This is a genomic window from Kangiella marina (assembly GCF_039541235.1).
GTDB lineage: Bacteria > Pseudomonadota > Gammaproteobacteria > Enterobacterales > Kangiellaceae > Kangiella > Kangiella marina.
On record NZ_BAABFV010000001.1, the window covers coordinates 288,213 to 345,883 of the forward strand.

General features: G+C 44.4%; 51 protein-coding genes and 2 tRNA genes (2 of these 53 cut by a window edge). 16 read left to right on the forward strand and 37 right to left on the reverse strand.

Annotated features, from left to right (window positions below):
* The 11 genes from purF to ABD943_RS01285 form a co-directional block, all read right to left on the reverse strand.
* On the reverse strand, positions 1-1,377 hold the 5' portion of the coding sequence (gene purF / locus ABD943_RS01235; protein WP_345291380.1) for an amidophosphoribosyltransferase. 144 nt of this gene lie to the left of the window's left edge; 1,377 of the gene's 1,521 nt are visible here — the first part of the coding sequence; its start codon is at positions 1,375-1,377; its stop codon lies beyond the left edge, outside the window.
* Position 1,378: 1 nt separating this feature from the next.
* Complete coding sequence (locus ABD943_RS01240; RefSeq protein WP_345291381.1) at positions 1,379-2,044, reverse strand: CvpA family protein; 666 nt, start codon at positions 2,042-2,044, stop codon at positions 1,379-1,381.
* Positions 2,045-2,132: 88 nt separating this feature from the next.
* Positions 2,133-2,933, reverse strand: coding sequence for an SPOR domain-containing protein (locus ABD943_RS01245; protein ID WP_345291382.1), 801 nt, complete (start codon positions 2,931-2,933; stop codon positions 2,133-2,135).
* The gene (folC, locus tag ABD943_RS01250) at positions 2,924-4,240 is read right to left on the reverse strand and encodes a bifunctional tetrahydrofolate synthase/dihydrofolate synthase (protein ID WP_345291383.1); all 1,317 of its coding nucleotides are present in this window, start codon (positions 4,238-4,240) and stop codon (positions 2,924-2,926) included. The genes ABD943_RS01245 and folC overlap by 10 nt, the downstream gene beginning before the upstream one ends.
* A gap of 11 nt (positions 4,241-4,251) precedes the next feature.
* Positions 4,252-5,121 (reverse strand): acetyl-CoA carboxylase, carboxyltransferase subunit beta, encoded by an 870-nt coding sequence (gene accD, locus ABD943_RS01255; protein ID WP_345291384.1) that lies wholly within the window; start codon positions 5,119-5,121, stop codon positions 4,252-4,254.
* A 99-nt stretch (positions 5,122-5,220) separates the two neighbouring features.
* Entirely contained in the window at positions 5,221-6,009 is a 789-nt protein-coding gene (gene truA, locus ABD943_RS01260) for a tRNA pseudouridine(38-40) synthase TruA (RefSeq protein WP_345291385.1), read from the reverse strand.
* A gap of 81 nt (positions 6,010-6,090) precedes the next feature.
* Entirely contained in the window at positions 6,091-8,442 is a 2,352-nt protein-coding gene (locus tag ABD943_RS01265) for a FimV/HubP family polar landmark protein (RefSeq protein ID WP_345291386.1), read from the reverse strand.
* Positions 8,443-8,696: 254 nt separating this feature from the next.
* The gene (locus tag ABD943_RS01270) at positions 8,697-9,716 is read right to left on the reverse strand and encodes an aspartate-semialdehyde dehydrogenase (RefSeq protein WP_345291387.1); all 1,020 of its coding nucleotides are present in this window, start codon (positions 9,714-9,716) and stop codon (positions 8,697-8,699) included.
* Between the two features lie 66 nt (positions 9,717-9,782).
* Positions 9,783-10,106 (reverse strand): hypothetical protein, encoded by a 324-nt coding sequence (locus ABD943_RS01275; RefSeq protein WP_345291388.1) that lies wholly within the window; start codon positions 10,104-10,106, stop codon positions 9,783-9,785.
* A 74-nt stretch (positions 10,107-10,180) separates the two neighbouring features.
* Positions 10,181-12,874, reverse strand: coding sequence for an aminopeptidase N (gene pepN, locus ABD943_RS01280; protein ID WP_345291389.1), 2,694 nt, complete (start codon positions 12,872-12,874; stop codon positions 10,181-10,183).
* Positions 12,875-13,490: 616 nt separating this feature from the next.
* Positions 13,491-13,721, reverse strand: coding sequence for a hypothetical protein (locus tag ABD943_RS01285; protein WP_345291390.1), 231 nt, complete (start codon positions 13,719-13,721; stop codon positions 13,491-13,493).
* A gap of 296 nt (positions 13,722-14,017) precedes the next feature.
* Here ABD943_RS01285 and ABD943_RS01290 point away from each other — a divergent pair, with 296 nt between their 5' ends.
* Positions 14,018-14,410, forward strand: coding sequence for a hypothetical protein (locus ABD943_RS01290; protein ID WP_345291391.1), 393 nt, complete (start codon positions 14,018-14,020; stop codon positions 14,408-14,410).
* A 312-nt stretch (positions 14,411-14,722) separates the two neighbouring features.
* Here the strand turns inward: ABD943_RS01290 and ABD943_RS01295 are convergent, their stop codons facing one another.
* Positions 14,723-15,397, reverse strand: a complete 675-nt coding sequence (locus ABD943_RS01295) for a putative metal-binding motif-containing protein (protein ID WP_345291392.1) — start codon at positions 15,395-15,397, stop codon at positions 14,723-14,725.
* 11 nt (positions 15,398-15,408) lie between these two features.
* On the reverse strand, positions 15,409-16,026 hold the full coding sequence (locus ABD943_RS01300) for a putative metal-binding motif-containing protein (protein ID WP_345291393.1): 618 nt from the start codon (positions 16,024-16,026) through the stop codon (positions 15,409-15,411).
* Positions 16,027-16,387: 361 nt separating this feature from the next.
* Here ABD943_RS01300 and pdhA point away from each other — a divergent pair, with 361 nt between their 5' ends.
* The 3 genes from pdhA to ABD943_RS01315 are packed head-to-tail and all read left to right on the forward strand — an operon-like array spanning position 16,388 to position 20,189.
* Entirely contained in the window at positions 16,388-17,464 is a 1,077-nt protein-coding gene (pdhA, locus tag ABD943_RS01305) for a pyruvate dehydrogenase (acetyl-transferring) E1 component subunit alpha (protein WP_345291394.1), read from the forward strand.
* The gene (locus ABD943_RS01310; RefSeq protein WP_345291395.1) at positions 17,464-18,444 is read left to right on the forward strand and encodes an alpha-ketoacid dehydrogenase subunit beta; all 981 of its coding nucleotides are present in this window, start codon (positions 17,464-17,466) and stop codon (positions 18,442-18,444) included. The genes pdhA and ABD943_RS01310 overlap by 1 nt, the downstream gene beginning before the upstream one ends.
* Positions 18,441-20,189 carry a 2-oxo acid dehydrogenase subunit E2 gene (locus ABD943_RS01315; protein WP_345291396.1) on the forward strand — a complete coding sequence of 583 codons (1,749 nt, stop codon included), beginning with the start codon at positions 18,441-18,443 and terminating at the stop codon, positions 20,187-20,189. Before ABD943_RS01310 ends, ABD943_RS01315 begins: the two co-directional genes overlap by 4 nt.
* Positions 20,190-20,223: 34 nt before the next feature.
* On the opposite strand, the gene ABD943_RS01320 is transcribed toward ABD943_RS01315, so the two are convergent.
* Entirely contained in the window at positions 20,224-20,592 is a 369-nt protein-coding gene (locus tag ABD943_RS01320; RefSeq protein ID WP_345291397.1) for a hypothetical protein, read from the reverse strand.
* A 191-nt stretch (positions 20,593-20,783) separates the two neighbouring features.
* Here ABD943_RS01320 and ABD943_RS01325 point away from each other — a divergent pair, with 191 nt between their 5' ends.
* The 4 genes from ABD943_RS01325 to ABD943_RS01340 all read left to right on the forward strand — a co-directional run bounded on the left by ABD943_RS01325 (position 20,784) and on the right by ABD943_RS01340 (position 26,551).
* Positions 20,784-22,898 (forward strand): prolyl oligopeptidase family serine peptidase, encoded by a 2,115-nt coding sequence (locus ABD943_RS01325; RefSeq protein ID WP_345291398.1) that lies wholly within the window; start codon positions 20,784-20,786, stop codon positions 22,896-22,898.
* A 334-nt stretch (positions 22,899-23,232) separates the two neighbouring features.
* The gene (gene proB / locus ABD943_RS01330) at positions 23,233-24,060 is read left to right on the forward strand and encodes a glutamate 5-kinase (RefSeq protein WP_345291399.1); all 828 of its coding nucleotides are present in this window, start codon (positions 23,233-23,235) and stop codon (positions 24,058-24,060) included.
* 386 nt (positions 24,061-24,446) lie between these two features.
* Positions 24,447-25,256, forward strand: coding sequence for a glutamate 5-kinase (gene proB / locus ABD943_RS01335; protein WP_345291400.1), 810 nt, complete (start codon positions 24,447-24,449; stop codon positions 25,254-25,256).
* A gap of 8 nt (positions 25,257-25,264) precedes the next feature.
* Entirely contained in the window at positions 25,265-26,551 is a 1,287-nt protein-coding gene (locus tag ABD943_RS01340) for a glutamate-5-semialdehyde dehydrogenase (protein ID WP_345291401.1), read from the forward strand.
* Between the two features lie 105 nt (positions 26,552-26,656).
* On the opposite strand, the gene ABD943_RS01345 is transcribed toward ABD943_RS01340, so the two are convergent.
* The gene (locus tag ABD943_RS01345; RefSeq protein ID WP_345291402.1) at positions 26,657-26,899 is read right to left on the reverse strand and encodes a hypothetical protein; all 243 of its coding nucleotides are present in this window, start codon (positions 26,897-26,899) and stop codon (positions 26,657-26,659) included.
* A 1,217-nt stretch (positions 26,900-28,116) separates the two neighbouring features.
* Between ABD943_RS01345 and ABD943_RS01350 the strand changes: the two genes are divergently transcribed.
* Positions 28,117-28,845 (forward strand): helix-turn-helix domain-containing protein, encoded by a 729-nt coding sequence (locus ABD943_RS01350; protein WP_345291403.1) that lies wholly within the window; start codon positions 28,117-28,119, stop codon positions 28,843-28,845.
* A 73-nt stretch (positions 28,846-28,918) separates the two neighbouring features.
* Here ABD943_RS01350 and ABD943_RS01355 read toward each other — a convergent pair.
* The 12 genes from ABD943_RS01355 to ABD943_RS01410 form a co-directional block, all read right to left on the reverse strand.
* Positions 28,919-28,994, reverse strand: a tRNA-Lys gene (locus tag ABD943_RS01355).
* A gap of 182 nt (positions 28,995-29,176) precedes the next feature.
* Positions 29,177-29,252, reverse strand: a tRNA-Lys gene (locus ABD943_RS01360).
* Positions 29,253-29,374: 122 nt separating this feature from the next.
* The gene (iscX, locus tag ABD943_RS01365; protein WP_345291404.1) at positions 29,375-29,575 is read right to left on the reverse strand and encodes a Fe-S cluster assembly protein IscX; all 201 of its coding nucleotides are present in this window, start codon (positions 29,573-29,575) and stop codon (positions 29,375-29,377) included.
* A 22-nt stretch (positions 29,576-29,597) separates the two neighbouring features.
* On the reverse strand, positions 29,598-29,936 hold the full coding sequence (gene fdx, locus ABD943_RS01370) for an ISC system 2Fe-2S type ferredoxin (RefSeq protein ID WP_345291405.1): 339 nt from the start codon (positions 29,934-29,936) through the stop codon (positions 29,598-29,600).
* Positions 29,937-29,945: 9 nt separating this feature from the next.
* Positions 29,946-31,802 carry a Fe-S protein assembly chaperone HscA gene (gene hscA, locus ABD943_RS01375; protein ID WP_345291406.1) on the reverse strand — a complete coding sequence of 619 codons (1,857 nt, stop codon included), beginning with the start codon at positions 31,800-31,802 and terminating at the stop codon, positions 29,946-29,948.
* A gap of 10 nt (positions 31,803-31,812) precedes the next feature.
* Positions 31,813-32,346, reverse strand: coding sequence for a Fe-S protein assembly co-chaperone HscB (gene hscB / locus ABD943_RS01380; RefSeq protein WP_345291407.1), 534 nt, complete (start codon positions 32,344-32,346; stop codon positions 31,813-31,815).
* A gap of 149 nt (positions 32,347-32,495) precedes the next feature.
* Positions 32,496-32,819 carry an iron-sulfur cluster assembly protein IscA gene (gene iscA, locus ABD943_RS01385; RefSeq protein ID WP_345291408.1) on the reverse strand — a complete coding sequence of 108 codons (324 nt, stop codon included), beginning with the start codon at positions 32,817-32,819 and terminating at the stop codon, positions 32,496-32,498.
* Between the two features lie 42 nt (positions 32,820-32,861).
* Positions 32,862-33,245: a Fe-S cluster assembly scaffold IscU gene (iscU, locus tag ABD943_RS01390; RefSeq protein ID WP_345291409.1), complete on the reverse strand. Its 384-nt coding sequence runs from the start codon at positions 33,243-33,245 to the stop codon at positions 32,862-32,864.
* 105 nt (positions 33,246-33,350) lie between these two features.
* The gene (locus ABD943_RS01395; protein ID WP_345291410.1) at positions 33,351-34,565 is read right to left on the reverse strand and encodes an IscS subfamily cysteine desulfurase; all 1,215 of its coding nucleotides are present in this window, start codon (positions 34,563-34,565) and stop codon (positions 33,351-33,353) included.
* Positions 34,566-34,602: 37 nt separating this feature from the next.
* Complete coding sequence (locus ABD943_RS01400) at positions 34,603-35,070, reverse strand: Rrf2 family transcriptional regulator (protein WP_223579510.1); 468 nt, start codon at positions 35,068-35,070, stop codon at positions 34,603-34,605.
* A gap of 237 nt (positions 35,071-35,307) precedes the next feature.
* Entirely contained in the window at positions 35,308-36,105 is a 798-nt protein-coding gene (cysE, locus tag ABD943_RS01405) for a serine O-acetyltransferase (protein ID WP_345291411.1), read from the reverse strand.
* 2 nt (positions 36,106-36,107) lie between these two features.
* The gene (locus ABD943_RS01410; RefSeq protein WP_345291412.1) at positions 36,108-36,929 is read right to left on the reverse strand and encodes an RNA methyltransferase; all 822 of its coding nucleotides are present in this window, start codon (positions 36,927-36,929) and stop codon (positions 36,108-36,110) included.
* Positions 36,930-37,176: 247 nt separating this feature from the next.
* Between ABD943_RS01410 and ABD943_RS01415 the strand changes: the two genes are divergently transcribed.
* Together ABD943_RS01415 and ABD943_RS01420 are read left to right on the forward strand one after the other, a co-directional pair.
* Complete coding sequence (locus ABD943_RS01415; RefSeq protein WP_345292668.1) at positions 37,177-37,953, forward strand: inositol monophosphatase family protein; 777 nt, start codon at positions 37,177-37,179, stop codon at positions 37,951-37,953.
* Positions 37,954-38,071: 118 nt separating this feature from the next.
* The gene (locus ABD943_RS01420; protein ID WP_345291413.1) at positions 38,072-38,881 is read left to right on the forward strand and encodes a DUF1338 domain-containing protein; all 810 of its coding nucleotides are present in this window, start codon (positions 38,072-38,074) and stop codon (positions 38,879-38,881) included.
* A 395-nt stretch (positions 38,882-39,276) separates the two neighbouring features.
* Here ABD943_RS01420 and ABD943_RS01425 read toward each other — a convergent pair whose 3' ends face one another.
* Both ABD943_RS01425 and ABD943_RS01430 read right to left on the reverse strand, forming a co-directional pair.
* Entirely contained in the window at positions 39,277-40,206 is a 930-nt protein-coding gene (locus ABD943_RS01425; RefSeq protein WP_345291414.1) for an electron transfer flavoprotein subunit alpha/FixB family protein, read from the reverse strand.
* Positions 40,207-40,956: an electron transfer flavoprotein subunit beta/FixA family protein gene (locus ABD943_RS01430; protein WP_345291415.1), complete on the reverse strand. Its 750-nt coding sequence runs from the start codon at positions 40,954-40,956 to the stop codon at positions 40,207-40,209.
* Positions 40,957-41,123: 167 nt separating this feature from the next.
* Here ABD943_RS01430 and ABD943_RS01435 point away from each other — a divergent pair, with 167 nt between their 5' ends.
* Positions 41,124-42,779 (forward strand): electron transfer flavoprotein-ubiquinone oxidoreductase, encoded by a 1,656-nt coding sequence (locus tag ABD943_RS01435; RefSeq protein WP_345291416.1) that lies wholly within the window; start codon positions 41,124-41,126, stop codon positions 42,777-42,779.
* A gap of 70 nt (positions 42,780-42,849) precedes the next feature.
* Here the strand turns inward: ABD943_RS01435 and ABD943_RS01440 are convergent, their stop codons facing one another.
* The 6 genes from ABD943_RS01440 to phhA all read right to left on the reverse strand — a co-directional run bounded on the left by ABD943_RS01440 (position 42,850) and on the right by phhA (position 49,350).
* Positions 42,850-44,109 (reverse strand): DUF3466 family protein, encoded by a 1,260-nt coding sequence (locus tag ABD943_RS01440; RefSeq protein ID WP_345291417.1) that lies wholly within the window; start codon positions 44,107-44,109, stop codon positions 42,850-42,852.
* A 36-nt stretch (positions 44,110-44,145) separates the two neighbouring features.
* Positions 44,146-44,799 (reverse strand): maleylacetoacetate isomerase, encoded by a 654-nt coding sequence (gene maiA / locus ABD943_RS01445; RefSeq protein ID WP_345291418.1) that lies wholly within the window; start codon positions 44,797-44,799, stop codon positions 44,146-44,148.
* 17 nt (positions 44,800-44,816) lie between these two features.
* On the reverse strand, positions 44,817-45,800 hold the full coding sequence (locus ABD943_RS01450) for a fumarylacetoacetate hydrolase family protein (RefSeq protein ID WP_345291419.1): 984 nt from the start codon (positions 45,798-45,800) through the stop codon (positions 44,817-44,819).
* A gap of 227 nt (positions 45,801-46,027) precedes the next feature.
* Positions 46,028-47,158: a homogentisate 1,2-dioxygenase gene (locus tag ABD943_RS01455; protein WP_345291420.1), complete on the reverse strand. Its 1,131-nt coding sequence runs from the start codon at positions 47,156-47,158 to the stop codon at positions 46,028-46,030.
* A 1-nt stretch (position 47,159) separates the two neighbouring features.
* Positions 47,160-48,218 (reverse strand): 4-hydroxyphenylpyruvate dioxygenase, encoded by a 1,059-nt coding sequence (hppD, locus tag ABD943_RS01460; RefSeq protein ID WP_345291421.1) that lies wholly within the window; start codon positions 48,216-48,218, stop codon positions 47,160-47,162.
* Positions 48,219-48,546: 328 nt separating this feature from the next.
* Entirely contained in the window at positions 48,547-49,350 is an 804-nt protein-coding gene (phhA, locus tag ABD943_RS01465; protein ID WP_345291422.1) for a phenylalanine 4-monooxygenase, read from the reverse strand.
* Between the two features lie 398 nt (positions 49,351-49,748).
* On the opposite strand from phhA, the gene ABD943_RS01470 reads away from it, so the two are divergent.
* On the forward strand, positions 49,749-51,695 hold the full coding sequence (locus tag ABD943_RS01470) for a transglycosylase SLT domain-containing protein (protein ID WP_345291423.1): 1,947 nt from the start codon (positions 49,749-49,751) through the stop codon (positions 51,693-51,695).
* Between the two features lie 54 nt (positions 51,696-51,749).
* Here ABD943_RS01470 and ABD943_RS01475 read toward each other — a convergent pair whose 3' ends face one another.
* Positions 51,750-52,958: a hypothetical protein gene (locus ABD943_RS01475; RefSeq protein ID WP_345291424.1), complete on the reverse strand. Its 1,209-nt coding sequence runs from the start codon at positions 52,956-52,958 to the stop codon at positions 51,750-51,752.
* Positions 52,959-53,167: 209 nt separating this feature from the next.
* On the opposite strand from ABD943_RS01475, the gene ABD943_RS01480 reads away from it, so the two are divergent.
* Both ABD943_RS01480 and ABD943_RS01485 read left to right on the forward strand, forming a co-directional pair.
* Positions 53,168-53,458 carry a DUF6763 family protein gene (locus tag ABD943_RS01480; protein WP_345291425.1) on the forward strand — a complete coding sequence of 97 codons (291 nt, stop codon included), beginning with the start codon at positions 53,168-53,170 and terminating at the stop codon, positions 53,456-53,458.
* A 175-nt stretch (positions 53,459-53,633) separates the two neighbouring features.
* Positions 53,634-55,379 (forward strand): response regulator, encoded by a 1,746-nt coding sequence (locus ABD943_RS01485; RefSeq protein ID WP_345291426.1) that lies wholly within the window; start codon positions 53,634-53,636, stop codon positions 55,377-55,379.
* Here the strand turns inward: ABD943_RS01485 and ABD943_RS01490 are convergent.
* Positions 55,368-56,792 carry a formimidoylglutamate deiminase gene (locus ABD943_RS01490; protein WP_345291427.1) on the reverse strand — a complete coding sequence of 475 codons (1,425 nt, stop codon included), beginning with the start codon at positions 56,790-56,792 and terminating at the stop codon, positions 55,368-55,370. The two genes, ABD943_RS01485 and ABD943_RS01490, sit on opposite strands and share 12 nt — an antisense overlap.
* Before the next feature lie 41 nt (positions 56,793-56,833).
* Between ABD943_RS01490 and hutI the strand changes: the two genes are divergently transcribed.
* Positions 56,834-57,671, forward strand: the 5' portion of a protein-coding gene (hutI, locus tag ABD943_RS01495) for an imidazolonepropionase (RefSeq protein ID WP_345291428.1). Its footprint extends 413 nt past the window's final position; 838 of the gene's 1,251 nt are visible here — the first part of the coding sequence; the start codon lies at positions 56,834-56,836; its stop codon lies off the right edge, out of view.

Sequence of the window (57,671 nt, forward strand, 5' to 3'; positions counted from 1 at the left end):
TACTGACAAATCAAACTGTTTAATATCAGGGTTACCTTCCTGTACAGCCTCAACCATCGCCTCGACGTCTTGATAAATAATCTTATCGGCGCCAATGATCTGGCCGATCTCTTCTTCTGTACGATTATGCGCAATTAGCTCATCCGCAGCAGGCATATCAATACCGTAAACGTTCGGATAACGTACAGGAGGCGCAGCCGAAGCAAAGTAAACTTTTTTAGCGCCCGCTTCGCGAGCCATCTCTATAATTTGCTCTGAAGTCGTTCCACGAACAATTGAATCGTCCACCAAGAGCACGTTTTTCCCACCGAACTCTAAATCAATGGCATTCAGTTTCTGACGAACGCTCTTTTTGCGCATCTGCTGGCCTGGCATGATGAAGGTACGTCCAATATAGCGGTTCTTAATAAACCCATGACGCATTTTCAGGTTTAGCTCATTAGCTAACTGCATTGCAGATGTTGTAGAGGTATCGGGAATTGGAATGACAACATCAATATCATGATCTGGCCACTCTCTTAAAATCTTCTCAGCAAGCTTTTCGCCCATACGGAGGCGCGCTTTATAAACAGAAACATTGTCGATTAATGAGTCTGGTCTTGCTAAATAAACATGCTCAAAAATGCACGGAGCGAAAGTATCTTCATCGATGCACTTCGCTGTGTGTAGCTGACCATCTTCGGAGATAAAAACTGCATGACCCGGACCGATATCATCAATCAAGTCATAACCTAACGCGTCCAAAGCGACCGACTCAGAAGCGACCATGTACTCAGTGCCACTTTCAGTTTCACGCTTACCGTAAACTGCTGGACGAATACCGTAAGGATCGCGGAAGCACAGTAAACCGTGCCCACTAATCAAAGCTACCGCAGCGTAAGCGCCCTTGCAGCGTTTAAAAACTTCTTTAACCGCTTTGAAGATATCATCAGGAGACAGTTGGTTTTTTTCTAGAATTTGTAGTTCATGAGCCAACACGTTAAGCAAAACTTCGGAGTCAGAGTTGGTATTGAGATGACGGCGATCCGTCTGATACAAGTCTCTTTTCAGACTATCTGAGTTCGTCAGGTTACCATTGTGGGCCAAAGTGATACCGTATGGCGAGTTAACATATAGCGGCTGAGCTTCAGCTGAGGTCGAGCTACCAGCAGTTGGATATCTTACATGCCCAATGCCTGAGTTACCCGTTAAACGTCTCATGTGACGTGTATGAAAAACATCGCGAACCAGACCGTTATCTTTACGCAAATACAACTTACCTTGGTCGCTGGTAACAATCCCTGCCGCATCTTGGCCTCGGTGTTGCAATACGGTTAGTGCATCAAAAAGGCTTTGGTTAACAGGCGTTTTACCAACGATTCCAACAATACCACACATACTAATTTTGCTCGTCTTTTGGGGTTGAAGAATTAGATTCAGATGACTCTTTATCTAAAGAAGTATTTTCATCCATTCCATCGGTATTTATTTCAGAAGTATCGAGTCCTTTCATTTGCATCAAAGCACCAATCGCATCAGTATTACTCATCGACTGATTATCATCGGTATTTTGCTTTTCATCACTTAATTCCGGCACGACATTACCTAGCTGCTCATAAAACCATACCGCCACAAATTCCATATGCGGAATCATGCTCGACTCGCCCCACCACTTATCTTTAGGCACGGGCGTGAACTGCATTAGGCCAAGCACTAATAGGGCTACAATTAGGACACCCCGTAAAGCTCCAAAGAACATACCGAGGAAACGGTCTGTTCCGCTCATTCCCGCCGCATCCACCATTCGGCCAACGAGATAGTTAATCACTCCTGCAACAACCAACGTCGCTACGAAGATCGAGACCCAAGAAACACCAAGGCGGATGCTATTGGTATCGATATGGTCAACCAGAAGTTCAGATAACGGTTCGTAGAATATTTTGGCGAGGAAGAATGCTGCGATCCAACCGGCGAGAGATAGTGCTTCACGTACAAAGCCACGTAATAAACTGATTAGCGCTGAAACGCCAATGATCGCTAAAATGACCCAATCAACCCAAATCATTTAAGAGGTGCCTCGTAGAATTCAGTGGGCATTTTACCAGAGGCTGGCGCTGAGCGGAATAAGCAAAGGGCCCTTTCTCTGGCATTAATTAGTGGCCTTGCGGGTCAAAAGCAATGACTTTTACTGGAGCACCAACAATCGCTTCCAGCCCCTGAGTTCTTTGCTTTGCAGTGGCTTCATCCGGATATGGCCCGACAAAAACCCGGGTGTACTCCTCTGCATCGCGCTTATACGCTCTAAAACCTTTATTTCTGAGGGTTTCAACTAAACCCGTAGCATTCTCTTTATTGGAAAAAGAGCCGATTTGGATGACCCACGCATTTTCTTTAAACTCCGGTTTATTGACACCAGACGTAGCCTTGGCCTCAACATTATCGCCAGAACCCGCAGCGCCTGTATTGGTCGCAACTGGCGTATCTTTGTGTACCGGCTTTTCAGCTGGCTCAGTCTTTGCCGTTGCTTTTACAGGTTGCTTCTCAGTAACGACCTGTTGCTTAGCGCTATTATCGCTTTTGAGGGGCTCGTCTGTTTTATCGGATGACTCACTACTGGAGTCAGGCTCAGCATTACTTTCTGTAGCGACTTTTGTTTGCTTGGGGTTTGTCTGCTTAGATTCTGGCTGCTCAGTTTCAACCGCTGTATCGCTAGCGGTCGAGCTCTTAGGGCTGGAAATAGCTTTTTCAGGTTCATCTTCTTCCAAGTTAATGGTCAGTGAACCTTCGCTCTCCGACGACTCAGTTGATTTGATATCAAGAACAGGATCGTTGGGAATTTGACTTTTGATTTCTTGGTTGTACTTCTCACTGTCTAAAATCATAGGCAGAAAAAATACCGCAAGCGCTAAAATAACACACGCCCCGACTAACCGATGTTTAAGCTTTATATCCACGCGAAACCTTCTTTTTGCCAATACTCAACAAATAAGCCTACTGTAACAAAAGAGCCAAAAACAACCAGTGCATCGTTAGAGTCCAAACAGGACTTTTCCGTGCAGGACCGATCAAAATGACCTAAAGACTCATAACATTTAGCTGTATTTTGCGACATTTGAGGCAAGTCTTGCAATAACTCACGGCTTTTTTTGCCTCGCGGCCCTTCTAAATCAATTAAGTGCCACTGGTCAACATGTTTCATTTGAGCCAAAGTTTGAAGACTGTCCTTATCTTTTAACATACCACATAGCGCGACAATCCTATTGGTGCCGCTGGCTTTGAGTTCTGCCAGCTTTGAGTTTAATAACTTTGCTGAATCAGGGTTATGCGCGACATCAACGATGATATGAGGACTTTCAGAAAGCACCTGAAAGCGGCCTGCCACGGATAAACGTTCAAACGCTTTATAAATACCGGCATAAGACACGGATTTACCCATTAACGTTTCATAGCAGAAAGCGAACGCGGTCAAGGCAGCCGCTAAATTCGGTAAATACAGGTTGTTCAACGGCAACTCATGAAACTCAAGCGATACACAACTCGATTGATAGCGCCAATAAAGTCGATCCATCTCAATGCTAAAGTCTTTCTCAGCTACCCAAGGAATACAGCCAATTCGTTCACAGTGAGGCAAAAGCAGGTGTTCGCTTGCACTATCAGTGATGACCATGGGCTTCCCCGCTCTACCGACACCGGCTTTTTCACCTGCGATAGACTTCAAGTCAGTCCCCAGCCAATCCGTATGGTCCAAACCAATCGACGTCACAACACAGATATCAGCGTCAATAATATTCACCGCATCGAGACGTCCGCCTAAACCGACTTCTAGTACTATAAGCTCAACAGCCTGCTGCTTAAAAAGCCATAGTGCGATTAAGGTTGTGAATTCAAAGAAAGTAAGCTGAATCTCTTTTTTTGCTTCATAAACAGCTTTAAACGCTTCCACAATCAAGTCGTCAGACGCATCCTCACCATTAATCTTAATGCGCTCGTTGAAACGAATAAGGTGTGGCGACGTATAGCTTCCGACCGATAATTTATGACTCATGGCAAGGGACTCGGCCGCCGCCACTGTAGAACCTTTGCCATTGGTTCCAGCGACAGTGATAACCTTTGCTGATGGGGTCAGCAAATCAAGTCTAAGGGCAACTTCACGAGCCCTTTCAAGGCCTAGTTCAATTTTATGGATGGAGTGGGCCTGCTCTAACAAAGCAAGCCACTCATCGAGGCGTGTAAACTGTTGAGGATTGTCAGGAATTGACAATGATGTCGTCTCTATGCTGCTGGTTGATTGGATTTTAGCTTTAACAGCTTAGCAGCTAGAGAAGCCACTTTATCGCGCATATCGCGGCGATCTACGATCATATCAACAGCGCCGTGCTCTAACCAAAACTCACTCAAGCGGAAACCTTCTGGAAGTTTTTCACGAATGGTTTGCTCAATGACACGCTGTCCGGCGAAACCGATCAATGCTTTTGGTTCAGCAATATGGATGTCGCCTAGCATAGCAAGACTTGCGGTAACACCACCCATCGTAGGGTCCGTCAGGATTGTGATGTAAGGCAGGTTATTGTCTGAGAGTTTGGCTAATACAGCGCTGGTTTTTGCCATTTGCATCAATGACACTAAAGCTTCCTGCATACGAGCACCACCACTCGCTGTAAAGCATACAAAAACAGCACGCTTTTCTATAGCACGGTTGACTGCACGCACAAACTTTTCACCGACCACTGAGCCCATAGAGCCGCCCATGAAGTCGAAGTTGAATGAGGCAGCAACGACTGGAACCCCTTTCACAGAACCTTCAAACGCTATTAAAGCATCATTTTCCTGAGTGCTCTTTTGGGCAGCAGAAATACGGTCTTTGTATTTTTTGGAGTCACGGAACTTAAGCATGTCGACCGGCTTCATGTCCGGTGCGATTTCTTTGCGTCCATCTTTATCCAAGAACAAATCAAGGCGCTTACGAGCACTTAAACGCATGTGACTGTTACATTTTGGACAAACCCACTGATTGCGCTCTACTTCAGCATAGTAAAGTACAGACTCACAGCTTTTACATTTACTCCACACCCCTTCAGGAATGGATTTCTTGCGCTCACCCTCAGGGTTGCGCTTCGGTAATAATCTTTCTAACCAGCTCATAAAATATTAATTCGTTATCGCCAATTTAAGTCGTTGCATTGTAACAGGTTTCACCCTAAACGGAACAGAGTTCTGGTAGTACCACTATCATTTGTGACTCTATTCCGCAGGTAAGAAAATCGGCCCAATGGGCAGCTTTGGAAGTTCATAGCTTTGCGGATAGTCTACATCAACTAAGTATAACCCTTTTGGACTTGCTGTAGCTGGCGCCTGAGTCCGATCTTTGGCCAAAATTAAATCTTTAACCCATTCAACCGGTTTTCGCCCTCGACCAACTTCCATTAGAGTGCCTGCGATATTTCTAACCATATGATGCAAAAAAGCATTGGCCTTAATGTCAATGACCACATAATCACCATAACGTTCGACGCTAAGGTGTTCTATATAGCGAAAAGAAGTCTTGGATTGGCAGCTGGCTGCCTGAAATGAGGCGAAATTTTGCTCACCGGGAAAGTACTGACAGGCCTGATTCATCGCTTCCACATCCAAAGGCTTGCGGCACCATGTTAAGCCACTGGCCAAAATTCCAGGTCGAGCATGAGTATTTGCAATAATGTAACGGTAGCGCCTTGCGGTCGCGCTAAATCTGGCATGAAAGTCGCTATCAACCTGCTGCGCCCAGCGTACACATACAGAGTTAGGAAGCTGTGTGTTAGCCCCCATGGTCCAAGCTTTAAGTGGCCTTTCACCATCTATCTCAAAGCTTACGACCTGTCCCGTCGCATGCACGCCAGTATCGGTCCTTCCCGCACAGTTTACCTGTATATTTTGATCAGCAATCTTGCTCAGTACGGCCTCTAAAGTCTGCTGAACTGACGCAGCATGAGACTGTCGCTGCCAACCAAAAAAATGACTGCCGTCGTATTCGATACCTAATGCGAACTTCATGAAGTGCTTAACCTAATCTATAGCGTTATCCAGATACAAAAACACCGGGCCAAAACCCGGTGTTTTGCGATAGTTTATATTCTACATTTCTGACAAGAGCTTGTCTGCTTCTTGACGCTGCTCGCTATTACCCTCGGATTTAATTTCTTCCAAGATGTCTTTTGCTGCATCATCATCGCCAAGTTCCATATAGGCTTTAGCCAGGTCGAACTTCGTTGTTGCATCATCAGCACTTAGACCTGGACCACCTGTATCGGTTTGAGCAGAGTCCTCACTGTCATTTGTACTTAGCTCATCTTCACGAGTGACTAACTCTTCATCGTCCGTAAAATCAATGGAGTTATCAGAAGCTCCACTTTCTTCAGCCTTCGCCGAATCCTCCACTTGCTTATCAAAGTCACCAAGATCAAAATCCAAAGCATCGTCGTCGGAAGAAGTGACAGTGTCGACAGAGTTATCCTTAGCAGTTTCAATCTCTTCACTTAAATCTAAGTCAGTGTCACCGTCGTCACCACCATCACCGAAAACATCGTCTTCACTAGGTAAACTAAAGTCATTGGAGTTTTCACTGACATCGAGCTCAGATTCGTTAGGCTCAATTAAGCTGGATAAACTCGCGACTTTCAAACCTAATGATGAGTCGTGGTCAAAGTCTTCTGGTAACTCAGCTTTTAGCTGATTGAACTTTTCAATATTTTGTTGGCTTGCAACAACTTCCATCAACTTCACACGAATTTCTTGATTGCCAGGATCAGCCGCTAACGCATCTTCTAATACATTCTCAGCTTTGGCTAACTTACCGCGAGCGATGAGAATATCCGCCGCACTGACGGGATCAGTTTTTTCCTTAGGGCCCTTCATACCCTCATCACCAATAAATGACTCACGCTTCTTCTTTGGCTTCGCTTCATTAGCCGCAGTCATCATTCCAAGTAAACCACCGTCATCTTCAACTTCTTTCATATTGCGGCGATAAACTAAGCCACCACCAAGCAATAATAAGATAGCTAGGCCACCACCGGCATAAAGCCAAAAGTTATCAGCCTCGTAGAACGCTTTACTGGAGTTTTCCATTGAGCTATCTGACTTAGTAACTGGCGGCGTTTCTTGTTCATTGCTTGCCTGCTCATCAGTCTCAGAAACGCTTGTTTCAGAGCTATCAGCATCATCACTTTCTGTCGCATCCAAAGTATTTGCTGCAATTTCTGCCGCAGGTTCATCCGCTGATACCTGATCCGTTTCATCAGCAGCACTAGCAGCTCCCGATAACACTGATAAGGTTTCATCTTCTACCTTAAAGCCATCGTCAGCAGCATTTTCATTCTCGGCAAGATCACTGCCAAACTCAGAACTCGAGTCACCCTCTTCAAGACTCGTTGCAACTTCGCTGTCATTATCAGCAACATCGGTATTCATTTCATCGTCAAGCGTACTACCGCCTGAGTCCTGTGATGAGCCCTCATCAACACTACCAATGCTTAATCGACCACCTGAAGACGCTGTGTCTTCAACATCCTCTTCTTCAACGCTTTTTCGCACATCAAGTGGCGCATCGCTCGTCACCGCCGCATTGCGAATCGTGCTAACCGCGGCTGATTGTGAAATATCACTAATTTCACCGCTTTCAGGAACGGTTAGTACCGCACCAGCTTTCATGCGGTTCATGTCATTATTGATAAACGCATCAGGATTGTTATGGAATATCGCCAACAGCGTCTGTTGAACAGAAACACCTTCTGGGCGTACCGATTTAGCAACACTCCATAGTGTTTGCCCACGTTCAACCTGCCAGCTGTCTCCGCTGAAGGTTGGGGTTGATGCTAACTGTCGAGTTTGTTCTGTAATTTCTGGCTGAGAAGGCTTCGGCTTTGCCTCTGCTTTAGGCTCCGTTTGCTGTGATTCCGCCTGAGCTTGTGTCTCTACAGGCTCAGAAACGGGTTGCTGACGCTCTATCGGTGTTGGTGTTGGCGTCTGAGTAACGGTTCTCGGTTGGGAAACGGGTGCCTGAGTAGCCGGAGGGGTTGGCGTTGTTTTGGCAAAAACTGGAGGGTCTAACAAAAGCGTATATTCACGCATCAAGCGCCCTTGCGCCCAGTTTAGCTCTAATAAAAAGTTTACGAATGGTTCTTTGATAGGGTCGCGACTTTCAACGACAATGGCCTTAGTCCCATCGTTTTTGGTGATAATCTTAAAGCTCAAAGAGTTATGGTAGGCCTCTCTTTGTACACCAAATTTACTATACGACTCGTAAGAGGCAAGCTTGGCACGAAGGTCTTCCTCACTCACATTGCGTGAAGATAACAGCGCTATTTCTGCTTTAAGCGGTTGATTTAATCCAGAATCCGCATCAATCTCTCCTAGGCCAAGCGACCAAGAAGATGGACTGATTAGTGCAGCTGATACAGCAACTGTTGCAGCCAATTTACGAAACATAACCTTCCCCTCATTGATAAAAGTCATCGGATGCTTCCGATTGATTTCCCAATTTATATCTTAATTTAAACCAGCGAACTTACCACAGTGCATCCATATTTCAGTATGATAGGAAGTCATATCTGCTTCGTTTTGATAAATACTTCACAAAACTTTCGCTGGAAGCCTAAAGTCATCTTATAAAGTGGTGCCAGTATGACACCACATTTAAGAAGATACTTTAAGTTTTCACTCGTTAGGTACTAATTTTGCTACTATAAATGATTTTTTACAAGTATCTCTGCAATTTGGACCGTATTTAATGCCGCCCCTTTGCGAACATTATCTGAAACAATCCACATTGCTAGGCCATTTTCGATACCCACATCTTGGCGAATTCGACTAACAAAAACATCATCCTTACCGCTAGCATGTGTAACTGGAGTGGCGTAATCCAACTGGGACATATCGTCCACAACAGTTACGCCTTCGGCCTTTTCCAGTAACTCTTTCGCCTGAATAGCGGCTAAAGGACCACGCATTTTGAGGTGTACGGCTTCAGAGTGTCCAAAAAAGACGGGAACTCTTACTGCTGTAGGGCTGACAGAAATATTATCGTCTTCAAAGATTTTCTGGGTTTCCCAGACCATCTTCATTTCTTCTTTGGTGTAACCGTTTTCCTGTATCGCATCAATATTCGGCAACACATTAAAAGCAATCTGCTTATCGTAGACTGTTGCCGTAGCATCACGAGCATTAAGTAGTTCAGCGGTTTGCTTTGCCAGCTCTTCAACCGCTTTTTGGCCAGAGCCAGACACTGCCTGATAAGTACACACATTAATATGCTCAATACCCACAGCATCTTGGATCGGCTTCAAAGCCACCATCAACTGCATGGTTGAGCAGTTGGGGTTAGCGATAATACCGCGGTTTTTATAATCAGCGATTCGTTCAGGGTTGACCTCTGTCACGACCAAAGGAATATCCTCGTCATAGCGAAACTCAGAGGTGTTATCAACAACGATACAGCCCGCCTCGACGGCTTTAGGTGCGTACTCGCGTGAAATAGAGCCACCCGCTGAAAATAAAGCGACATCGGCTTGTGAAAAGTCAAAGTCAGCGAGGTTTTGAACCATGACCGCTTTGCCGTTAAACATCAGACGCTCGCCCGCTGAACGCTCGCTGGCTAACAAGTAAATCTTATCTACAGGGAACTTTCGTTCCTCTAAAATCTCACGAATCGTAACGCCAACCGCACCGGTGGCGCCGACGATAGCAATATTTGCCTTTTCCAATGAACAGCTCCTTTAAAGACAAGCTAAATAAAAGGTAAATTAATTTAAAACCGCTGGGAATTTAAGCTACTTACGCTTATTGAACATGATCCAAACACGCATGATGATATAGCCAAAAAAGCCCGCAGCCATTAGGTATAATGCAACTTGCTCCCATACATCACTATTTTGTGCCGGTGGGAAAAACTTCAATAAGAAGCCTGCTGCGAAAGCAATAACGGCTAAAAAAGATAAAGATTGTAAGCGACGGTTTTTCTTTAACTTTTGAAGGTGTGACGCGCGTTGTAACTGCTCTTCCGTAGTGCCTTTTAAGCGCGCACCACAGTGACTGCATGTTTCCGCTTTACTCGAAATTCTCTTGTTACAAACGATACACTGAATAATAGCCATAATATTGTCTCTGCTGAATTCTCTCTTAATCTTTTAAAAAAATCTAAGAACCTAAGGTTATATCCTTGCTAAAACTACTTTAAAGCCTTGCTGGCAATTTCATACACATCTTTTGACAGCTCAGGCATTTTCAAAATATCTTCTAATTGCTCACGCATCAAAACCTGTCTAGCGCTATCAAACTTGCGCCAGCGGTTGAAAGCTCCGGTTAAAAGAGCCGAAACTTGTGGGTTCACCGCATACAGCGCTTTTATTTGACGCGCTAAATAACGATAGCCTCGGCCATCTCCTCGGTGAAACTGCGCAGGGTTAGCCCCTGTAAAGGCGCCAATCAGTGAGCGAACCTTATTCGGATTCTTTAACTCAAACGAAGGATGATCCAGTAATGACTCAATCCTGTCAATGGTTTCGTCCGACGGGTCTGTCGCCATGATAGCTAGCCACTTATTGACCACCAGCTCTTCATTTTGCCACTTTTGATAAAACTCTTCAGCGACCTTGAGCTTGTCGTCATAATGAGAGTGAACGATGAGCTGAAGCGCAGTGCTCGCGTCCGTCATGTTGTTGGCATTATCGAGTTGCTTTAGAGCTAACTGATAAACATCCTCTTTTTCTAAAGTCATTAAGTAGCTCAGGCAAGTGCCTGCCAATGCCCTTTTCGCCACTGACTCCTTATCTTGCTCGAAATCACCTACATGGTGATTCGTTTGGTAATGCAGCAACAAATCCAACTCAAGGGCTTCCGCCAACTGTCGCTTAACGAAGTTTCGCGCCTCAATTAAATGATCAATATTGATGCTGCTAACCTGCTCAATCAAGGTGCTGACTCCAGGAATCGTCAGCGCTAGCGACTTAAACTGTCCATCCAGCTCGTTGTCATCCAGCAAATTTTTGGTTGCATTGACCAGCGACTCATCAAAAACAAGTGCTTCGCCTGCTTCCAGTTGAGCGCAAAGACCAAAGATAATACGACTAAACAGTTCTTGTCCTGCTTGCCAACGATTAAAAGCGTCTGAGTCATGGGCAAATAAAAATATCAGCTCTTTCAATGAATAATCATATTTCAACTTAACCGGAGCCGAAAACTCACGAAGTATAGACGGTGTAATGGTTTCTGGAACATCATCAAACGTCACGCTCTGCTCAGCTTGCGTCAAGTGCACGATATCACCCTCAACACGAGCATCAGTCTCGCCGAGCGCCAATGGTTTAAGCGTTATATCATTACCCAAATCATCCAGCAGACCGATTTTAATCGGAATATGAAACGGTGCCTTGTCTTCTTGCCCCGGCGTTGGTGGACACGATTGCTTCATGGTAAAAGTGATTTGACGTTTATCACCATCATACTGACTCTTTATTTCGACTTCAGGGGTACCCGCCTGTGAATACCAGCGTCTAAACTGCTTTAAATCATAACTATTGCCGTCTTCCATCGCGCGCACAAAGTCTTCACAAGTCACCGCCTCGCCATCATGACGCTCAAAATACACATCCAAGCCACGCTTAAAGCCATCGCGCCCTAGTAAGGTCTGGTACATCCGAATGATTTCCGCACCTTTATTATAGACTGTTACCGTGTAGAAGTTATTCATCTCAATGTAAGAGTCTGGGCGGATCGGATGCGCCATCGGGCCAGCATCCTCAGCGAACTGATGCGAACGGATGACTTTAACGTCTTCGATCCGCTTTACCCCATGATCCGTTTGATCAGCGGTAAATTCTTGATCACGGAAAACCGTTAACCCTTCTTTCAGGCTTAACTGGAACCAATCGCGACACGTGACGCGGTTCCCCGTCCAGTTGTGAAAATACTCATGCCCAATAACTGCTTCCACATCAATAAAGTCGGTATCGGTCGCCGTATCCTGGCTTGCTAACACATACTTGGTGTTAAAGATGTTGAGGCCCTTGTTCTCCATAGCGCCCATATTGAAATCGCCCACCGCCACGATCATGTAAATATCAAGATCGTACTCAAGCCCAAACACCTCTTCATCCCACTTCATCGCTTTTTTCAGCGACTCCATAGCATGGTGACACTGATCCAGCTTGCCTTTATCGACGTAGATTTCAAGACGCACTTCGCGCCCCGTCATAGTCGAAAAACTACTGGTTAACAAATCATAATCGCCAGCGCACAACGCAAATAAATAACTGGGCTTCTTAAAGGGATCTTCCCATACGGCAAAATGTTTACCGCCTTCAAGGTCACCATGCTCGATTCGATTCCCGTTCGACAATAAGTGTGGGAATTCTTTTGCATCGGCTTCAATTCGCACCGTAAAAGTACTCATCACATCCGGACGATCAGGATAAAAGGTGATCTTGCGGAAGCCCTCAGCTTCACACTGGGTGCAGTACTTCCCGCTTGATAAATACAAGCCTTCGAGACTGGTATTGGTATCCGGTGATATTTTAACTTTGGTTGAGAGCTCAAACGACTGTGGCGGGTTTAGAACCTCAAGTCCATCCTCAATCAAACGATACTCGCTCTCATCTAAAACCCTGCCGTCAATTGCAATCGACATGAGCTCTAAATCCACACCATCCAAACGTAATGGCTCTTCATCATCCGCATCAGTCTTACGCTGAATCGTTAGCGTCGTATCCACAACCGTGGCATTTGGCGCTAAATCAAACGCCAAGTGAACTCTCTCGATATCGTATGGATACGGCCTGTAATCGCTACGGTAATGGATTTGAACTTCTTGCTGTGGCGCCTGCTCTTGAGAAGCGCTGTCTTGATGACTGCTACTATCGCTCATGGTGTCGTTGCTTTAACCCTTTGATTTTGAAATATTGGTTCGAACAAAACGAAAAGCCCGATTGTAGCAATCTTAGGTCAGATCCGATATAACATAGCGCAAGAAAGCAAAAACATCAGAACGGAATAACAATTATGAGTACGCTTAGGTGCCTATTCTGCACACTACTTCTAACCCCAGTAACTGCACTGGCTTCAGATATGGGTGGCATATACTACCTAGCGACCATCCCGGCGAGTATTGTCCTCTTCATAATCGCTTTAAACATTGCTTTCAGACAAAATAAACCCTCTGCGTTGGTTATTATCATCGGTTTGGCCTTAGCAACAACTCTTATGACTCTCTTCATGTCTGGGCACTCATATAACCGAACAGATGCCTTTGGTATCCAAGTGACACTGTGCATTGTTTTTATAGTACCTATCATGATTTGGATAGCTCGAGATAAGCACGAAGAAGAAACCGACCAAGACACCACAAAACAACCTCAAAGAGGTCAAAGCTAGATATGTGCCGATGCGCCGAATTACCTAACGTTTTTGTGGGCAATGACGAAAACAATCCTTTTAATGAGACCCTCGAAGAACTCGAATGGGCGCCACAGCGATGGGCCACCCTAAACCGCTGTCCCGAATGCCAACAACTGTGGCACATCGACATCGCCAAACAAAACGACATCGGCGTCTGCGCCAAAATAGACACCGAGCAAGCCTGGCAACAACTCGACATCACCAACCTCAAAATCCAACTCATGGTCCACAACCACGGCGGAATCACCAACGCCACCTGCCAATGGAAACAATGCGACCAACTCTGTGTCAAAGGCCTCGCCTTCTGCCCCAGTCACGCCTATTTTGAGATGGATATAAAGCAGTGATCGTGGGTTTCGCCACTCGGCGAGTCACTTTCTCTTGCGTAGACAAGAGAAAGTAACCAAAGAGAAGTCCACCCTATCGCTAGGTGCTCCGCACTCACCTCGTTCAACAAAGTTAATAAACGCGCCGTCAAACTCGACATCCTGTCTCGTTTTGACTAAATTAGGCTATCCTTGCCCAATTTACGCTATAACTTTGTTTTACTCAGCTAGCTCAAAGGGACAAAGTAAACCTGAAGATTAAACAATAAATTAAGGATAATAGAGAAATGAAAATACTTGCTTTGCTCCTTATCGCTATTAACTTAACGTCTTGTAGCTCTGAAACTACTTACCCAGACTATAAAAACAAAATCATTGGTAAATGGAGTATTAATTATCCAGGGGTTCCATACTATTACGGTCAAGCCGAATATAAAGAAAATGGAGAGGTGGTAGGCTGGGGTAAAGCTGTTTTCCCTGATGGAACAGTTAAGGAAACACTATTTCATGACTCTTGGGAAATTGAAGGCAATAAAATAACCTTTAAACCTCTAAAGATGTATAGACATGAAGCTATGAATAAAGTAATTACTGATACGATTATAGATATTAACGATAAAGAAATGATTTTATTAAACCCTGACGGGGAAAAACTTATTAGAACTCGGATAAAAGACTAGTAAACGTAGGGGGTGCTGTAAGTCACTATTGAGATTAGCTAAACCCTCTGGTGCGTCTAGACGCACCCTACCTAACAACTTGGCACCGACCTCCCCCTAAAGTTAGCCGAGCGAGTAAAAGTTATAGCGTAATTTGGGCAGTGACCAACGGAAATCCCTTTAGGGAGAAAATGAACAATAATTACTTCACGTCTATAGCAAAACAAATAATCAGACAAATAAACCCAAGTTCATAGATTCTGAATCAAGTTCAGAATGACAATACTCAATTATAGGATGGGTTAGACCTCAGTCGTAACCCATCATACTACTTTAACGACACTTCATCGAAATAAACCCATCGCCATCAACGTCTAAGTCACCGACCGTTCTAGCGTCGCAGTCCTCATCGATGCCTTTTGAGTCACAAATCTCTTTGTTTCCTGGGCTGCGATTGGGGTTATTGTCATCACAATCGTCTCCACCACAATGCATAGCGGCATAACCATCGCCATCTTTGTCTTCGCATGCAACTTTGCACTTTTTCTCACGCTCAAAACATAGGCCGCTGGCGCAAGGTGGTTCACCCGGGACGCAGGTTCCGTTACCTGCTGAGCTGTTGACACGGTATCTACCATCGGTACGGCAAACTTCTTCACCATTACAAAAGACACCGTCATTACAATCTGCATTCGTGTTGCAGCGGTTTCGATTACGCTCAGCTTCTACTCGTTCAAGGTAGGTGTTATATGCAGATTTATTCACGCAAGCGCAAATATCAAACCGCATTTTTCGGTTCCATCGCTTTAACTCTTTTTCACTACGACCGCAACGGCACTTCTCAACCTGACAGCCATATCCAGATTTTTCTTTATAAGCTGCGCAAAATGCTTTTGCATCATCCTCCGCATCGGCATAAACAGGACTCGTTAGAAATATCATCGACGCTATTAACCATAAGCCAGTGACCATTAAACTAGAAACTAGTGATACAATTACTTTATTCATATTCCCTCTCCTTAATCCCGACCGTCACAGTTTTCATCGATACCATTGCCTGGAATTTCTTCCTTCCCCGGGTTTACCGACACACTCTTATCATTGCAGTCATCATTTCGAGCAGAGTAGCCTGGTGGAACTGAACACGCGTAATAGACTTTAGATGGGTCACCGTACAAATCTGCATCAGCATCAAGATAGAACGGAAAGTTGAGTCTTCGTCCATTGATCATATCAACATCACCATCACAATTATTATCAATTCCGTCGCATACTTCTTGAGCACCAGGATTCACTCCCCTTTGATTATCATCACAATCATATTTGTTCTCATCAAACTCTTTGTTTTGGCTTTTCAATCGAGTATTCGCCTGGGCATTGACGTTGACACCCTTTGCATTTGATTTGACTCTTAGGTTGTGCTGCTTAAGCTTTTTCTGATACTCAGCGTTAGACAGCATTTTTACCTGTCCTACTTTTTTAATATCTTTTAGTGCTTTTGGATTGATCGTTTTTATTGAATTAGTGCTTTGAATCCGCTGCCCTTTGATTTCCTCCGCTGACTGGGCACTCTCTGGTGAAAAACATAAAAGTCCTGCGATAGCGAGACCATAAACCAATAGTAGTTTCCTGTTCATAGTTGTTCCCCTGATTATGAGTTATCAATATCCTATTGCCACTGTATTTTTAGCACACACCTATAATTTCTTCCTATATGGGTGTCACACTAATTTCATCAATACCGTATATACTTAGCAGTACAAAACAGGTACGACCAATGCGGCTTTGCATTAGTTTTGCTAATCAAAATTAAGTTGTATTACAATAAATCTACTGCCAGTTTACGTTAACGTAAATCTCACTATACAAATTCGCTAAAAATACGTACAATCGGCGTCGCTAAATATTAGATTGAACCTTAGGGGATAGGTTAGATTCAAAAGATAACTCTTTGAAATTTAATCACTTTAGCCCCCTTCAATAAAGGAGAATGTAGCCTTGACGACTACAACAGTTGCTTCTTTCGAGATTAAGTATCACCAATATCTTGATGCCAGCGGCAAACCAACAAAAGACATTCCAGAGTTTGCTAAAGACATGAACACTATGCGTGAGCTTTATCGTGACATGTACAAGTTACGTGTATTCGATGCTAAAGCTTATGCATTACAACGTACCGGTAAAATGGGTACCTACCCTGCTTCGCTAGGTCAGGAAGCTATCGGTATCGGTTATGGCGACGCCATGGTCAAAGAAGACGTTTTAATTCCTTACTACCGCTCTACGGGTGGTCTTTTAAAGCATGGCGTGACCATGGAAGAGATCTTGTTGTATTGGGGTGGTGACGAAGCGGGTTCTGACTACTCTGTAGCAAAAGAAGACTTCCCTATTTGTGTTCCAATCGCTAACCAAATTATTCACGCATCTGGTGTGGCTAAAGCGATTCAGATGCGTAAGCAAAAACGTGCTGTGGTCACTGAAATCGGTGAAGGCGGTACCTCTGAAGGCGATTTCTACGAAGGTGTCAACGTTGCCGGTATTTGGAACCTTGGTGTGGTGTTCTTTATCAATAACAACCAATGGGCAATTTCTGTGCCAACGGATATCCAAACGGCTTGTGAAACTTATGCGCAGAAAGCTATTGCAGCTGGTGTTGAAGGTATTCAAGTTGACGGTAACGATATCGTTGCGGTTCGTGAAGTTGCAAATTACGCCATGGAGAAAGCACGTAACGGTGGTGGCCCCACAGTTATTGAAGCGATTACTTATCGTTTATGTGACCACACGACTGCTGACGATGCATCACGTTACGACGACCCAAAGGTTAAAGAAGAAGCTTGGAAAAATGAACCGTTGGTTCGTTTGCGTAAGTATCTTGAGAAAAATAAATCTTGGTCTGACAAAGACGAAGAAAAGATGAAAGAAGAAGTCGCTAAAGAAGTTGATGCTGCGGTGAAAGCTTATGAAGCTGCTCCGAAGCCAACGCCTGAGATGATGTTCGACAATCTTTATGCTGAACTTCCTGAATTAACCAAGCCTCAGCGCGAAGCAGCTATCAAGAGAGGTGCAAAATAATGGCGGCGATTACTTTAATTGAAGCTGTAAATGCAGCGATGGCTTATGAGCTTGAGCACGATCAAGACGTTGTATTATTCGGTGAAGACGTGGGTAAAAACGGCGGTGTATTCCGCGCGACCGACGGCTTACAGAAAAAGTACGGCACTGAGCGTGTTATCGATACGCCTCTGGCTGAGTCTATGATTGCGGGCTTGGCTGTCGGTATGGCGGCGCAAGGCATGAAGCCAATTGCAGAAATGCAGTTCATGGGCTTTATCTTCCCTGCGGTTGACCAGATTTTCTGTCACGCAGCACGTTTACGTCACCGTACTCGTGGTCGTTTAACGCAGCCGATGGTGATTCGTGCACCGTATGGTGGTGGTATCCACGCGCCTGAGCACCACTCAGAGTCAACAGAAGCCTTGTTCTCACACATTCCTGGCTTGAAGGTTGTGATTCCTTCAAACCCTTCACGTGCTTACGGCTTAATGCTTGCAGCCATTCGTGATCCAGATCCGGTAATTTTCTTAGAGCCAAAGCGTGTTTACCGTATCGTGAAACACGAGGTTGAAGATAACGGCGAAGAATACCCACTAGAAGCATGTTTCGTTGACCGCGAAGGTAGCGATATCACGCTCATCTCTTGGGGCGCAATGATGCACGAAACACTTCAGGCCGCTGAGAAGCTGGCTGCTGAAGGTATCGAAGCAGAAGTTATCGACGTAGCAACCGTTAGTCCAATCGACATGGACACCATTTTAGAGTCGGTCGAGAAGACGGGTCGCGCTTGTATCATTCAAGAAGCACCAAAATCTGGCTCGATTGGTTCAGAAATTGCTGCAGAAATTGCTGAAAAAGGCATTTTGAACTTATTAGCACCAATTGGTCGAGTTTCAGGCTACGACACTGTTATGCCATACTATCGTTTAGAAAAACAATATATGCCAACCGTCGACCGAATTCTTGACGAAGTGCGTACGATTATGGAGTACAAATGAAACAGTTCAATTTACCCGATTTAGGCGAAGGTTTACCGGATGCGGAAATCGTTCGCTGGTTAGTTAAAGAAGGCGATACCGTAACTGTTGACCAGCCTATGGTTGAAATGGAAACAGCAAAAGCAGTGGTCGAAGTACCCTCTCCTTTCGCTGGTCGTATCGCAAAATTACACGGCCAAGAAGGCGACGTCATCAACACAGGCGACCTATTAGTCAGCTTTGGTGATGGTGCGGTAGCCGAAGATGATTCTTCTGAAGATAGCACTTCTGAAGAGAGCGCATCTGCTGAAAACTCAGAATCAGAAGCATCTGCTGAGGCATCATCTGACGATGTCGTGGGCGATACGTTCATGTTGCCTGATCTTGGTGAAGGTTTGCCAGACGCAGAAATCGTTCGCTGGTTAGTGAAAGAAGGCGATACTGTAACTGTTGACCAACCGATGGTTGAAATGGAAACAGCAAAAGCAGTAGTAGAAGTACCTTCACCGTTTGCTGCTAAAATTTCAAAACTATACGGTCAGGCTGGTGACGTCATTAACACCGGCGACCCACTGGTTGAATTCGGTGGTTCTGGCTCTAGCTCGAAAAAAGCAGCGCCAAAGAAATCATCTGATAACAAAGAGTCTGGCGAAGAAAAACGTGCTGACAGCGGAACCGTTGTAGGCGCAGTCGAAGTCGGCAACAACGTTGTTGCTGAAACAACCAACTCAGTGGTTAAAGCACTTGCTCGCAAGCTTAAAGTTGACCTAACGCAAGTCTCAGGTACTGGTAAAGACGGCGCTATTACGCAAAAAGACGTGCGTGAAGCAGCGAAAAACGGTACTGGTTCTGCTAAAGCTGAAGCTGCTCCAGTAGCACAGCAAGAGTCTGGTTTTGATACGAGTAACCCTTTGGCTTATAGAGCATCCCCAGCAGTACGTGCACTAGCCCGTAAACTGGGTGTTGATTTAGGTAACTGCCAAGCGTCAGGCCGCAAAGGCTCGATTACGCGTGATGATGTTGAGAATGCCTCTAAAGGCGGTTCTGCTCCAGCAGCTAGCGCTTCAGCAAGCTCTACGCCATCAAGCACTCCATCGAGTTCTGGCGGCTTACCAACGTTGAATGTTGAAGTGAAACCTGAAACGGTTCGTGGCGTTCGCCGCGCGATGGCGATGGGGATGGCTCATTCACACTCAACGGTCGTTCCAACGACCTTGGTTGAAGACGTGGATATTTCTACATGGCCAAAGGGCACTGACTCATTGGCACGTTATGTTCGCGCATTGGTGACAGCAGCTAAAGCAGTTCCAGCTGTAAACGCATGGTTCGATGGCGACAAGTTTGAGCGTCTATTGCATCCAAACGTCAATGTCGGTATCGCAGTGGATTCAGGTGACGGCTTATACGTTCCTGTGGTTCATAATGCGGATCGCATGAGCATGACAGACGTTCGTGGCCGAGTTCAAGAGCTTCGTCAGAAGATTGAAACTAAGTCGTTAAAACAGGATGATCAGCAAAACGCTACCATCACCCTATCGAACTTCGGCTCAATCGCTGGACGTTACGGCACTCCAGTCGTATCGCCACCACAGGTAGCGATTCTAGGCACTGGTCGTTTCCGTAATGAATTGAAGTTAACCGATAAAGGCATCACTAACGCAAAAATGTTGCCATTGTCGCTTACCTTTGATCACCGCGCCTGTACTGGCGGCGAAGCAGCTCGCTTCCTAGCAGCTGTAATGGAAGATCTGCAAAAAGCTCAGTAGCAATAAGTCACTGAGCAACTGCCATAAAAGCGCGTCACTTAACGGTGTCGCGCTTTTTTATTAGCTCTATAATCCTGCCTTTATCCTCTAAAGACCAAATAAAGTGTCCAGGGTGTACTCTCTTCAACCCTTCGCCTTTAAGCAGCAGAATCACTCTTTGTGACTGATAACCGAAAAAACTGCCGAGACTCACATGCCACTTCTTCCATATAGTAGTTTCAAAACACTTAGGAACCTTAACGTTTTCCACATTAAGTAAAAGCTCAGAAAAACATGCGTATAAAACAATTTCATTGTCCAGACCTGGTCCAGTTTGCATTTCAGGATCTCTGCTTATAGCAGAAAATTTATCTTTCCCGTAAACATCGGCAATATCAACTTCAACAATGATGTCACTCTCCATGACCAACTCTTCCAGCTCTTTCTTATGAACCTGAGTGGCAGTAGCCGGAAGTGTCATCAGTAGGCATATTAAGACGGTTAAGTGCTTATACATTATCCAAAACCTGTAATATTTCTAAACATTTCAATCCTAGCGCATCCCCCCACCCTTTGCTATTCTCAGTCGGTTAATTAACAAAATGGAGTCATTGTATGAACAAAAGACTGATTGCGGGCTTAGTTATTGGCTCGGTCGCGTCTGTGGGGGTTATGACACAAAGTATGGCGAAAGATACGCAAAAAGCATCTAAAGTCGATGATCCTTACATTTGGTTAGAAGATGTTGGTGGCGAGAAGGCCTTGAATTGGGTCGAAGAGCAGAACGAAAAATCGCTTGGCTATTTAGAATCGAAACCTCTTTATAAAGAACTGTATGAAAAGAATTTAGAGGTCTACAACTCAGACGAACGTATTCCTTACGTCAGTCAAATGGGCGACTATTTTTACAACTTCTGGCAAGACGATGAAAACCCACGTGGTTTATGGCGTCGCACCACGCTTGAAGAATACAAAAAAGAAAACCCTGAATGGGAAATCATCCTAAATCTTGATGAACTTGCCGAAAATGAAGACGAAAACTGGGTCTACAAAGGCTCTAACTGCCTGTACCCAACTTATGATCGCTGTTTACTCAATTTATCCCGCGGTGGCGCTGATGCAACTGTAGTTCGCGAGTTTGATATCGAATCTAAAAGTTTCGTCAAAGACGGCTTCCAACTACCAGAAGCTAAAAGTAGCTTAAGCTGGATTGATAAAGACACGCTTTATGTCGGTACTGACTTTGGCGACGGTAGCATGACCGACTCAGGCTACCCACGAATCGTAAAAGTTTGGAAACGTGGCCAATCGATCGAAAAAGCTCAGTCTGTGTTCGAAGGTGAAAAGGAGAACGTCTGGATTGGCGGCATGGTCTCTCACGATGGTGATGACAAATACAAGATCATTTATCAAGGCCTAGATTTCTATACATCAGAAATTTTCTTAGTAAGCGACGACGGCCTTAAAAAGCTTGATCGTCCAAAAGACAGTAGCTTTAATGGCGTAATCAACGGCCAATTACTGCTAGAACTTAAGTCGGACTGGACTGTAGGCGATAAAACCTACAAACAAGCTTCATTACTATCTATCTCGATGGATGATTATGTCGCCGGCAAGAAAAACTTTACTGAAGTACTGGTTCCTGATGCACACACCTCTATCGCTAGCGTCTCTAGCACTAAAGATCATGTATTAATTACGACCTTAAAAGACGTGAGCAGTGAGTTATATCGCTATACTTTTAGCGATGGCAAATGGTCGCATGAAAAAATCAATATGCCAGATTTAGGTACCTTGTCAGTTACTGGTACCAGTGATGAACACAACAACTTCTTCATCAACTACCAGAACTTCTTAACGCCAAGCAGCTTGTATTACTTTGATGCCAAAAAAGATTCTGCGAGCGTATTAAAAAGCCTGCCAGCATTTTTTGATGCAGCGCCTTATAAAGTCGAGCAAAAGTTTGCCGAAGCCGAAGACGGCACAAACATACCTTACTTCCTCATCATGGCCAAAGACACCGAACTGAATGGCAAAAACCCGACGCTTCTTTATGGTTACGGTGGTTTTGAAGTCTCAGTACGTCCAGGTTACTCAGCAACTATCGGTATCGACTGGTTGGAGCAAGGCGGTGTTTACGCTATGGCTAACATCCGTGGCGGTGGCGAGTATGGCCCAGCATGGCACCAAGCAGCGCTGAAGAAAAACCGTCACATTGCCTTCAACGATTTCATCACGGTTGCTGAGCACTTGATTGATACAAAAGTCACAGATAGTAAGCACCTTGGTATCCGCGGTGGTAGTAATGGTGGTTTGCTAGTCGGTACGGTTGCGACCATGCGTCCTGACTTGTATGAAGCGGTGGTTTGCCAAGTCCCTTTATTGGACATGAAGCGTTTCAACCAATTACTAGCTGGCGCAAGCTGGATGGGTGAATACGGCAACCCGGATAACGAAGACGAGTGGAACTATATTAAAACCTACTCGCCTTATCACAACGTCCACAAAGACGTCGATTATCCCAAGATCTTCTTCACGACCTCGACGCGTGATGACCGTGTACACCCAGGTCACGCCCGTAAAATGGTTGCCAAGATGATGAACCAAGGTCACGACCTTCTGTATTATGAAAACACGGAAGGTGGTCACGGCGGTGCGGCCAATAATGAGCAGTCAGCTAAGTTAAATGCATTGATTTACACTTACCTTGCTGATCAGTTAATGGATTAGTCTAAGCATTGATCGTCATCCCCGCAAAAGCGGGGATGACTTATAAAAGTTAAAACCTAGCAGCTATAAATCCTTATCACCAATTATTCATTGCAAAATTTCAAATTCTGTAGGATATTTGAGCCATGAAGTCGATTTTAAGCACAAACCTTAACCTAAAAACTGCCCTTCCCGGTCAGCCCATCCCCTATTCTTTCAAGAATCAGGCAGGTTTGCGCACTCCCATGTTTTGTAAGTACCTAAATAACTGTATGACCAACTAACTTACCAAACACAAGAATTTACTAAGCCCGCAAGCCTCGCTTCGCGGGCTTTTTTTGCATGAGGAAAATGTATGAAAGACTTTAGCTTCAACCGTTATCACAATATTGTCATTAAAGTAGGATCTGCCCTCGTGGCACCTGATGGGCACTCCTGCTCAACTCAGCACTGCCTCCCTTTGGCGAACTTTATCAAAAAGTGTCAGCGGTTAAATAAACAGGTCACCTTAATTAGTTCTGGGGCCGTCGCAGCGGGGTTTAATACCCTAAAGCCTACCGAGGGTAGCTTGTCACTTGATGAAAAGCAGGCGCTAGCCGCTGTTGGCCAATCAAAAGTCATCAATCACTGGCAACGTTTTTTTGATAACCATGTCGCTCAGGTCTTATTGACCGCCGCTGATATCAACAACAGCTCCCGCTCACACAATGCCAAACAAACGCTCAATAAGTTACAGCAATATGGCGTTTTGCCAATCATCAACGAAAACGACACCGTAGCCACAGCTGAACTTAAGTTTGGTGATAATGATAACTTAGCAGCCCAAGTTGCCAACCTGATTGAAGCCGATTTGTTAATCATCTGTAGTGATGTCGATGGCCTGTATGACATTAATCCGCATGATAACCCAAGTGCACAGCTGCTCACCTATATCAATGATCTCACCGATGAAGTCATGGCGTTTGGAACAGTGAGTCATAACCCGCAGGCGACAGGCGGAATGCAAACAAAACTACAAGCAGCGCAGTTGGCTAGCCAGTCTGATATCGACACCATTATTTGCAATGGCAAGAATGAGGCTTACCTACAGCTACTACACGATAAGGTCCCTGGCACTTGGATTGACTCTAATAAGCAGATAACTAACCAAATACAGAGCAGCATTAGAATAACTAATGCTTGATATAAACTACTGTAATTCATGACAATTTTTTACAATCAGTGGAAATCGCTGAGATAACACGAGCCTCAGAGATAAGATGTGTTCATTTTATGCAACATACCCCCCAGTTATATGGAGTTTTGGCCGCTAAGAGGCGCTCAGAGCGTCTCTGAAATTTTTTTCGAGTCAAATTTGACATAAGAAGCTGTATGTTAATAATGCAAACCGTGCTTAACATTAATCGAACAGACATAGCGACACTATCCACGGCAGGCGTTTCAAGCCAGCCAAGTCGGTTATTGTCTCCGATTAGATTACAAGCCTCGCGCTTGGGTAGCGTGTTCTAGCACACCACGTCACTTTTAACTCGTCATACATTAATCCTTTAAATATAGAAAGGTCATTTCATGCTCGAACATATTGAATTTGGTAATTACAACAACATCGTTATTAAAGTTGGCTCAGCGCTTATCGCGCCAGATGGCCACTCGTGCTCTGCGGAGTACTGCTTGCCTATTGCCCACTTTGTTAGAAAGTGCAGAAAAGCAGGTAAACAAGTAACGCTAGTATCATCAGGCGCTGTTGCGGCAGGTTTCAACTTGCTAAAGCCTGACTACGACACTCTGACTCGTAAAGAAAAGCAACCCCTTGCAGCGGTTGGTCAGTCCATGGTCGTAGCCCACTGGCAAAGATTCTTTGACGATGTTGTAGCCCAGGTATTACTGACTTCAGCAGACATCAAAAATCCTGAGCGCGCACAAAATGCACGCAACACATTCAAAACACTTGAAGAACTTGGCGCCCTGCCGATCGTAAATGAAAACGATACGGTAGCGACGGAAGAACTGACGGTTGGTGACAACGACAACCTCGTTGCACAAGTTGCCGCACTAACTGATGCTGATCTACTGATTATCTGTAGTGACATCGACGGTGTTTACGACGACAACCCGAAAATTAACCCTGACGCCGAGTTAGTTAACCAATTTGAAGGCATCAGCGACGAAGCGTTAGCCATGGGTAAGCAAAGCACCAGCGCACAAGGTACTGGTGGTATGCGTACCAAGCTTAAAGCTGCGAAATTCGCCTCGGAAAATGGTATTGATACGATTATCTGTAACGGTACGAACGAAAGTTACATGCGTCTATTCAGTAACCAAAACCCAGGTACATTAATTCGCAACAATGCTGACGAAAGTAAAGAAGACGTCGCTTAGGAGGAACCATGAACATGAAAGAGAATTCATTCCAAGATCAAGAACAGCAAGAGTTATATGAACTAACGCTTCGTGCCAAAGAAGCAGCCAAAACTCTTGCCACATTAACCAGTAGCCAAAAGAACGATGTGCTTGCTGCGATGGCGAAACAGCTGAAGACCAACCAAGCACAAATTCTTGAAGCGAACAAAAAAGACATTGAGTACGCGAAAGAAAACGACCTGTCAGACGCTATGGTTGATCGTCTTCTACTCGACGAAGAACGTGTCGATGGCATGGTAAGCGCGCTGCATAATGTGATGAACCTAGCTGACCCAGTCGGCGAGATGGGCGAAAGCACCCTACGCCCTAACGGTATCCGTGTGGCGAAAATGCGTATCCCGCTAGGCGTCGTGCTGATGATTTATGAAGCGCGCCCTAACGTTGCGGTTGAAGCAGCAGCGCTAACGCTAAAATCAGGTAACGTGGTTATCCTGCGTGGTGGTAAAGAAGCATGGCACTCAAACAACGCCATTATCGACTGCTGGCACCAAGCGATTGAAGCGTGCGGCTTCAGTAAAGAAATGGTCTGCATCGTGCCTTCGCAAAGTCACTCAGCTGTGAATCATCTACTCCAGTTCCGTGACACGATTGATCTCGTGATCCCACGTGGCGGCGAGCGCTTGATTCAGGCGGTAACGGATAACAGTAAGATTCCAGTGATTCAGCACTTTAAAGGCGTGTGTCACTTATACGTCGACAAATATGCTGACTTAGACAAAGCTGAGAAGTTACTGAAAGACGGCAAGGTATCGCGTCCAGGCGTCTGTAACTCGCTAGAAAGCTTAGTGATACATAAAGACATTGCTGACGAATTCCTGAAGCGTGTCAACGCCCTAGGCAATGAGTTTGGCATCCAATTTAAAGCAGACAAAGACTCTGCCAGCAAATTGGACAATGCGGAAGTAGCAAGCCCTGAAGACTACCACAACGAATACTTGAGCTTAGCCATGAGTGTCTCACAAGCTGACTCTTACGAAGCTGCTATTGAACACATTCAAAATCACAGCTCAAGCCACACCGAAGTCATCGTCACTAAAGACATCGACCGTGGCAACGAATTCGTAAAACGCATCAACTCGTCTGTTGTGATGGTTAACGCTTCATCACGCTTCTCAGACGGCGGCGAACTTGGCCTAGGCGCAGAGATTGGTATCTCAACCAGTAAACTACACGCCTACGGTCCTATGGGTCTTGTACAACTAACTACTGAAAAATATGTGGTGACAGGCCAAGGCCAAGCGAAACACTATTAATAAACAGCACTATTAATTATTACAAAGCGTTCGAGCAATAGGGTTCTACCAAGCCCTATCGTTGAAGCCGCGAGGTCAAACTCGCGGCTTTTTTTCGAAAGTAACTTACCAGCCGATACCTTGTGAGTCTTTTATGTAAATCATCATCAAGAGCATCAAAATAATTAACATTGGCATTAAAGTTATCGCAACATATTTATAAACGCTTTTAACTTTGGCTGATAACTCATCAAAATTATCCTGTATTTTAGGGATTTTCTTTTTTCCGTTAATAAAATAAGACACTGTCATTTCAAAAATAAAAAAAACAAAGGTTAGTTTCGTTTTAGAAAAGTCTTCATTGGTCATATTTAAGTTAAAGAAGATCACCACCAATACATTCAGGTAAATCAGAGTCCTAATACCATACATCCACACAAAAGCCGACTCATCTGGGTGCTTGTGGTTAAGTTTTATAAAAAATAAAAATATCGCATAATAGCAATGTCTAAAAAAAGATATCATGGAACTATACGCTCTTGCTTATAATGATGCTTTTTTCGTATAGATTAATACCCTTTTCTTTGCTTGTCCAAAGAAAAGGGCGAAAAGAAAAGACACCCCATGTCGTTAGGTGCTTCGCACTACCCTCGATTTAAAAAGTCATTAACGCGCCGCAAAACGAAACATCCTGTTTCGCCTTTGCTAAATTGGGCTATCCCTGCCCAATTTACACGATGACTTTTGAAACCTTCGGCTAACTTAAAGGGGAAACCACATAACATGTAACTAAAACTTGTTGGCAATTACCTAATTTATTAAAAAGGAAATTGCTCCAGCAGTATAGGATGGGTTAGCTTAGCGTAACCCATCAAAATTAAAAACTCCATTGGTGGGTTACGACTTTACGTCTAACCCACCCTATGCATAATTTTAATAAGAGTTCCAAGGCTGTCATTCCAAATTTAATTTGGAATCTTTTAAGCCCCTGAATCGAGCAAGCGTAGCCTCAATGGAACAAAGTGACTTCGAGGTTTATATCAACTATTACCCCCTCGATTACGGCCGTAGGAAGTGCACAACAGGCATTCCTTTCAGCCACCCAAGGTGCGCTTACGCTAATCGAGGCTGCGCACTTGATTAGCATGCGAACTAAATCCCCCTTAAAGTTAGCCGAGCGAAGAAAAGTTATAGCGTAAATTAGGCAGGAAGCTTAATTTAGTCAAAACGAGACAGGCAAGCAATGCTCCTGGCATTGCTAATGCATTCCCCACGTCCATGTGGGTCAGATGTTTCGTTTGGCGGCGAGTAACTTTGATAAGCGAGGGAAATGCGCAGCATCTAACGTCAGGGGTGAGCTTCTCTTTGGATACTTTCTCTTGCTCATCAAGAGAAAGTATCTCGCCGAGTGGCGAAACAGGATGTTACTAGAGATTCCCGCTTACGCGGGAATGACAAAACGGCATAACCTCTTCAAATTCCTTAACATTCCTGTATATTCCTAGTTATTCCAATCAATTCATCTGGTTATTCCTAGGGCTTTTGAAAACAATGATAGCGTCAACTAACCACATGGAGACACAATAATGACACTTGGTGAAAAGCTACGCTCATTGCGTTCAATCAGCGGCTGGACCCAGCCTGAGTTTGCTCAAAAGTTGGGGATTGAACAGTCCTATCTATCAAAGCTAGAGAACGATAGAAGCATTCCTTCTGTCGAGATTTTCGATAAGTTGTGTACGGCTTATGAAATTACGCCAGATGATATGATTAAGGACCTGGATAAGAATTATGTCCGCCAAAAGCTGATGCATATCCCTATCATCGCCAACGCGACCAATAGCAAGCATGAAGTGGCAAAAGGCAAACGTAAAGCAGCTGTGATCGTCTGCTCGACGTTTATCCTAGTCGGAGTACTCTTTTTCTTTATTGCGCACCTTGAGCTACTTTCAAGTAATAAGCAGTGGGAGTATCGTTCGCTTGGAGTTGATTTCAAACACGAAATCAATCAATGTCTTGAAAAGGAAAACCCCAAAAAATGCTATATAAAATTTACAGGAGCTTATTTAAAAGGCGCTCACTTTCAAAGCACTCATAACGAAGTTCCTCACAGTATTATAACTAATGAATACAAAGGAGAGGCTTTTACTAAACAATTAGATATGGGTTTTAGAGAATATCATGCAAAACGTTTAGAAGATAAGCGTAGCCCAGCCAATAATATCTTCTTAATATTCGCCGTGTTTCTCGCAACTCTAGGGGTTCTTGGCTTAATTGTCGAAGCGCGATTCTACCGAATAGACAAGCAATCTTAAGATTAAGACCATCCAGATACAAAAAAACCGCTAAGCGTACTTAGCGGTTTTTTGCTCCCCGAGGGGATAAATATGGTGGGTTGCACAGGAATCGAACCTGTGACCACCTGATTAAAAGTCAGATGCTCTACCGACTGAGCTAGCAACCCAAATCAACTAAGGCAACGCCTCGTTTGATGGCGCGTATAATACCGTTTTTAACCAAAAAGACAACCCTTTAACGCCATAAATCTGTAATAATTTTTTATGATGTCATTGAGATTATAAATGGCAAACAAAAAAGCCGCTTAGCTTTCGCTATGCGGCTTTATGCTCCCCTAAGGGATGAATATGGTGGGTTGCACAGGAATCGAACCTGTGACCACCTGATTAAAAGTCAGATGCTCTACCGACTGAGCTAGCAACCCATTGATTTGGCTATCTTTCTAGCCAAGCTCACCATCGCTGATGAGACGCGTATAATACTGTTTTTTACGGAAAATACAACCTTTATACGCGAATTTTTAAGCTTTTTTATCGTTTCTAAGTCCTACTCAGCCTCTTCAATCCAAGCTGCCTGGATGGCTTCAAGAATTCTTTCGCCACTACGGTTTGGATCATCATCAAACTCATCAAGCTCAATGACTTTACTGCGTAAGTCCATAAAATTAATACGAGTCGGATCCTGTTCAGGGAACTTCTCATACAACTCAATAGCGATATCTAGACTATCTGTCCACTTTAAGCCCATAAGCTACTCCTTCAAAAGACGCCTAATGACGCTCTGAGACCTGATTAATGGTGTACTTAGGGATTTCTACGATTAAATCCTCATCGTCCACTAAAGCTTGGCAGCTTAAACGTGACTCAGGCTCTAATCCCCAAGCTTTATCCAGCATATCATCTTCTAGCTCGTCACTCTCTTCAAGTGAGTCAAAACCTTCACGAACGACCACATGGCATGTTGTACACGCGCATGACATTTCGCAAGCATGCTCAATAAAAATTTTATTATCTAAAGCCACGTCTAATACAGACTGGCCTTTTTCTGCTTCTACTTCTGCGCCTTCTGGGCACAACTCTTCATGAGGTAAAAATATAACTTTTGGCATTTATTTACCCTATATATCGTCAACTTCATGGCCCACAAGAGCCTTGGCAATGCTAGCATCCATACGGCGGCTAGCAAACTCATTACTACTTTTCTCAACCGCTTCTACAGCTTTTTCGATAGCTTCAACACTGTCACCTTGAGTCGTTTGGTTCAACTGCTCAAGTGACGACTGGATTGCAGCATATTCGCTGTCGCTGAGTAACTCTTTTCCGTTTTCGTTCAACGCTGCTGTCACAGCCTCGATGACACGTGCTGCTTCAACTTTCTGCTCACGCAGCATCCGAGCTTCCATATCGCCTTCTGCGTGGCTAAAGGAGCTTTGTAGCATGTTAGTGATTTGATCATCGCTTAAGCCATATGACGGCTTTACTGTGATGTCAGCTTTAACACCGCTAGTCGTTTCTTCGGCTAAAACCTGTAATAAACCATCTGCATCAACTTGATAAGTCACTTTAATTCTAGCTGCACCAGCGACCATTGGCGGAATACCACGCAGTTCGAACCGCGCTAGTGAGCGGCAGTCATCGACCAACTCACGCTCACCTTGGACCACATGAATCGCCATCGCCGTTTGGCCATCTTTAAAGGTCGTAAACTCTTGTGCTTTTGCGATTGGAATTGGCGTGTTTCTTGGAATGATTTTCTCAGCGAGACCACCCATGGTTTCTACGCCTAACGATAACGGAATCACGTCCAATAACAACATATCGTCGTCAGACTTATTGCCGATAAGGACGTTCGCTTGAATCGCGGCACCGATAGCAACCACTTTGTCTGGGTCAATATCGGTTAGTGGCGGTACTTTAAAATGCTTTTCAACTTTTTCGCGCACCAGTGGTACTCGTGTCGAACCACCGACCATGACGACTTTATCGACTTCATCAACTTTAATACCGGCATCTTTCAAGGTACGACGACAAGACAATAATGTTTTATCGACGATAGGCGCAATAATATCTTCAATCTGTTGGCGACTCATTTGGCCATCCCAGTCAAGGAAATTGACATCAACCGTATCGGTATTGCTTAATGCCTCTTTGATGTCGCGAGCTTTGATCATTGCAAGCTGGTGCGCACGACGATCATCACTATCAATATTTGCTTGTTCAACTAAATAATGCGCAATGGCACGGTCAAAGTCATCGCCACCAAGCGCGCTATCCCCGCCAGTCGCCAATACTTCAAACACGCCTTTTTGTAAACGCAAAATGGAAATATCAAAAGTACCGCCGCCGAGATCGTAAATGGCATGAATACCTTCACTGCCGGTATCAAGACCATAAGCCACAGCTGCTGCTGTTGGCTCGTTAAGTAAACGCAATACTTTTAAGCCCGCTAATTGTGCAGCATCTTTAGTCGCTTGACGCTGGGCTTCATCAAAATAGGCAGGTACCGTGATCACAACACCGCCTAATTCGCCGCCAAGGGTTTGCTCAGCGCGGTCAGCCAAAGTGCGCAAAATATCGCTCGACACTTCAACCGGATTTTTTTCAACGGCATTGTCAAGAATCACACCCGGCATACCAGACTCAGACTCAACCAACTGGTTAGCGCTGAACTCTTTAATCTTATCCATATCAGCCAATCCACGGCCCATTAAACGCTTAATTGAACTGATAACGTTACCTGGCTCGATAGCTTGTTGGGACTTGGCTTTATGACCGACCTCAAACTCATCCTTGCTAGTGTAATGAACGACCGATGGCACTGTATGTTTGCCATTAGCGTCAGCCAAGGTTTCAGCCTTACCGCTACGCACTGTAGCAATCAGCGAGTTTGTTGTACCTAGGTCTATGCCTGCGGCCAATTTATGCTGATGAGGTTCTGTGCTTTGACCGGGTTCTGAAATTTGCAGTAATGCCATAATAATTTACTTAATCTAAAATTGTATCTTCAGCGAGTTCAATGTCGTGCAAAGTCTTGTGCAAAAACTGTAACTTATAAATCGATACTTTTAATGCTTCAAGATCCCAATCGTCTTGCTCAAAAAGCTGCCCTAAGGAAGCTTCTTGCTCTTCTGCCATCGCTTCAATTTTATCGGCAAAGCTCATCAACGCTGACGCATCTTTTTGCTTCGTTAGGTTGTCTAACTCTTCGCGCAACTCTAACTGCTGCATTAAAAACTCTGGATCGTTAACGGTGTGATCTTTTGTGGTATCAATACCTTTTTCAATGTCTAGAAGGTATTGAGCACGTTTGACGGGATGTTTCAGTACGGCAAAAGCATCATTTAAGCGAGTCGTTTTCTGCATTGCTAACATCTGCTGCTGACTACCACCTTGCGCATGACGGTCAGGATGGGCAGACTGAAGCAAGCGCTTTAACTTACTCGACAGATCTTTTTGATCGACGAAAAAATTCGGCTCAAGGCCGAATAATTCAAAATAATTTCGCTGCGCTTCTGCCATAATATTAAATTCGTTTGGAGATAGTTGAATTTTCTAGTGAGAATAATTTATTCAGGGTGAGGCAAATTTAAATTCGGCTAGGGAATTTATAAATAATAAATGACCAACAGCGAATTTAAATTTAACAAAACCATGGATAAATTAGGCCACTAGACGGTGAAGGACTCACCACACCCACACTCACCTTTCACATTCGGATTCACGAACTCAAAACCTTCGTTCAATCCTTCTTTCTTAAATTCCAAGTGAGTGCCTTCTAGGTACAGTTTACTTTTTGGATCGATAATGACTTTAACGCCTTTATCCTCATACACAATATCTTCATCATTGAGATCGTCTACGAACTCTAGAACATAAGCCAAGCCAGAGCAGCCCGTCGTCGTTACACCGAGCCTAACTCCGATGCCTTTACCACGGTTCTCTAGAAATGACTTTACACGCTCTGCTGCTGAGTCTGATAAAGTGATCGCCATAAATTACCTGTACCTATTGATTTCGCTTTGCTTGTAATGTCGTTACTTTTGACTTCTTTCTTTGAAGTCTTTTACTGCAGCTTTAATTGCATCTTCTGCCAGTACTGAACAGTGAATTTTCACTGGTGGCAACGCTAGTTCTTCAGCGATGTCTGTGTTCTTGATCGCTTGAGCTTCGTCAACGGTTTTACCTTTAACCCACTCGGTTACTAGCGAACTTGATGCGATAGCAGAACCACAACCATAAGTTTTGAACTTTGCATCTTCGATGATGCCTTGTTCATTCACCTTGATCTGCAGTTTCATAACGTCTCCACAAGCTGGAGCGCCTACCATACCAGTACCTACAGTCGTATCATCTTTTTCGAACGCACCAACGTTACGTGGGTTCTCATAATGATCAATAACTTTTTCACTATATGCCATAATAATCTCTCCAAGCGGGGCTGATGTTCATTCAACACTGGCCCCTGTTGCCTTTCAAAGTCACGTCAATTGAGACGTGGGGAGCGCCAGTTTGGTCACTCCAAATTAATGTGCCTGCCACTCAACTTTTGACAGGTCGATACCTTCTTTATACATATCCCACAATGGAGATAATTCGCGCAAACGACCAATGCCTTCGCGAACTTTCTCAATGGTATAATCAATTTCTTCTTCAGTGGTAAAACGACCAATACTGAAGCGAATTGAACTGTGTGCCAGCTCGTCATCACGACCTAGCGCACGCAATACGTATGAAGGCTCCAAGCTTGCTGATGTACACGCAGAGCCTGATGATACTGCTAAATCTTTAAGCGCCATTATCAATGACTCACCTTCAACAAAGTTGAAGCTGATGTTAATAATTCCTGCTACGCGCTGTTCTTCATGGCCGTTAAGATAGACTTCTTCCATATCATTAACACCACGCCATAAACGCTCACGAAGACTGATAATACGCTCATTATCTTTCGCCATATCTTCTTTCGCGATACGTGCCGCTTCGCCCATACCTACGATTTGGTGAGTTGGCAAGGTACCAGAACGCATGCCGCGTTCATGACCACCGCCGTGGATCTGCGCTTCTAAACGAACCCGCGGTTTACGACGCACATACAATACGCCAACACCTTTAGGGCCATACATTTTGTGACCAGAAATCGACATCAAGTCGACTTTGGTGTTTTGCACGTCGATCGGTAATTTACCGGCGCTCTGCGCTGCATCCACGTGGAAAATAATTTTACGCTCACGGCACAGTTCACCGATAGCGTCGATGTCTTGAACTACGCCGGTTTCATTATTGACATGCATGATGCTCACAACAACGGTATCGTCGCGAAGAGCTTTCTTAAACTCATCCATGTCAATCAGACCGTCGTCTTTAACATCAAGATAGGTCACTTCAAAACCTTCGCGCTCAAGTTGGCGCGTAGTGTCTAAAACGGCTTTGTGTTCAGTTTTAACTGTGATGACATGCTTGCCTTTCTTGCCGTAGAAATGTGCAGCACCTTTGATGGCGAGGTTGTCAGACTCGGTAGCACCCGAAGTCCATACGATTTCGCGTGGGTCTGCATTAATCAAGTCCGCCACATGCTGTCTTGCTTCATCAACCGCTTCTTCCGCTTCCCAACCAAACTTATGGGAACGAGACGCGGGATTACCGTAGATGCCATCAATACTCATGTATTGAACCATCTTCTCGGCAACACGCGGATCTGCTGGCGTGGTTGCTGCATAATCAAGATAGATGGGTAATTTCATTCTCTTCTCCGCTAAAATATCAAGCACAATTCAAAAGTTAGCCAAAAGCTATAACGTCTTCTTCACGAAAACGCACATTTTGGCGTTCAGCCACCTGCTGAACAAAATCTCTCTGGATAACATGGTCTAACGTTATCCCGCTCAAAAACTGGTATATCTGATCGCTAAGCTCTGACCATAATTGGTGAGATAAGCAAACATCTCCACCCTGGCAGTCGCCTTTGCCATTACAGCGAGTAGCAGTAATGGGTTCGTTTACGGCTAAAACAACCTCTGCGATGCTAATTTGTGTCGCAGGACGCTTTAACTCGTAACCACCGCCGGGACCGCGAACGCTATCCACCAGATTGGCTTTGCGCAGACGCGCAAAAAGCTGCTCTAGGTATGACAACGAAATATGCTGCCTACCTGAAACTTCTGCCAATGTTATGGGGCCTTTCCCTGTGTGCAACGCTAAGTCCAGCATTGCCGTTACAGCATATCGACCCTTGGTGCTTAACTTCATATCAGTACCTTTACTTCGATAGCTTTATGATCTCATACCCGACTAATTTAGTCAACTTTAGACAAGTGTGACTATCTATCCCAGGGTGACAGCTAATGCATTGATTTTCATAGAAATAATATTTATTGGATAAAGATAACTAATCACACTGAACAATTGCATTAGTATAAATACCTAGTAGTTTACTCGGTTAAATGCAACTGATTCTCATTAATTAAATCAAGCGGTTAGAGCTGACTAGTTTTTGTCGGAAGGTTCTTTCTCTGTAGGATCAACTTCGCCTTCCTTGTAGACTCCATCGGGGTCTTTTGAGTCAAATCGTAGAAGCTCATCGCAATCAACGTCAGGGAGATCAAGCTCAGCATAGTCAATGCCTTGTTTCTTCAGGGCGCAAGCAATCAACTCCATCTGCTTTTCAAGGGCACGAGAGTGTTCGTGTAAACTTCGAATAGCTTGAGATATAGGATCTTGCTGTTGAGTGCTGATGCCATATGCCTCAAATACCGTTTGTTCAGTATCTTTCTGTCGACTGACTTGGCGTGCCGGGATGCCGATCATGGTGGTATCTTCAGGCACATCTTTTATCACCACAGCGTTCGAGCCTACTCGAGCACCTCTTTCGAGCGTTATCGGTCCCAGCACTTTTGCACCAGCACCAATGACAACATCATTTTTAAGCGTTGGGTGACGTTTACCTTCTTTCCAGCTGGTACCGCCTAAAGTTACGCCATGATAAAGCGTGCAGTCATCACCGATTTCTGCGGTTTCGCCAATGACCACTCCCATACCGTGGTCGATGAAAAAGCGACGTCCAATTTTCGCTGCAGGATGTATTTCAATACCGGTAAGCCAGCGCGCTAGTGTCGACAAAGTCCGAGCGAGCCATTTCCAATTAGCATTCCAAAGCTTATGAGCAGCACGGTGTATCCAAATTGCGTGTAAGCCTGGGTAATTAGTGAGTACTTCAAAATTGTTGCGCGCCGCTGGATCGCGGTGGTATACGCTTTTAATGTCCTCTTTAATCCTAGAAAACATTCTTAATCCTCGCCACTCTTGTCATTGTTCAATAACTGATACTTCATATGCTTTGTCATCGACGCCAAGAACCCACGCATAATATTGACTTCGGCTTCGGTTAATTGCGCTTTAGCAAATAATCGGTGCAACCGAGCGGGCAATAACTTCGGCTCATCCGGATCGAAAAAGCCGGTTTCGGTCATGACATTTTCAAAATGTTGGTATAAGCCTTCCGTTTGCTTGACCGTCGCTTTTCGCTCACTCCCAACTTCGTCATCAATATCAGCAGCGTCAGCCACCGAATGTAACGAACTATCCCTATCGAGGGCTAATAACCGACATTCATAACATATAACCTGAACGGCAGCAGCGAGGTTGAGCGACATGTACTCGGGGTTGGCAGGAATATTGACGTGGTAATGGCAAAGCTGTAACTCTTCATTCAGCAAGCCAGTGCTTTCACGCCCAAACACGATCGCCATCGGTAGCGCGGTAGGCTCTTTATCTAAAATGGTTTTGATTTCTCGTGGCTCGACTAAAGGCCATGGCAAGGCTCGGTTTCTAGAGCTGGTACCGATGACTAAACGGCAGTCCGCGATCCCCTCCTCTAAGGTCGAGACCACATGAGCAGCTTCTAAAACATCCGTAGCTCCTGATGAACGTGCTAACGCCTCATCAGACGGAAATTCTTTTGGATTAACCAACACCAAGTGCTTCAGGCCCATGGTTTTCATGGCGCGAGCAGCTGCACCAATATTGCCAGGATGACTGGTCTGGCAAAGCACAATCTTAACTTGCTGTAAAAAGTGCTGCTCTTTGTGGGCTTGTGATTCTTTCACCATTCAGACAAAAAAGTTGATAATTTACAAGAACGTATAGTATCAGAGCATATGCCAGAACCCCACTATTAATTATCAGGATTTCTCCATGAGCATCCGCTATTTATGAGAAAAATACAGTCTTAGGCCTTCTTAAAATCAATAACTTTTGCTATGATTCGCACCGTTTTCGAGCAAATGCTCATTATTTGCCCAATTTATGGGCGCTGTTTTGCTAAACAGACTGTTCTTTGACTTTGGTGGTATCACTATGAATGCGTACAAAAACATTGCCGTACGTGCGGCAGAACGTGCAGGAAATTTCGTGGCAAAAGCATTTGCTAACCGCGATAGAATCATTGCACAAAGCAAGGGTCCTAACGACTATGTCAGCAATATCGACAAACAAGCCGAAGAAATCATTATTGATACCATTAAATACAGCTACCCTGATCATGCCATTCTTGCTGAAGAAAGCGGCCAACACGGTGAAGGCGATACTGTCTGGGTCATCGATCCGATAGACGGTACGACAAATTTCTTACAAGGTATCCCTCACTTCGCCATCTCAATTGCCGTCAAGCAAAAAGGAAAAACTCTTGCTGCTGTGGTCTATGACCCGATTAAAGATGAATGCTTTACTGCCTCGAACGGTGGCGGCGCACAACTTAACAATACCCGAATTCGCGTGAGTGAAAAGAAAAGACTTGATAACTCGCTACTCGCCACAGGCTTTCCATTCCGTGGCCATCAGGATCTTGAAGAGTATTTACGCTACTTTGAAACGATATTCCCACTGTGTGTTGATATGCGTCGCGCTGGTGCTGCATCACTTGATCTAGCCTATGTTGCTGCGGGTCGCTTGGATGGCTTTTGGGAGTTCGGTTTAAGTGAATGGGACACAGCAGCAGGCATCTTAATCATCAAAGAAGCCGGTGGCTTCGTAGGCGACATTAAAGGCAACCCACACCAAGAAAAGTCAAAAAGCATTCTCGCAGCTACACCTGGCGTGTTCAAACATGTCATGAAAAGTGTAAAAGACCTTTAAATTCGAGAACATATCACCATATAGGCAGCCTAAGATTTGAAAGTGACAGGCCAAAGATTGTACAATTGGTCTGTCCTCTTACCAGATTCATTTATTAAACAAGTAGGTTTTTAATATTATGTCTACCCAAGATCACAAGGCTCTATTTGATGCATTGTGGAATGATTATTTAGCGATTACACCAGATGCCGACTCGATTCATGAAGAATTTCAGGCACTTGGCGATGATACCATTATTAATGATCATATTGCCCTCCGTACTTTCAATGAAGGTGCAATCAACCTCGAAAACATTGGTAAACACCTCGAGCAGTTTGGTTATTACGCTGCTGGCGAGTATCACTTTGAAGAAAAGAAACTCTACGCCAAGCACTTTCAACACGACAGTGACGAAAATGCACCGAAAATCTTTGTCAGCGAACTGCTACTTGAAGAATTTTCAGCAGAACTTCAAATGTTTTGCCGCGGCTTGATTGCCGAGGCGAATTGGAATATTCGCAAAGACGGTCTCACATTACCGTCTCGTCCTTGGGGCAAGATTACCCGTGAAGCTTACGAGCGCCTATTGGAAGAAAGTGAGTATGCAGCTTGGTTAGCGGCCTTTGGTCTGCGAGCGAACCACTTTACTGTATCAGTTAACAAACTGCGCGGCATGGATAGTCTTGAAGCCGTAAACCAGTTTCTTAAAGATAAAGGGTTTGAGCTGAACAACAGTGGCGGCGAAATTAAAGGAAACGAAGAGGTTTGCTTAAAGCAAAGTGCAACAATGGCGAATATTGTTGACTGGGAATTTAATGGCGGCAAGCACCCTATCCGTTCATGTTTCTACGAATTCGCAGAACGCTTCCCAATGGACAACGGTGAGTTGTATCAAGGTTTTGTTGCAGCTAGCGCTGACAAAATCTTCGAATCAACAAACGCAGCATAGAAACTCCTTTAGCGCACAACTCTCAAAGTGCGCTACATTCCCCTTTAAAAGTTAGCCTCACACTTTAAAATTATAGAGCAAATTGGGCAGGGATAGCCCAATTTAGCAAAGACGAAACAGGATGTTTCGTTTTGAGGCTCGTTAAGTAATTTTTAACTGTGAGGGCAGTCCAACGGACCTAACTTTTAGGGGCGAGTTTTTTGGTTCGTTTTTTTGCTCGCCAAAAAATGAACGTCAAAGTAATTTACTCATCAAGTTGACTGAACGGGTTCTTGAAGCTTTCAGAGAAGCGTGTGGACGAGCTTGGAAAGTACTTGTGATGAATCTGGAATGACAAACATAAAGCAAAAAAAACCGCCGTTTGGCGGTTTTTTTATATCTAACCTTTAAAACAATTACAGAGCGTCAATTAACTCTGGAACGGCTTTAAATAAGTCTTCAACAAGACCGTAATCGGCAACTTGGAAAATAGGCGCTTCTTCGTCTTTGTTGATAGCCACAATGACTTTAGAGTCTTTCATACCAGCCAAGTGTTGGATCGCGCCAGAAATACCGACAGCGATATACAACTCGGGCGCAACGATTTTACCGGTTTGGCCAACTTGGTAATCATTAGGAACAAAGCCTGCATCAACAGCCGCACGCGATGCACCAACAGCTGCGCCTAACTTGTCCGCTAGGGTTTCTAGCATTTCAAAGTTTTCGCCATTGCCCATACCGCGACCACCAGAAACCACAACCTTTGCAGTACCTAAGTCAGGACGCTCAGACTCAGTCAACTCTTCACCAACATAGTTGCTGAGTTCAGTGTGAGAGCCAGCATCAACATTTTCAATCGAAGCAGAGCCACCTTCAGTAGCAAGTGCATCAAATGCTGTTGCGCGAACTGTGACCACTTTCTTGCTGTCGTTACTTTTCACCGTAGCGATAGCGTTACCTGCATACACTGGGCGCTTGAATGTATCGTCTGAATCCACCGCAATGATATCTGAAATCTGCTGCACGTCTAATAAAGCAGCAATGCGTGGCATCATATTCTTACCAAACGTCGATGCAGGCGCTAGGATGTGCGAATAGTCGCCTTCCTGAGCCATCACAGCCTTTTCAACATCTTCAGCAAGCAAGTGCTCTAAAAACTCAGCCTGAGCCAATAGAACCTTATCAACGCCTTCTGCTTTCGCAGCTTGGTCAGCAACTGACTGACAGTCGTGACCAGCTACCAACACAACCGTTTCACCGCTTAGCTGTTTAGCTGCAGCGATAGCGTTATAAGTAGAAGCCTGTAATTCGCTGTTATTGTGCTCTGCAATTACTAAAGTCGTCATTTAGATCACCTTCGCTTCATTCTTCAGTTTATCAACCAGCTCAGCTACCGTTTCAACCTTGATACCTTCGCTACGCTCAGGCGGATTTTCAACGCTCAAAGTTTCTGTGCGGTTAGCAGTGTCCACGCCTAAGTCAGCCAATGCAATTTCATCAAGCGGCTTACGTTTCGCTTTCATAATATTAGGAAGCGAAGCAAAGCGAGGTTCGTTTAAACGCAAGTCAGTTGTCACAACTGCCGGCAGCTTTAACTCGATAGTTTGTAGGCCGCCATCAATTTCACGCGTCACTTTTGTTTTACCATCTTCGACTTCAACCTCTGAAGCAAAAGTACCTTGGCCCCAACCTAATAATGCACCAAGCATTTGTCCGGTTTGGTTGTTATCACCGTCGATAGATTGCTTACCAAGAAGCACCATTTCCGGCCCCTCCTGCTCAACAACTTTCTTCAATACTTTTGATACTGCTAATGGCTCTAACTGATCATCAGTTTTTACCAAGATTGCTTTATCAGCACCAAGTGCTAACGCTGTACGCAAAGTCTCTTGGCACTGTTGGTTACCAATAGATACCGCGACAACCTCAGAAGCGATGCCTTTCTCCTTTAAGCGAACGGCCTCTTCAACAGCAATCTCACAGAATGGATTCATAGACATTTTTACGTTAGCAGTTTCCACACCGCTATTGTCTGGCTTCACACGAACCTTTACGTTCGCGTCAATTACTCGTTTTATTGCAACTAGAATTTTCATGAAAACCCTATCGTATGTATAATCTCTGCCAAATATAGACGAAATAGACGCCTATCTTTTGTAAAATAGGGCGTAATGGTGACGTTTTACTGGCTTAAGGTCAATAGTTGATCGTGATTTTAGCCATATTTTGAATGATTTTTAATCAATTTTAAGAGGAGATCTAGGTGGAACGCGAATTTATGGAGTTTGATGTTGTGATAGTTGGTGCGGGTCCTTCAGGACTGTCAGCAGCTATCAAGCTGCGTCAATTAGCCATCGAGAACGATAAAGAATTGATGGTATGTGTCGTAGAAAAAGGCTCAGAAGTGGGAGCTCATATCCTATCTGGTGCAGTAATTGAACCAACGGCTCTGAATGAGTTAATCCCAGACTGGAAAGAAAAAGGCGCGCCACTTAATACAAAAGTGACTGGCGACTCCATCTACCTCATGAAAAATGAAAATAAAGCGACAAAGGTACCGAACTTCTTTGTCCCTAAAACCATGCATAATGATGGCAACTACATCATCAGCTTAGGTAATTTGTGTCGTTGGTTAGCTGAGCAAGCAGAAGCACTGGGCGTTGAAATTTTCCCAGGATTTGCGGCGTCAGAAGTGTTGTACAACGACGACGGCTCCGTCAAAGGTATTGCCACTGGCGACATGGGTGTCGGCAAAGACGGCGAGAAAAAAGACGGTTACATGCCAGGCATGGAACTTCACGCTAAATACACCCTATTTGCTGAGGGCTGTCGAGGCAATCTTGGTAAAGAGCTGATCAGCAAGTTCAATCTTGACGAAGGCAAAGAGCCTCAACACTACGGTATCGGCATTAAAGAGTTATGGAAAGTGCCTTCTGAGCAGCACCAAGAAGGACTTGTCGTACATACAGCGGGCTGGCCGTTAAGCGAGTCTGGCTCAGCTGGCGGTGGATTTTTGTATCATATAGAGGACAATCAGGTTGTTGTCGGCTTGATCACTGACCTCTCCTACTCTAACCCCCATGTTAGTCCTTTCCATGAGTTCCAACGTTATAAGCACCAAAAGGTCATTAAGCAATACCTTGAAGGCGGCGAACGTATTTCATATGGCGCGCGAGCACTAACCAAAGGCGGCTTGCAGTCGCAACCTAAGATGGCTTTTCCGGGCGGATTATTGATTGGTGATAATGCCGGGACATTAAACTTCGCTAAAATCAAAGGTACCCATACCGCGATGAAATCCGGCATGGTCGCTGCAGAGACGATTATGGCTGCTTTTGGTGGTAATCGTGCAAACGATGAGCTAACCGAGTATGGCGCTAACTATAAAGTATCGTGGGCTTGGCGCGAACTGCATCAACAGCGTAATTTTGGTCCGGCACAACATAAATGGGGCAACTTTATTGGCTCCGCCTATGCTTTTATTGACCTTAATATTTTCAACGGAAAACTGCCCTGGACTTTAAGTGATCCTAAGCCTGATTACGCACAGATGAAACCTGCAGATCAATGCAAAAAGATTGATTATCCAAAGCCTGATGGTAAGTTATCGTTTGATAAACTCTCTTCTGTATTTGTATCGAACACCAATCACGAAGAAGATCAACCTGTCCACTTAAAGCTTGAAGACAAGTCGATCCCGATTGATGTCAACCTTGAGAAATATGACGAACCTGCTCAGCGCTACTGTCCCGCTGGAGTTTACGAGGTTGTTCGTGATGACGATGGTAACAACCCACAATTTGTGATTAACGCGCAAAACTGCGTTCACTGTAAAACCTGTGATATTAAAGACCCAAGTCAAAACATCACGTGGGTGACGCCTGAAGGTGCTGGTGGTCCTAACTACCCAAATATGTAGTCTTTCATTAAGCCTAGGATCAAAAAAGCCTCCATTTTGGAGGCTTTTTTGTATGAACAATAAACTTAAACTATGAGAAACGTCTTCTCAAACCAACAGCAGCCAAAATCGCCAACAATAAGGCTGGTACACTACCACCACCACTGTTAGGCTCATCACTATTACCGCAGTCTTCGACTGGTTCACCGGTTGGATCCAGGCGGAAAGCTCTTACCTCGCCATCTTTAGCTCCAAAACCTAAAATTTGTCCTGAGTTGTTAATTGACACAGCCTCTGTAAGCTTCCAGCCGGAGTCACAAGCAATTAGGGTATTGAGGTCCTTCATCTGTTCACCTTCATAGATAAAAGCTCCAAACTCACCTAAAGTCGGGGTTGATACCAAGGCTCTACCTACAATCTGTCCATTATCATTGATGTCATTAGCTCTCGAGTCATTATAGTCCTCCCTGATAAATCCAAGTAACGTTGGTTCTGTCTGAGAGTTTCCACTATCAATATAGAAAGCCTCTCTTTGATCTCCAGTACCAGGAATGAATATACTACCCACAACCTCCCCAGCTAAGTTTAGCCCCATTGGGTAAAGCGCTCTGTTATCAATACTTGGAAGCTCAGTAAGATTTGAAAGGTCATTAGTATTTGCAACAAACCCCTTCACACTTGTTGTGTTATCAACGATAACATCTGTAAAACCTACAACTTGATTGTTATCACTTATAGACGTCAAGTAAGAACGTCTGCTTGCACCCGCATCAAAAGGTTCAATCATTGTATATGAGTTATCATTACGGTTGAAAACAAATGCTCTTTCAACTGCTAATATTTCATCATCGGGGTCTACATCATAGGAGCCCGAAAGGATAACTAAATTATTATTATTAATATCAAAAGCACGGGCGTTAGTTAGTCTCTCAAGAGAAGGTAACTTAGCAATGCTTGAACCTTCAAATATCACTGCATAATTTTGCGTGACGACTTGCTCATTTCCGTTATCATCTTCAACTGTAGAAATTTCGTTAGAATATCCGACAGCAACCATAGCATCATTGATACCAATTGCTTCGCTTATTGTGCCGTCTGTAAGCGTTCCTAGATCGATATTCCCAGACTCGTCAAACTGAACAGCATGAGCAATAAAAGTTCTTTCTCCGTTTTCATCTAACGGCCCACTCGCAAAGCCTACAGCTTGCCCTGCAGTATTCAGGTCATAAGCGACACTACTGTTACCACCTAAACCACCAAGATCCACCACGTCATAGGGAGCAGCAAGAGTTATAGGGGTTAAGGCTGCAAAACTTAGCGCAAGTAATGTTTTTGTCGTTGTTAGCTTCATTAATTCTCTCTTTCGCGAACTGAGTCAGTGTTTAAGTTACTGGATTACTGCATCCGGCTGCGACTCTGGCTGAGCATCTTTGAATGCATCCAAAGTCAAACAGTGTTGCTCTATAGCAACTAAGCGTGGGAAGTCGGTCAAATCCACATTAAATCTTCGGGCATTGTACATCTGCGACACCAAAAAGACATCCGCTAAGGTCAATTCTTCGCCAAAGCAGAAAGGACCTTGTTCTGCATATTCTTTTAGGGTCGCTTCCAACGCCGCAAACCCTTTTAAAATCCAGTGTGCATACCAAGTTGATTTATCTTCATCGCTCACCTTCAACTCACCTTTCAAATACTGCAACACTCGCAGGTTATCGAGTGGGTGAACATCGCAAGCAATGACTTGACATACACTTCTGACTTTAGCCTTTAGGAAAGGTTCACTGGGAAGTAAATTAGGGCCATCAAAAGCCTCGTTGATGTACTCACAGATAGCCATAGACTGACTCAACAGCCTGCCGTTATCGTCTAATAACGGCACCAGCTCTTGAGGGTTTTTCTCAGCATATTCGGGGTTATGTTGCTCACCACCATCTTTCACCAAATGGATTGGAATGATGGAGTAAGATAAGCGCTTTATATTTAACGCTGCGCGAACTCGATAAGCCGCAGTCGATCGCCAATAACTATATAGCTTCAACATAACCCTCTCCTTCTGTTTTATGCTTCGTACTTTTCGACAACTTGATTAATTTGACCGAAGATACTCTGCTTGTTCTCGTCAAACATCTCAATCGTCACTCGATCACCAAATTGCATAAATGGTGTAGTCGGCTTACCATCAGCAATGATTTCAAGCATACGAACTTCTGCAAGGCATGAAGACCCTACCGAACGATCTTTATTCGAAATCGTACCTGAGCCCACAATCGTGCCAGCTGAAAGAGGACGTGTTTTTGCAGCATGAGCAACCAACGTTGGGAAATCAAACACCATATCAACGCCACAATCAGGGTGACCAAGCTCATTATCGTTTAAGTGTGTGATTAATGGTAAGAATACTTTTTTGCCATCCCACTTATCGCCTAACTCGTCTGGCGTTACTGCAACTGGTGAGAACGCTGATGAAGGTTTTGCTTGGAAGAAACCGAAGCCCTTCGCCAATTCTCCTGGAATTAAGTTACGAAGTGACACATCGTTAACCGTCATCAATAAACGAATTTCTTTTTCCGCTTGCTCAGCTGACGCACCCATTGGCACATCACCGGTAATCACAGCAACCTCTGCTTCCATGTCGATACCATATTCTTCGCTCGCCATCTTGATGGTGTCACGAGGACCTAAGAAAGTATCGCTGCCGCCTTGGTACATCAATGGGTCAGTCCAGAATGTTTCTGGCATTTCTGCGTTACGCGCCTTACGAACCAATTCAACATGGTTTACGTAAGCACTGCCGTCAGCCCACTGATAAGCGCGTGGAAGTGGTGACTCACAAGCACCTTGATCAAAATCCATGGCATCTGAAATTTGACCTTCGTTTAATTCTTGATAAGTCTTTTCAAGCTTTGGCTTGAAAGCATCCCAGTCATCTAGGGCCGCTTGTAATGTTTTAACGTAGTCAACTTTAGTCGCTTTAGTAAGATCGTTACTTACTACAACCAACTGACCATCACGAGAACCATCTCTTAAAGTAGCTAATTTCATTATCTACATCCTAATTCTTTATTCATTCTGCTGTCGGTACGAATAGATATGGCACCAACAACGCTAAATTCAACCGCTTAGGCCATTACTTACAATTTGACCTAAGCACTAATAACGTGAATTTTTGAGCTCTGACGCGGCATTTTTTACGCGCAGTTCACGATAGTATATTCAATACGTGAGTGAACGAGCATAAAAAATAACAAAGTCAGAGCTTAAAAAGGCCGTTATTCAGAGGCCTTCCAACTATTACAATAATCCGGATTCTCAACCCCAGCCATCGCATCGCCCACTTCCAATGCATCACGCGTATCCAGCATCACCGCAACCTCATCGGTTTCCTTCTTAGCATGCTTGCGCCCTGCTTCGAAAGCTTTTGGATGTGGCCCATGTGTAAAACCTGATGGATGGAACGTGACCATTCCGGCATCAATGTTATCACGGCTGAAGAAGTCGCCAGCGTGATAGAACAAGACTTCATCGAAGTCGTCATTGTTATGGTAGAACGGTACTTTTAATGCTCCAGGATCCGACTCAATCGGTCTTGGCACAAAAGTACAGACCACAAAACGGCTTGCAACAAAGGTTGTGTGTGCTGATGGCGGTAAGTGATAACGGTGCGACATCAACGGACGAATATCACGCCAGTTAATACGAACCACCGACAAATCACCATGCCAACCGATAGCGTCTAATGGCGAATAGTTGTATTGCACGCGCGACAGCTGACCACGACGCTTGATCTCAACCGCCCATGGCGTATCGTCTTGCTGTGCTTTGAACTTGTCGTTAATGCTTGGCACATCCAACATCGCAGGGTCAAAAATCGCCTGCGGGCCAACCAAACCTTTCTCAGGCAATTGGTAGCTATCGTTAGTCGCTTCGATTAACAACATCGTCATAGGCTCTTGTGGTTCAATGCGCCACATGGTGCCACGAGGAACGACCACATAGTCGCCCTCACGAATTTCCATATGACCATAATCACAGAACAAGTCGCCTTGGCCTTTATGAATGAAGAACAACTCATCACCATCGCCATTGCGCGCCAAATTCATCATCGCTTCATTGCAGTTCCAAATACGGAAGCGGCAATGGGCGTTGTATAACAGGCTCTCTGCGCCCCAAGGTGAGTTGGAGTTTTTGTCCAACTCGTTGAGGTCAAAAGCGCGTGGACGCAACGGACCTTCCCACTTTTCCCACGCCGTCGGCGGGTTCTTGTGGTGGAAGTGAGCCGTTGGGCCAAAGAAACCGCTTCGCCCCGCCTCACGCTCGTAGGGTGCTTCTTCAGGTAGATCAGCGTGTGCTTGGCGAGAAATGGTTCCTTCCTTATGCGGGAAAGCAATCCATTTACGCATTTTAAATTACTCCACGTTTCTGTTGGTCTAGTTCGATAGACTCAAACAACGCCTTGAAGTTTCCTTCGCCGAAGCCTTGGTTACCTTTACGTTGAATAATTTCGAAGAAAATAGGACCAATCACAGTGTTAGTGAAAATCTGAAGCAAGATACCTTCTTCGTGATCCAAAGAACCATCGATCAAGATGCGGTTTTTACGCAACTTTTCTACATCTTCGTGATGCTCTGGAATACGCTTTGGAATCATGTCGTAGTAAGTTTCCGGCGTATCCATGAATTCCATACCACCTTCACGAAGCTTCTCAATCGTGCCATAGATATCGTCAGTCGATAACGCGATGTGCTGGATGCCTTCGCCATTATACTCTTTCAAGTACTCTTCGATTTGAGACTTGTCATCAGCAGATTCGTTAATAGGGATACGCAGCTTGTTGCAAGGACCTGTCATCGCCTTTGAGAACAAACCCGTTTGCTTACCAGCGATATCGAAATAACGAATTTCGCGGAAGTTTGCAATGTTTTCGTAGAAGGTTGCCCAAACATCCATGCCACCACGCTTAACGTTGTGCGTTAGGTGGTCAAGGATTTGTAGACCCATGCCACGAGGGAACTCTTCAACGCCTTCGTAGAAGTTGAAGTCATCTTGATAAATGTTGTTTTCTTTGCCCCACTTGTCGACGAAATACAATACCGAACCACCGATACCGTAAACGCCTGGGTGAGCGCTGTGCTCTTCTTTATCGAATGGCTTAGCGCCTTGTTCAACCGCATACTCGTACGCTTTTTGTGCATCTTCAACACGCCACGCCATCGCACAGGCACATGGACCATGCTGCTGGCTGAACTCGTTGAAGTAGCCGTCAGTTTCGCCATTGATTAGGAAGTTAATGTCGCCTTGACGGTACAAGAACACTTCTTGTGATTTGTGCTTTGCAACTTCTGTAAAGCCTAAAAGTTCAAACAATTCTTTCAGCTTCTGAATACCTTCAGCATTCGGCGCAGAATATTCAACAAATTCAAAACCGTCAGTTCCAAGTGGGTTAAAAGTAGTATCAGTCATTTTATAAACTCCTCATTGTGAGGTGGAATTACGTTCCTTTTGATCCTGCTTATCCGCTCTCGAGATGTTCTCTTCAATGTTTACACGAACTAGATACGCAGCTTTAACGATCAAAAGACCAAATTAATAAAAAATAGGTATTCCTACGCTTTGCTCCATTGAGCGCGTATTTGTGCCGCAACGATAAACGTTGGGATGAGTTGTTTATCTAATTTCAATAACATAAATTCAAAAATTAAAGCAATTTCAAGGCTTTATCTATCCCTCTATTATGCAACAGCCCACGACATTTCACAATCTCGCGGGCTGCCAAATAAAGATTTAGGGCCTAACTAGCTTTCTGCTCTTCCTTTGGTGGATAAAGCGGTTCACGTAAACCAAGGCGCTTTGCCTCTTCCACCATGCCCATGACATCGCCATTTGCTAAATCAAAAAGCTGTTTGAAGTCTTCAATCACAAAGTACTTCGGTTGCATGATATCAATACGATATGGCGTACGTAGCATTTCAATCGGATCAAACGGCGCACGAATCACCTCAGGATCTTCTAAGCTGTGGGGCGTTTCACCAATAGAAGAAAGAATACCACCACCATAAATACGATCACCTTGGCCAGTATTAATTAAGCCAAACTCAACCGTAAACCAATATAAGCGCGCTAAATAGACGCGGTCTTCTTTACTCGCTTCATAGCCAAGCTTGCCGTAAGCTGCTGTAAATTCAGCAAAATATGGATTGGTTAGCATCGCCGTATGACCATAGATCTCGTGAAATACGTCAGGCTCTTGTAAGTAATCCATCTCTTCACGAGTACGGATAAATGTCGCACAAGGGAACTTCTTATCAGCTAGTAGAGCAAAGAACTTATCGAAATTAATCAACGCCGGAACCCAGGCCACTTCCCAACCGGTTTCTTTACGCAAAACACTTGAGACTTCTTCAAGTTGAGGAATACGGTCTTTAGGAAGGTTAATTTTTTCAAGACCTTCGAAATACTCTGGGCAGGCACGACCTTCGATAAGCTTCTCTTGGCGAGCCATTAGCTCACTCCAGATCTGATGCTCCTCGTCGGTGTAATGAATAAAACCATCTTCGTCCATTGGACGTGCTTTATATTTTGTACCTTTAGCCATATACCTACCTAAACTCTTTGTTGTAGTTACTCGCTGTAACTAACTGTTGTGACTAGTTTGTGTTAATTGCGATGTTGCCAGTAACACATTATAACGCAACAAAACATTTTATCAGGTCTGATCCCTTTGTACCGACCTGAACGGCGCACACATTATTACAGTTCATGTCACAAAAACAAGTGCCTTTCACTGAAAAGCACGTCTGCAACACCCTACTTTGGTTAAAACTGTTTGAACTCTTTGAGTTTTAGATATCTAATTACTGAGAATGTTCAACAACGGTAAACTCGAAGCTACGACCACTCAAATTGGCAGTTATCTTACACTTCTTTACTCAACGTTTTGAATATTTAGGCCATAATAGATTTTAAGTTTTACTTTAAGGATAGAATTCAACAATGCGGGTTACAGCTAACTTTCTTATAGCGTCCACTATCTCGTTAATTTCCTTCACATTTTCGTCGAAAGCTCAGTCTACTTATAGCACTGAACAGCTCGCTTTTTTGGCGGCTGAAAAAGCCTATGCGCATGGCGACTTGGTGAACTATAGAAAACTAAAACGTTCATTGAAGGACTACCCTTTATACCCCTACCTCGAGTATAAAGAACTGTTAAAGAAACTCGACGTGAAAAACCGTCCAGACATCGATGCGTTTATTACTACTTATGCAAACTCGCCCCTTGCAAGCAGTTTAAAACAGCAGTTTATCAATCAGTTAGCTGTTGATAAAAACTACAAACTGCTCCAAGAGTATTATTCTTACGGTCGCGATGCCAAGCTTGACTGCAAAATCCTCATTAATAAGCTGACCCAAGGAAGCACTATAAAAGAGCTACATGATGATGTTGAAGATTTGTGGAGCGTTCCAAAGTCACAACCTAAAGAGTGTGACACTGTTTTTCAAAAATGGATCGACTCAGGCGCCGTCAATCACAACATTGCTTATCACCGCTTCTATCGTACAGCACACGAGGGCTCGATAGGCTTGTTAAAGTATCTGGAGCGCTTCTTAGATCATGATAAACGATACATTGTTGACCTATGGGTAAAAGCCAAGAAAGACCCTGGCGTAGTCAATCGCAGAAACTTTTTCCCCGCTAGAGATGCCAACCTGGAAGCTCCGATTTTGGTTTTCGCCATGCAGCGTTTATCTTGGGACGACCGTAATAAAGCCTATAAAGTATGGCAGCGCACAAAAAATAGAATTCCGTTATCACAAAACCACGTTGACGATATTGAAAGAACGCTGTTTCTAGCCCTCGCCACGGAAAATAATCCGAAAGCGCTTGATTGGCTTGATAAGAATCACTTGAATAAGTTTATTACCGATGAGCTGGTTAATCATTGGAAACTAGCGGTATTACTACGAAATGAGCGCTGGGAAACGATAAAAGAGCTCTATTCATTGCTGCCAATAAATCAACAAAAAAGTCATCAGTGGCAGTACTGGACGGCAATTGCACAGCAAAAAACGGGAGAGCAAGAAGAGTCGGCGCTGACTCTGAAATTATTAGCAGAAGAGCGTGACTACTATGGATACCTTGCAGCAACTCGGTTAAAGCAACCTTTAAAACTTAACCATGTTGCTCTTAAGTTACCTCCGGACGTACTGAAGCGTGTCGAGGAAAGCGACAATGTAAAGCGCGCCAAAGAGTTGTTTGAGTTAGAGCGCTACATAAATGCTACGCGTGAGTGGCGAACTCAAATCAGTCGTATGAACTCAGACGAGGAAATACAAGCGGCGTCCCAGTTCGCGCACTCATGGGGATGGTACAACCAGGGTATCGTTACCATTGCCAAATCGAAATTCTGGGATGAGACTGACATTCGATTCCCAACCGCCTTCAAGGAAAGCTATATCAAAATGGCAAAGAAAGTAAATTTACCGCCTCAATGGCTTATGGGCGTATCGCGTCAAGAAAGTGCCTATGGTCCTTTAGCAGTTTCACCTGCGGGAGCTTACGGATTAATGCAAGTGATGCCTGCGACTGCAAGATCCTATTCAAGAAAATTTAATATTCCTTATTCAACGCGCCGCGACTTGTTGAAACCACACGTTAACATTGAGGTTGGCAGTCACTACTTAGGATTACGTTACAAGCAACTGGGACAGAACCCCATCTACGCCTCCGCCGCTTATAACGCCGGTAAGCATCGCATTGATGAGTGGAAACCTTTTGGACGCCATCCAACAGAAGTTTGGATCGAAAGTATTCCTTACACCGAAACCAGAGATTACATCAAAAAAGTGATGACTTATCGTGCTATTTACGCACTAAAGCTTGGGGTCGATGACGATATTTTTGAGTATATCTTGAGTACTGAAACGGGTGGAGATATTTAGCTCGTGCATAAAAAAGCCCAGTAACTCGCTGGGCTTTTTTGATTAAGCTTTAGATTAAAAATAACGCTCAAAAGTCACTGACACATAATCATCATTTCTAAAGGGATAGAGCAAACTTGAATTAGGGCCTTGATCTTCATCCACGCTAAACAATCTTGCTTCCAAAATCATCTTCCAATCATCCCCTAAACGACGACTGGCCTCTAAATTCACAAAGCTTTGCTCGTCAGCATAAGACATTGCGAGCAAAGCATCGGTAGATTGAATATCGTTAAGCGCAAGGCGAAAACCCAACACTCCGACATCTTGCTGCTGATAACCGCCTGGCAAGGTCTCTCTTGAATCATGCTGGTATTCCATAATCATCCCTAAATCTGCTCCACTTTCAGTAACGCCAAAAAACGTATACTCAAAACCGCCAACCGCGGCCCAGTAGCGATCTTCATTAAACCCCGAGCGACTCATGGCCTCTAGCTTCCATAACCAAGCTCCTTTTGTTGCTTGAACGTCTAAGCTCGTTTGATCGATAGTGACGTATAATGGACGCAACATGGGTTGTACTGGATTGGTTGAGTCAACAACAAACAAAGGCTCTCGGCTCGTACCTGAAAAGTGTGACAAACCAATATCCCAGTCACCAATCCACTTAGACCAACGAATCGCACCATCCAGTCTCTGCTTACCGTCTTCGTCTGCATAAATCGGGTTATCCTCATCCACCGCTAATGGGAAGCGGAAACGCCCTTCTTCGCCAGCAAACGTGCGCTCTCTTGATCCTGGCAAAACAAATAGTTCCAATAAACCAAAGTCCTGCTCCGTCGATAGCACCACCATCTGCTGTCCTAGCTTATCTTCACCATCAATATTCTCGACAAAGTCCGTTTGGTTGATCACATCAACTAAATGTTGAGATTCAGCGACCCCCCAAAACACTTTGCTGACGCCAGCCTTAAGTTCCCATTGGTCACCCACATAACGAACCATCAGCTCACGAATATCCGCATGGCTGCGCTCATCATCTAAACTGTCCCAGCGCAGAAACGGTTTAAACACGATACTCCAGTCGGTGTCTTCCCAGCGATGATAAAATTCTGGCTCTAAAGCGACAGAAAACTCGCCCTGTTCCTGGCCAAAGTCACCCTCCTCAAAAAAGTAACGCCCTTCAGTCGATACTACGCCACTCCACTCAGCAGCACTCGATACAGGCTGGCCAATAAAAGACGTTAAAAATAAAGTAGTTAAGATTAATCCCTTTGTAGTCATAGTCATTTTCTTCGACATACCAGTTGGTCTGTTTAATGCAAGCATTGTAGGAAATAACACCAGAAATTACTACTGAACTAAAAAAATATCTCTTCTAAAAATCAGAACTGCTAGACAATTACCCGATCTGTCATCGTGCATTTTTTAACCGTTGTGTTACTCTAAATAGTACTAAAGTAGCAAGCAAACCCTTGCTACTAGGAGGATTGATGGCACAAGCAATAAACCCAGAAAGAGGCCACTGGTATAAAAGACTCGATCTTGATGAAAGTTTTGAAGTTGTGGCGATTGACCGCGACGACGAGTGTATTGAAATTCAATATTACAGCGGCGAAGTGGAAGAACTCGATCAAGCAAGCTGGGATTTACTAGACATTGCGCCTGTCGCCCCGCCCGATAATTGGAGCGGTGCTTTTGGTACGGATAACCGGGTTGAACTAGACTTTCAAGCTGACTCGTTAGAATCAGCACTAAACATGATGGACAGAAAAAACTCTTAAGAGCCCTCAAGCCTCTCCAACCTCCACAGGTATCGACCTGCTTTAAATAACAAAAACGTATTCGCCTGCTAACTCGGTCCTAATAGTTAAGCTGATGGACATTCGTTCTGTGATTGGGTACATTCAAGCACTGTAATGGTACAAATATCAAAGTCAGCTCCAAAGGGATTTCACCTTGAAAAAAACAAAACTTACTCATCAATACAGTTTTGCGTATGCGATCGCATTTGCTGTCGTTTTGATCGTGGTAAATTTTGTCTTTTATCGTTCTCTGGAAGACACCCATAAAATACAACAGAAAAAATTGTGTGACCTGATTATCGCGAGCTTCACCCCAGGTATCGAGTATGGCTTAAGTTTTGGTAATACCAGTGATCTACAACACACGCTATACCCGCTTAGAAATAACCCTGAAATTGCCTTGATACAAATCATTGATAATCAAGGCACCGTAGTATCTCAAGTTGATAACCGCGGCTTAATCGGTATGTCGCAAAACATTGATTTACCGACCGTTGATAAAGATATTTCTCAAACACTAAGTTCAGGTGTTCAAGGCTCATTCTCAGAGCAGCTTATACAAAGTGCTCAAAACGAAAAAAGACGTTTAGGACAGCTTAAAATAGCGACAACGCCTTATCGTTATAGCAGAGCTTATGATGGTATAACTCACCTTTTTATTAACTTAGCAATTATCCTCCCGCTGGCTTTATTTTGGCTATTCCTTAAGGTTAGACAAAACCAACAATCTAAAGTCGTTAGGAAGATCACCGCTCAACTTAATAACCCGGAAAGCTACAAAGACTTTAAAGAGAACCTGAGAACTGCCGAAGGAACTGACCTGCTTACAGCAGTGGAAAATCAAGTGATCAAAACCCAAGGGTTAAGGCATAAACTCAACATGCTTAAAACTGAGGTTCAAAAGGCTCGACTTGATGCTAACACGGAACTTCACGAGTTTATTGGCTTTATCACTCAACAAGACTTCAATAGCTCCATCAATAATTTGATGATGTTTTATGAGATCATAAAGCGTCCCATCGATCAAACTAGAGCAGCCGTTTGGTGCAGAGATTTACTCTCTCAGTCAGTGGTAGAACTGTCTAGTGAAGCCAAAAATAGGAACACCCTAATTCAAGAATCTTTCAGCGGAAACAGGATGAACCACCAAGTCCATGTTGATCAAAAAGCTTTCAAGCAGATGCTGAGACTACTGCTTCAACAGCTTATTACAATTTGTGAGGGAGAAACGCTAAATATTCACTTTGACCTACGTCAAGACTATCAGGATATAGCAAACCTCCGAATCTCCTTTTCTTCTGAAGCTGAACTTTTCAAAAAAGCTCTTGAAAGGCAGAGCTTATTCCAGTTTATAGAAGAGCTTCCTGTGACAGTGCACAGCAACAACATTCAACTGATTTCAGCCAAGCATCTACTGAAAAAATTTGGTGGCGAGTATTTATACTTTAGTGATGAAATTCGTTTCGAAATGCCTTTAAACACACTGTCTCAGACGGATAAGAAATCTCAACCAGAGCCCATAGTCCCACTGGGAATTAATCTGAGCGTATTAGTTTACGACTCAGACCCAATCGACAAAATGGTTTTAATTGGCTACTTAACAAAGCTCGGTGTCACCGTTGATAAAGCAACAACTAAGCAAGTAGTCGTACAAAAATTGCGCCATGACAGTTACGATGCCATCATTGTAAACTCAGACTTTCTAAGTGATGACGCGTCATTTGCACTAAACAATTTCTTAGAAGAAATTGAGCAGCTAGAAACCAAACCGGACGTTATTATTGTGAGTCATGATCACAGCGTTATAGAAACGGAGGCGTTTGGAAAGTTAGGCTCGGCTCAGTTTATCACTAAGCCGGTTGACCCACGAAAACTCGGTAAAACGCTATCAAGCCTGTAAGCGCTTAAGACTCGATTTAAAACCATCGACGATTACAGACTGAGAAACATGCTTGCCCTGCTCGACCACTTTTTGCCCTCGAACCCAAACCGCATCAATCGCATCGTTGTCCGCTTGATGGTTAAAAATAAAGGCATCGAGAAGTTGCTCTTGGGATTTACCCGTAAACACTAGTGACTCAAGGTTAAGCTCTACAAAGTTTGCTTTATAACCGACGGCAATCTGTCCAACTGGTTGTTGTAGACTTTGTGCTCCGCCCTGCGCAGCCTGAGTCCACAACCAGTGCCCCGTAGAGCTGTTAGCACCATCAACCAATACCGTTCTTGAATGCTCACGTAAACGCTGCTGATACTCCAACCAACGTAACTCTTCAATCGCATTCACAGAGATATGGCTATCGCTACCCACTGACCAGCGACCACCCTTTGCCTTAAATTCCTTCATTGGGAAGAAACCATCGCCAAGATTGGCTTCGGTGGTTGTACAGATCGAGACTACTGCTTTAGAGTCAGCAATCGACTTCACTTCGTTGTCGGTTAAATGCGTGGCGTGAATTAAACACCACTTGTCATCAGGACTTAGGTTCTCGTAAAGCCACTCAACCGGGCGCTGACCATAATGCGCCACACAATCGTCCACTTCCTTGGTTTGCTCCGCGATGTGAATATGGATCGGCGCTGAGTCTGAGTGCGACCGTAACGCTTCAACTGCAAATTTGAGGTCGCTTTTGTCCACGGCTCGCAACGAATGCGGCGCGATACCGTAGCTTTGGTTGTACTCTGACGATAGCGAATGAACCTGCTCCAAAAGGCGTCCGTAAGCCTCTTGTGAGTGAATAAAACGTTTCTGCCCATCGTTTGGTGCTTGTGACCCGAAACCGCTGTAGCGATAGAATACCGGCAATAAGGTGACATCAATGCCACTGTTTTTACCTGCTTCAAAAATCTGTAACGACATTTCTGCAGGATTCTCGTAAAAGCTACCGTTCTTGTCATGATGTAAATAATGAAACTCGCCCACCGAAGTGTAACCCGCTTTTAACATCTGCATATAAAGTGCGCTGGCGATATGGTTCAAGTCCTCTGGCTCAATATTCTCCACAAAACCGTACATCGCTTTGCGCCATGTCCAAAAGCTGTCTTTTGCATCTTTATTAGAGCCGCCACTGGCGCCGCCGCTCACTTCGCCCAGACCGGCCATCGCCCACTGGAACGCATGGGAGTGATTATTGACCATACCAGGTATCACCGCGCCATCAATCACTTTTCCACTAAAGTTTGCGGGTTTCTCGGTTTGTGGTTTAATTTTAGTGATAACCCCATTAGAATCGTGCTCCAACAACACGTTCTCCTGCCAGCCGTCGGCCAACAGTATTGATTTAGCGAAAATCTGTTGCGGGTGAATACTTGTCATAGTGTCGAGTAAAATAGTTAAAACAATATCAGGATCATAATATGAGCCAGAGTGAAACGAAACCTTTTGATTACATTATTCACAACGTCAATATCGCGACTTTGTCCGACCAGTACGCCAGCGAAGACAATCCCTACGGTGTCATCGAAAAGGGCGCGATTGGCGTTAATGATGGCCTGATTTCGTATATTGGCACTTCTAACCCTGAACTTGATGCAAAAGAAACGATTGATGCCCAAGGCCAATGGCTCACTCCTGGTCTCATCGACTGCCACACGCACCTTGTCTATGGCGGTAATCGTGCAAACGAATTTGAAATGCGGCTCAATGGCGTCGCTTACGAAGAGATCGCCAAAGCTGGTGGCGGTATTATTTCTAGCGTTAAAGCCACCCGCCAAGCCACCGAAGAAGAGCTCTTCCAAAGCGCCGCCAAACGTTTACAAAGCTTTATTGACGAAGGCGTAACCACGATTGAAATCAAATCGGGCTATGGTTTAGATACTGAGAACGAAATTAAAATGCTCAAAGTCGCCAAGCGACTGGAGCAAGAATTTCCTATCCGCGTCAGCACCACCTTCCTTGGCGCACATGCGTTGCCGCCCGAATTTAAAGGCGATGGCTCAAAAGATAACTCTGATGGGTATATCGACTTAGTCTGTAATGACATGATCCCTCAAATCTCTGAACTGGGTTTAGCAGACTGTGTCGATGCATTCTGTGAAAACATCGGTTTTACTTACGAGCAAACCGAACGCGTTTTTAAAGCCGCACAAAAACATGGCCTCAAAGTCAAACTGCACGCTGAACAGCTATCCGATCAGTCTGGCGCAGGCTTAGCCGCAGACTATAACGCCCTATCCGCAGATCATTTAGAATACT

Coding starts and splice junctions, on each gene's coding strand:
- ABD943_RS01410 (WP_345291412.1), bottom strand. CDS start 36,929: ATGGTGAAAGAATCACAAGCCCACAAAGAGCAGCACTTTTTACAGCAA.
- ABD943_RS01470 (WP_345291423.1), top strand. CDS start 49,749: ATGCGGGTTACAGCTAACTTTCTTATAGCGTCCACTATCTCGTTAATT.
- ABD943_RS01350 (WP_345291403.1), top strand. CDS start 28,117: ATGACACTTGGTGAAAAGCTACGCTCATTGCGTTCAATCAGCGGCTGG.
- proB (WP_345291399.1), top strand. CDS start 23,233: ATGAAAGACTTTAGCTTCAACCGTTATCACAATATTGTCATTAAAGTA.
- ABD943_RS01325 (WP_345291398.1), top strand. CDS start 20,784: ATGAACAAAAGACTGATTGCGGGCTTAGTTATTGGCTCGGTCGCGTCT.
- ABD943_RS01315 (WP_345291396.1), top strand. CDS start 18,441: ATGAAACAGTTCAATTTACCCGATTTAGGCGAAGGTTTACCGGATGCG.
- truA (WP_345291385.1), bottom strand. CDS start 6,009: ATGAAGTTCGCATTAGGTATCGAATACGACGGCAGTCATTTTTTTGGT.
- proB (WP_345291400.1), top strand. CDS start 24,447: ATGCTCGAACATATTGAATTTGGTAATTACAACAACATCGTTATTAAA.
- phhA (WP_345291422.1), bottom strand. CDS start 49,350: ATGGCTAAAGGTACAAAATATAAAGCACGTCCAATGGACGAAGATGGT.
- ABD943_RS01240 (WP_345291381.1), bottom strand. CDS start 2,044: ATGATTTGGGTTGATTGGGTCATTTTAGCGATCATTGGCGTTTCAGCG.
- fdx (WP_345291405.1), bottom strand. CDS start 29,936: ATGCCAAAAGTTATATTTTTACCTCATGAAGAGTTGTGCCCAGAAGGC.
- ABD943_RS01440 (WP_345291417.1), bottom strand. CDS start 44,109: ATGAAGCTAACAACGACAAAAACATTACTTGCGCTAAGTTTTGCAGCC.
- ABD943_RS01490 (WP_345291427.1), bottom strand. CDS start 56,792: ATGACAAGTATTCACCCGCAACAGATTTTCGCTAAATCAATACTGTTG.
- ABD943_RS01295 (WP_345291392.1), bottom strand. CDS start 15,397: ATGAATAAAGTAATTGTATCACTAGTTTCTAGTTTAATGGTCACTGGC.
- ABD943_RS01480 (WP_345291425.1), top strand. CDS start 53,168: ATGGCACAAGCAATAAACCCAGAAAGAGGCCACTGGTATAAAAGACTC.
- ABD943_RS01430 (WP_345291415.1), bottom strand. CDS start 40,956: ATGAAAATTCTAGTTGCAATAAAACGAGTAATTGACGCGAACGTAAAG.
- pepN (WP_345291389.1), bottom strand. CDS start 12,874: ATGAGCGATAGTAGCAGTCATCAAGACAGCGCTTCTCAAGAGCAGGCG.
- accD (WP_345291384.1), bottom strand. CDS start 5,121: ATGAGCTGGTTAGAAAGATTATTACCGAAGCGCAACCCTGAGGGTGAG.
- iscX (WP_345291404.1), bottom strand. CDS start 29,575: ATGGGCTTAAAGTGGACAGATAGTCTAGATATCGCTATTGAGTTGTAT.
- ABD943_RS01345 (WP_345291402.1), bottom strand. CDS start 26,899: ATGACCAATGAAGACTTTTCTAAAACGAAACTAACCTTTGTTTTTTTT.
- hppD (WP_345291421.1), bottom strand. CDS start 48,218: ATGACTGATACTACTTTTAACCCACTTGGAACTGACGGTTTTGAATTT.
- iscU (WP_345291409.1), bottom strand. CDS start 33,245: ATGGCATATAGTGAAAAAGTTATTGATCATTATGAGAACCCACGTAAC.
- cysE (WP_345291411.1), bottom strand. CDS start 36,105: ATGTTTTCTAGGATTAAAGAGGACATTAAAAGCGTATACCACCGCGAT.
- hscB (WP_345291407.1), bottom strand. CDS start 32,346: ATGGCAGAAGCGCAGCGAAATTATTTTGAATTATTCGGCCTTGAGCCG.
- ABD943_RS01455 (WP_345291420.1), bottom strand. CDS start 47,158: ATGCGTAAATGGATTGCTTTCCCGCATAAGGAAGGAACCATTTCTCGC.
- hscA (WP_345291406.1), bottom strand. CDS start 31,802: ATGGCATTACTGCAAATTTCAGAACCCGGTCAAAGCACAGAACCTCAT.
- ABD943_RS01425 (WP_345291414.1), bottom strand. CDS start 40,206: ATGACGACTTTAGTAATTGCAGAGCACAATAACAGCGAATTACAGGCT.
- ABD943_RS01420 (WP_345291413.1), top strand. CDS start 38,072: ATGTCTACCCAAGATCACAAGGCTCTATTTGATGCATTGTGGAATGAT.
- ABD943_RS01400 (WP_223579510.1), bottom strand. CDS start 35,070: ATGAAGTTAAGCACCAAGGGTCGATATGCTGTAACGGCAATGCTGGAC.
- ABD943_RS01340 (WP_345291401.1), top strand. CDS start 25,265: ATGAACATGAAAGAGAATTCATTCCAAGATCAAGAACAGCAAGAGTTA.
- ABD943_RS01450 (WP_345291419.1), bottom strand. CDS start 45,800: ATGAAATTAGCTACTTTAAGAGATGGTTCTCGTGATGGTCAGTTGGTT.
- ABD943_RS01275 (WP_345291388.1), bottom strand. CDS start 10,106: ATGGCTATTATTCAGTGTATCGTTTGTAACAAGAGAATTTCGAGTAAA.
- ABD943_RS01320 (WP_345291397.1), bottom strand. CDS start 20,592: ATGGAGAGTGACATCATTGTTGAAGTTGATATTGCCGATGTTTACGGG.
- ABD943_RS01395 (WP_345291410.1), bottom strand. CDS start 34,565: ATGAAATTACCCATCTATCTTGATTATGCAGCAACCACGCCAGCAGAT.
- ABD943_RS01265 (WP_345291386.1), bottom strand. CDS start 8,442: ATGTTTCGTAAATTGGCTGCAACAGTTGCTGTATCAGCTGCACTAATC.
- ABD943_RS01310 (WP_345291395.1), top strand. CDS start 17,464: ATGGCGGCGATTACTTTAATTGAAGCTGTAAATGCAGCGATGGCTTAT.
- ABD943_RS01475 (WP_345291424.1), bottom strand. CDS start 52,958: ATGACTACAAAGGGATTAATCTTAACTACTTTATTTTTAACGTCTTTT.
- iscA (WP_345291408.1), bottom strand. CDS start 32,819: ATGGCGATCACTTTATCAGACTCAGCAGCAGAGCGTGTAAAGTCATTT.
- ABD943_RS01290 (WP_345291391.1), top strand. CDS start 14,018: ATGAAAATACTTGCTTTGCTCCTTATCGCTATTAACTTAACGTCTTGT.
- maiA (WP_345291418.1), bottom strand. CDS start 44,799: ATGTTGAAGCTATATAGTTATTGGCGATCGACTGCGGCTTATCGAGTT.
- ABD943_RS01300 (WP_345291393.1), bottom strand. CDS start 16,026: ATGAACAGGAAACTACTATTGGTTTATGGTCTCGCTATCGCAGGACTT.
- ABD943_RS01415 (WP_345292668.1), top strand. CDS start 37,177: ATGAATGCGTACAAAAACATTGCCGTACGTGCGGCAGAACGTGCAGGA.